At 36.1% G+C, this 57671-nt stretch carries 33 protein-coding genes and 2 pseudogenes; 32 read left to right on the top strand and 3 right to left on the bottom strand.

What is annotated here, in order from left to right; translation table 11 throughout:
- Window positions 1-76 precede the first annotated feature (76 nt).
- From LRP83_RS01540 to LRP83_RS01530, 3 genes are all read left to right on the top strand, one after another.
- Window positions 77-3583, top strand: coding sequence for a S8 family peptidase (locus tag LRP83_RS01540; RefSeq protein WP_230494907.1), 3507 nt, complete (start codon window positions 77-79; stop codon window positions 3581-3583).
- Window positions 3584-4410: 827 nt separating this feature from the next.
- Window positions 4411-9399 carry a S8 family serine peptidase gene (locus LRP83_RS01535; protein ID WP_230494906.1) on the top strand — a complete coding sequence of 1663 codons (4989 nt, stop codon included), beginning with the start codon at window positions 4411-4413 and terminating at the stop codon, window positions 9397-9399.
- A 531-nt stretch (window positions 9400-9930) separates the two neighbouring features.
- Window positions 9931-11388: an S-layer homology domain-containing protein gene (locus tag LRP83_RS01530; RefSeq protein ID WP_230494905.1), complete on the top strand. Its 1458-nt coding sequence runs from the start codon at window positions 9931-9933 to the stop codon at window positions 11386-11388.
- Window positions 11389-11765: 377 nt separating this feature from the next.
- Here the strand turns inward: LRP83_RS01530 and LRP83_RS01525 are convergent, their stop codons facing one another.
- Complete coding sequence (locus LRP83_RS01525) at window positions 11766-12026, bottom strand: hypothetical protein (RefSeq protein ID WP_230494904.1); 261 nt, start codon at window positions 12024-12026, stop codon at window positions 11766-11768.
- Between the two features lie 155 nt (window positions 12027-12181).
- On the opposite strand from LRP83_RS01525, the gene LRP83_RS01520 reads away from it, so the two are divergent.
- The 3 genes from LRP83_RS01520 (at window position 12182) to LRP83_RS01510 (ending at window position 19045) form a co-directional block, all read left to right on the top strand.
- Window positions 12182-14647 carry an S-layer homology domain-containing protein gene (locus LRP83_RS01520; RefSeq protein WP_230494903.1) on the top strand — a complete coding sequence of 822 codons (2466 nt, stop codon included), beginning with the start codon at window positions 12182-12184 and terminating at the stop codon, window positions 14645-14647.
- A 390-nt stretch (window positions 14648-15037) separates the two neighbouring features.
- On the top strand, window positions 15038-15826 hold the full coding sequence (locus LRP83_RS01515) for a S1 family peptidase (protein ID WP_230494902.1): 789 nt from the start codon (window positions 15038-15040) through the stop codon (window positions 15824-15826).
- A gap of 111 nt (window positions 15827-15937) precedes the next feature.
- Window positions 15938-19045: an S-layer homology domain-containing protein gene (locus LRP83_RS01510; protein WP_230494901.1), complete on the top strand. Its 3108-nt coding sequence runs from the start codon at window positions 15938-15940 to the stop codon at window positions 19043-19045.
- Window positions 19046-19068: 23 nt separating this feature from the next.
- On the opposite strand, the gene LRP83_RS01505 is transcribed toward LRP83_RS01510, so the two are convergent.
- Both LRP83_RS01505 and LRP83_RS01500 read right to left on the bottom strand, forming a co-directional pair.
- A complete protein-coding gene (locus LRP83_RS01505; RefSeq protein ID WP_230494900.1) occupies window positions 19069-19563 on the bottom strand; it encodes an NUDIX hydrolase in 495 nt (164 codons plus the stop codon).
- A gap of 268 nt (window positions 19564-19831) precedes the next feature.
- Window positions 19832-20839 (bottom strand): C40 family peptidase, encoded by a 1008-nt coding sequence (locus LRP83_RS01500; RefSeq protein ID WP_230494899.1) that lies wholly within the window; start codon window positions 20837-20839, stop codon window positions 19832-19834.
- 414 nt (window positions 20840-21253) lie between these two features.
- Here LRP83_RS01500 and LRP83_RS01495 point away from each other — a divergent pair, with 414 nt between their 5' ends.
- The 26 genes and pseudogenes from LRP83_RS01495 (at window position 21254) to LRP83_RS01365 (ending at window position 57545) form a co-directional block, all read left to right on the top strand.
- On the top strand, window positions 21254-24388 hold the full coding sequence (locus tag LRP83_RS01495; RefSeq protein ID WP_230494898.1) for an S-layer homology domain-containing protein: 3135 nt from the start codon (window positions 21254-21256) through the stop codon (window positions 24386-24388).
- Between the two features lie 1015 nt (window positions 24389-25403).
- Entirely contained in the window at window positions 25404-27125 is a 1722-nt protein-coding gene (locus tag LRP83_RS01490; RefSeq protein ID WP_230494897.1) for a bifunctional metallophosphatase/5'-nucleotidase, read from the top strand.
- A gap of 117 nt (window positions 27126-27242) precedes the next feature.
- The gene (locus LRP83_RS01485; RefSeq protein WP_230494896.1) at window positions 27243-31541 is read left to right on the top strand and encodes an endonuclease; all 4299 of its coding nucleotides are present in this window, start codon (window positions 27243-27245) and stop codon (window positions 31539-31541) included.
- A gap of 532 nt (window positions 31542-32073) precedes the next feature.
- Window positions 32074-34044, top strand: coding sequence for an S-layer homology domain-containing protein (locus tag LRP83_RS01480; protein ID WP_230494895.1), 1971 nt, complete (start codon window positions 32074-32076; stop codon window positions 34042-34044).
- A gap of 269 nt (window positions 34045-34313) precedes the next feature.
- Complete coding sequence (locus LRP83_RS01475; RefSeq protein WP_230494894.1) at window positions 34314-35057, top strand: YveK family protein; 744 nt, start codon at window positions 34314-34316, stop codon at window positions 35055-35057.
- Window positions 35050-35754 carry a CpsD/CapB family tyrosine-protein kinase gene (locus LRP83_RS01470; RefSeq protein WP_230494893.1) on the top strand — a complete coding sequence of 235 codons (705 nt, stop codon included), beginning with the start codon at window positions 35050-35052 and terminating at the stop codon, window positions 35752-35754. Before LRP83_RS01475 ends, LRP83_RS01470 begins: the two co-directional genes overlap by 8 nt.
- Window positions 35755-35845: 91 nt before the next feature.
- Window positions 35846-36610 carry a tyrosine-protein phosphatase gene (locus LRP83_RS01465; RefSeq protein ID WP_230494892.1) on the top strand — a complete coding sequence of 255 codons (765 nt, stop codon included), beginning with the start codon at window positions 35846-35848 and terminating at the stop codon, window positions 36608-36610.
- Window positions 36611-37006: 396 nt separating this feature from the next.
- Window positions 37007-38833 (top strand): polysaccharide biosynthesis protein, encoded by a 1827-nt coding sequence (locus LRP83_RS01460; protein WP_290369473.1) that lies wholly within the window; start codon window positions 37007-37009, stop codon window positions 38831-38833.
- 77 nt (window positions 38834-38910) lie between these two features.
- Window positions 38911-39804, top strand: coding sequence for a UTP--glucose-1-phosphate uridylyltransferase GalU (gene galU / locus LRP83_RS01455; protein WP_230494891.1), 894 nt, complete (start codon window positions 38911-38913; stop codon window positions 39802-39804).
- A 301-nt stretch (window positions 39805-40105) separates the two neighbouring features.
- The gene (locus tag LRP83_RS01450) at window positions 40106-41221 is read left to right on the top strand and encodes a DegT/DnrJ/EryC1/StrS family aminotransferase (protein ID WP_230494890.1); all 1116 of its coding nucleotides are present in this window, start codon (window positions 40106-40108) and stop codon (window positions 41219-41221) included.
- A complete protein-coding gene (locus tag LRP83_RS01445) occupies window positions 41221-41865 on the top strand; it encodes a sugar transferase (RefSeq protein ID WP_290369472.1) in 645 nt (214 codons plus the stop codon). The genes LRP83_RS01450 and LRP83_RS01445 overlap by 1 nt, the downstream gene beginning before the upstream one ends.
- Window positions 41858-42844 (top strand): ATP-grasp domain-containing protein, encoded by a 987-nt coding sequence (locus LRP83_RS01440; protein WP_230494889.1) that lies wholly within the window; start codon window positions 41858-41860, stop codon window positions 42842-42844. The genes LRP83_RS01445 and LRP83_RS01440 overlap by 8 nt, the downstream gene beginning before the upstream one ends.
- Window positions 42838-43521: an HAD family hydrolase gene (locus tag LRP83_RS01435; protein WP_230494888.1), complete on the top strand. Its 684-nt coding sequence runs from the start codon at window positions 42838-42840 to the stop codon at window positions 43519-43521. The genes LRP83_RS01440 and LRP83_RS01435 overlap by 7 nt, the downstream gene beginning before the upstream one ends.
- Before the next feature lie 59 nt (window positions 43522-43580).
- Entirely contained in the window at window positions 43581-44663 is a 1083-nt protein-coding gene (locus tag LRP83_RS01430) for a glycosyltransferase family 4 protein (RefSeq protein WP_230494887.1), read from the top strand.
- A 38-nt stretch (window positions 44664-44701) separates the two neighbouring features.
- On the top strand, window positions 44702-45820 hold the full coding sequence (locus tag LRP83_RS01425) for a glycosyltransferase family 1 protein (protein WP_230494886.1): 1119 nt from the start codon (window positions 44702-44704) through the stop codon (window positions 45818-45820).
- Window positions 45813-46715 (top strand): glycosyltransferase family A protein, encoded by a 903-nt coding sequence (locus LRP83_RS01420; RefSeq protein WP_230494885.1) that lies wholly within the window; start codon window positions 45813-45815, stop codon window positions 46713-46715. Before LRP83_RS01425 ends, LRP83_RS01420 begins: the two co-directional genes overlap by 8 nt.
- A gap of 106 nt (window positions 46716-46821) precedes the next feature.
- Window positions 46822-47925 carry a glycosyltransferase family 1 protein gene (locus LRP83_RS01415; RefSeq protein WP_230494884.1) on the top strand — a complete coding sequence of 368 codons (1104 nt, stop codon included), beginning with the start codon at window positions 46822-46824 and terminating at the stop codon, window positions 47923-47925.
- Window positions 47879-49315, top strand: a complete 1437-nt coding sequence (gene wzy / locus LRP83_RS01410) for an O-antigen polysaccharide polymerase Wzy (protein WP_354002319.1) — start codon at window positions 47879-47881, stop codon at window positions 49313-49315. The genes LRP83_RS01415 and wzy overlap by 47 nt, the downstream gene beginning before the upstream one ends.
- Window positions 49316-49723: 408 nt before the next feature.
- Window positions 49724-49882 (top strand): annotated as a pseudogene (locus LRP83_RS23355) (DapH/DapD/GlmU-related protein); the annotation flags it as partial.
- An 87-nt stretch (window positions 49883-49969) separates the two neighbouring features.
- A complete protein-coding gene (locus LRP83_RS01395; RefSeq protein ID WP_230494882.1) occupies window positions 49970-50665 on the top strand; it encodes a glycosyltransferase family 2 protein in 696 nt (231 codons plus the stop codon).
- A 413-nt stretch (window positions 50666-51078) separates the two neighbouring features.
- Window positions 51079-51261, top strand: a complete 183-nt coding sequence (locus LRP83_RS01390; protein WP_230494881.1) for a hypothetical protein — start codon at window positions 51079-51081, stop codon at window positions 51259-51261.
- 965 nt (window positions 51262-52226) lie between these two features.
- Window positions 52227-53588: a UDP-glucose dehydrogenase family protein gene (locus LRP83_RS01385; RefSeq protein WP_230494880.1), complete on the top strand. Its 1362-nt coding sequence runs from the start codon at window positions 52227-52229 to the stop codon at window positions 53586-53588.
- On the top strand, window positions 53578-54603 hold the full coding sequence (locus LRP83_RS01380) for an SDR family NAD(P)-dependent oxidoreductase (RefSeq protein WP_230494879.1): 1026 nt from the start codon (window positions 53578-53580) through the stop codon (window positions 54601-54603). Before LRP83_RS01385 ends, LRP83_RS01380 begins: the two co-directional genes overlap by 11 nt.
- A gap of 161 nt (window positions 54604-54764) precedes the next feature.
- Window positions 54765-55010 (top strand): annotated as a pseudogene (locus LRP83_RS23295) (NAD-dependent epimerase/dehydratase family protein); the annotation flags it as partial.
- 46 nt (window positions 55011-55056) lie between these two features.
- Window positions 55057-55794: a DUF2334 domain-containing protein gene (locus LRP83_RS01370; protein ID WP_290369470.1), complete on the top strand. Its 738-nt coding sequence runs from the start codon at window positions 55057-55059 to the stop codon at window positions 55792-55794.
- 773 nt (window positions 55795-56567) lie between these two features.
- On the top strand, window positions 56568-57545 hold the full coding sequence (locus LRP83_RS01365; RefSeq protein ID WP_230494877.1) for a hypothetical protein: 978 nt from the start codon (window positions 56568-56570) through the stop codon (window positions 57543-57545).
- Window positions 57546-57671: the final 126 nt, after the last annotated feature.

Genomic DNA, 57671 nt, shown 5'->3' with positions numbered 1-57671 from the left:
TATCGAATTTTTGAAACTTTTTCCTGTTATAATCGTCTAGTATAAATGAGTGTTTCTAGTGGAGGAGGAAATATAGATGAAGAAGTGGCAACGACTGACGCTTTCTTTTGGGTTGGCTTCAACTTTGCTTGTTCCTAGTTTTTCGTCAGCAGCTGTGAAGCCTGACCTTAATGTGTTAAAAGAAAAGGCGCAGGCGGATCTGTTGAAAAGTCTTAAGCGTTCGAGCAGTGAACAAAAACTATTAGCGATTCAAAAACAACAACAAGAGAAGCAAGTTTCAAACGATACGATTATTGTGAAGTATGAAACGAAGCTTTCGGCGAATGTTCACCGGAAGTCGGGGGCGAAGTTAGAGCGTTCGATTCCGTCTCTTGGTTATGACATTGTGAAACTATCTAAAGGTCAAAAACTAGCGGATTTACTTTCTTTTTATTCGAAGCAACCTGGGGTTACGAGTGTTACACCAAGTGTTACATACAAAAGTTTAGCAACGGGTGACCCGAAAAAAGCGGGGATGTACCATTTAAATTATTTGGATATTGATAGTGCCTTAGAGCTAGCAGGCGATCATAAGGTTACCGTTGCGGTCATTGATACGGGGATGGATCTTAAGCATGCCGAGCTTAAGAATCAAGTTCTTCCTCCATATAGTGTCATGAATCCGGCAGGGCAGCCTATTCTCGATGTGCATGGGACCCATGTGGCTGGGATTATCGCTGCTGAGAAAGACAATGGGATTGGAGGACATGGTGTCAATCCGAAAGCTAAGATTCTACCAATCGATGTTTTCAGTGGTGGGTTTTTCACCTCTGACTACACGATAGCAGAAGGGGTTCTATATGCGATTAGTCAAAATGTTGACGTCATCAACATGAGTCTTGGTGGCTCCCAAGAATCACCAATCCTTGCGGAAGCAGTGAAAAAGGCGATTGATGCAGGAATTACGATTGTTGCGGCGGCTGGGAATAACTACGGTGAATCCATTTCCTACCCAGCAGCTTACGAGGGTGTGATTGCCGTAAGTGCGACCAATCATGCCGATGAACTGGCTGAGTTTTCAAGCTATGGCTCGTTTGTTGATATCGCGGCCCCTGGTGAAGCAATATATAACAGTCTTTATGATCCTTACAAAGGTTCAAGCTTTGGGTACTTAAGCGGGACGTCCATGGCTACGCCTGTGGTCGCAGGTGTGGCTTCATTACTTTTATCGAAGTACCCTGACCTGAAACCGTTTGAAGTCGAGGCGATTTTAAAAATGACCGCCCAGGACCTTGGGGATAAAGGCTATGACGTGAAATACGGCGCTGGCTTTGTCGATGCAGTTGCGGCGTTAGAATTTGATATGAAGGATTTACCGAAAGCACCAGAAGTAACCGAGGCAGATGCAAAAGCGAAAGCACCAGAAGTGACGAATGATAAGGAGTCGTTCCAAAATACCATTTCAACTGCTGGCCAAACGCATTGGTACAAAGTAAAGCTGGAAAAAGGTGAAGGTGTGCAAGCGTTGCTTGATGGCGCGAAGCAATTTAACTATAAATTGGTTTTTGATTTTGTTCCTGACAGTGCGGACGGAAAAGCTGAGTCGAGAAGTGTGAATCAGGCGCCGAACGGTAAGCAGGAGGGCGGTTTCTTCCAGGCGAAGGAGTCGGGCACGTTGTATGTTGGGGTGAAGGATGTTTACGGCAATTATGATGCGGCGTCCCAGTTTACGTTGTCGTTGACGAAGGAAAAGGAAATGAAGATTGATACGGTGACGGCGCAAGATCCAGTGGTGATTTCAAAGTTGCCGTTTACTAGTACGGATGGTGGCAAGACGTTGACGTTTGCGGTGGATGCTGACGCGACGGAGGCGGATAAGGATTATTTCCGTTTTACGGTGTCAGAACCGACGACGGTAAAATTTGACTTGTCGGCTGTGCCAGGGATTGATTCATCTGTTGGTGTGTATTTTGAACCTGATTTCTTTATGCCAGCACCACCAGATTTACCGCCTGGAGCTTATTGGGAAAAGCCGATGATTCAGTATGTGAATAACAATGGTATTAGTGAGGGCGAGAAGGTGTCGTTTGATGCGATGCCAGGGATGGATTATTTGATTGAGGTTTCGGCTGAACCGAAGCGTGATTTTTGGTATGACATGATGTTCGGTAGACCGACTGAAGCGAAGGCGATTCCAAATTCGAATACGCCTTATATCTTAAAGGCGGAAAAAGTGGTAGCAGCTCCAGACGAGGATGGCTTCCCAATGAGGGAGCAACGCCCTGAAGACCAAGTGATGAAGGGTGAAATGTCACCGGCTGAGTATCAGGAAACGAAGCGTAATGACTTTAAAGAGGCGATGGATAAGATGGCGGAGCTGCCATACTATCGTTACTTTGATGAAAATTTAATGAATTTAGTGAAGGAAAAGGCTTTAGCTTATAATCTTGGTGATAAGCTTGAAGGGAAATTCCAGTTCAGCGGTGACGAGGATTATTACAAGTTCACGGCTGATGCGGATACGATTTTTAACTTTGAATTAGCGGAGCCGAAGGAAACACTTCCGTGGGTTCAAGTGATGGAGTACGATCCGAAGGTGAATGATATGTATCCAATTGCATCTATTTGGACGTATGGGATCCTGTGGGGCGAAGAGGTTGATTTAAAAAGAACAATCGCGCTTGAAAAAGGGAAAGAGTATTATATTCGATTGATGAATGAGCGTTTCCAGGCTTCTGATGAGCCATATGTGCTGACGACGAAGAAGTTATTGGATGTTCCAGCATCAAATGATACAGACGAAAACACAGATTCACTTGCTAAGGTATTGGCACCTGGGCAAAGTGCAACGAATCATCTCATTTATGGAACGGATACAGATTACTATTATTATAGAAATAGAGGCAATGAACATTTCTTGTCATTAACATTGCAGCCACAGCCGTTTATGCCTTCTGAGTTAGAAAAATTGCCAAAAGAGCTATTGAACCCACTGGTAGCGTTTGTCACTATTATCGAGGATACGAATGGAAATATGAAAGTTGATGGCGATGAGGCGGCTAAAGCGGTTCCTTGGGGGCCGAACCAAATGACGTTAAATACAGAAGCGTCGTTTAAAGTGAAGAAGAATGTAGGTTACTTCTTTGCGGTGAATGGGTATGGCTATGATGGCGGGGTTTCCATCCAGCCGTATGAAATTGGCTTGCATAATTGGAATACGGTAGATGAGGATAAGGCATCCGTTGTGAAAAATAACGTGCCATCCGCACCACTTGCGCTGAAGAATATAGGAGTAGGCGGCAACTTTGCGGTAGAAGGTTACTTTAACCCAGGTGTGAACTTCGGCGACAAGGACTATTACCAATTAACAGTAGACAAATATTCAAAATTTGAAGTAACCCTAGCAACTCCAATGCAACTAGACGGAGTTATCACCATCTATGATGCAAAAGGCAAAAAAGTGGCTAGAATGGACCACTACGGAATGGGCGACTTCGAAGTAGGAACCGTAACCTTACCAAAAGGCAACTACTACATCATGGTAGAGGAATCCTTCGGCCAAACTAGCCTAGAAGCGTACCAACTAATCGTAAGAAAGAAATAAGAATTGGAAGTGGCGGGCGGGCTTTACCACTTTAAAGGAGTGGGGGACAGTCCCGCACTACTGTACCGCATCAACGCACCGGGGGACTGTCCCTCGGTGCGTTGGTGTGTTAAAGGGGAGGATATTGTTTCTACTTAGGGGTCTTGGAGATCGGATTGATGGGAATATATGTCGAAATTGTGGAAAAAACGCAATAGATAGCCTTTTAGACGCATACATGCTGAAAATAGACGCAATCTCTTTCAAATTCCACGCAATGGGACCGCAAAAAGACGCATAATAACTAAATCTTAAGAGTTATCTATTAAAGACACGTTTAAGTACTCTAGTTTCCGCACTCTCCAGGCTTTATGGGACCTTATCAATTGCGATAGTGAAAAGTTTAAACGAAAATGACCTCTTTTCGGTAAGATCATTTCCGTTACCAGAAGTTTTCCCCTGTCAAACTACAAATAGTTACCAAGGTCGGGATGACAAACGAGGTAATACCAGTACAACATGATAAGTTAAATAGTATATTAGTAGAAACCTGGCATCCATATTCCGCCAGGTTTTTCTATTTTTCGACAATTTATATAGGAATTTTCCAGATTTTTCGACAGATTTGTCGAATCATTCTAGTAGGTTGGAAAAAACATAAAGTGATAGAAAAGTAGGAAAGTATTTTTTTTATATAATACTTTGAGATTAATTATTTACTAATCCGAAACATATGGTTATAATTGGTTTATCAGAATATTTCAAATTGCAACTAGAGTGTGAATTTTTAAAAGAGTAGATTTATTACGTTTCTGTATTAAATCTATCAAACAAGGAGGAATGTTAATTTGTTTAAAAAGAGTACGGCAATCCTATTATCTTCTTTACTAGCTCTTTCCAGTACTGCAGCTGGGGCTTATGCTGCTGGACCGGTTCCGCTAGATCCAGTTCTAGAAAAAGGAAGTAGAAACCATTCGAATAAGGCTCCTGATGCTGTTTCTGCTCCGATTACAATTCCTACATACGCAGAACAAGATAAAGTTCGTGTAATTGTTGAACTAGAAAGCACGCCAGCTATTGAATACTCACAACAAAAGGGAATAAAGTATAGTGATCTAAGTGAAACAGTCAAAGAAAATCTTGAATCTGAAGCATTAGCTGAACAAAAAGATGTGGTATCACAGCTTTCTAAGCAAAAGTTGTCTATTAATGTTTTAAATCAATTCACAACAGTTGTTAATGGGTTTAGTGCAGAAGTGGAATATGGATCCATTAAACGCATTGAAGCAATAGAGGGCGTTTCTAAAGTTTATATTACAAATGAATACAAACGTCCAGAGACAAAGCCTGAAATGCTATACAGTAAAGAACTAGTAGAAGCACAAAAGGCTTGGGATGAGTATGGATTTAAAGGTGAAGGAATGGTAGTCGGTGTAATCGATACGGGTATCGATCCAGCACACAGAGACATGGTTCTTTCCGCTGAAACGGAAGAAGAGCTTACGAAAGAAGAAGTAGATCAAATTGTTGCCGATCAAAAGCTTCCTGGTAAGTACTATACAGAAAAAGTTCCTTATGGTTACAACTATATGGACAATAATGATACAATTCTAGACCTTGGCCTTGATGCTTCCATGCACGGAATGCACGTATCCGGTACAGTGGGAGCAAATGGTGATGAGGAGAATGGTGGTATTAAAGGGGTTGCACCTGAGGCGCAAATCCTAGCATTAAAAGTATTTGGTAATGATCCCGAAATGGCTTCAACATGGGGTGATATTTATGTGAAAGCCCTTGATGATGCTATTAAGCTTGGTGTTGATGTTATCAATATGAGCTTAGGATCCACAGCTGGATTCGTATCACCAGAAGACCCAGAGCAAATGGCCGTGAAACGTGCTGTTGAAAACGGTGTGTTAATGTCTATTTCTGCTGGTAACTCAGCGCACTTTGGAAATGGATTCTTTAATCCATATGCTTCTAATCCAGATATCGGAGTTTCGGGTTCTCCTGGATTATCGTATGATTCTTTACAGGTTGCTTCCTATGAAAATCAATATATGGATTTAGATGCAGTTACTTTTACAGTTGATGGAGCAGATTTGAAGTATCCATTTAATTCGGCTAGTTCCGTACATCCTTTAAGTGTAGAAACTAAAACATTTGAAATAGCGGATGGGGGTATTGGTCTACCTGAAGAATTAACGAATGTAGCAGGAAAGTATGCTCTTATTAAACGTGGAACGCTAGACTTCGTAACGAAAGCAACAAATGCACAAAATGCAGGTGCTGTTGGGGTTATTGTTTATAATAACGCTGGTGGTTGGGTAAATATGGCGAGTGATCCTGCCATCACAATTCCTCAGTTGTTTATGTTGAAAACAGATGGAGATGCTGTAAAGGCAGCTTTAGATGCTGGAAAAACAATAAGTTTGGCTTTTAATGGTGATAAAACAAAAGCTGCAAATCCAGATGCATCTAAGATGAGTGCCTTCACATCATGGGGACTTACGCCAAACCTTGATTTCAAACCAGAAATTACGGCACCAGGTGGACAAATCCTATCTACACTTAATGATAATCAATATGGTATGATGAGCGGAACTTCAATGGCTGCACCACATGTAGCTGGAGGATCAGCTCTAGTTCTTGAGCGTGTTGACAAAGAATTCAGCTTGAAAAACTTTGAAAGAGTGTTAATGGCTAAAAATATTTTAATGAACACGGCTAAACCATCAATAGATAAAGGGCTTGTTAATACTGCTTTTGGATTTAATATACCTTATTCTCCACGTCGTCAGGGTGCTGGATTAATGCAGCTTCACGCGGCATTATCAACTCCTGTTGTTGTAACAGAAGCTGTGACTAACGAAGCGAAGGTAGCATTAAAGCAAATAAATGGAGATAAAGTTACCTTTACTCTAAAAGCTAAAAACTACTCAGATAAAGATGTAAGTTACAATGTAGGGGTTAATGCTCAAACGGACCTAGCTATCAGTGGTTTCCTAGGATATCCAGCTGCGTCTAATTTGAATAATTTAGAAGCTCAACCTCTTGAGAATGTTGGCATTAAAATAAATGGGGCAGATACAGCTGTTATTAATGTAGCTGCTGGAGCTGAGGAAACCATAACTGTTGAACTTGATTTAACAAATGCTCAAGTACTAAAAGGTGCTATAAAGGGCGTGTTTGTTCCTGCAACAGATGTATTCACAAATGGTTACTTTGCTGAAGGTTTTGTTACATTAACAGACCCAACAGATAATAATCCGCAGTTAACAGTTCCTTACGTAGGGTTTAAAGGGGAATGGGACGAAGCGCCAAACCTAGATGCTCCTATGTGGGATTTAGACAATACGTTCTACGAAAGAACAGGAGTTACGAATGAAGCTGGTCAATTCCTAGGTTATGACTATTTTAATGATGAATACAACCCTGGATACATTGCCATCTCACCTAATGGAGATGGAATTCAAGATAAAGCCATTCCGGTTGTTTCATTCTTAAGAAATGCTAAGAAAGTTGAATTTAATGTCCTGGATAAGGATGGTAATAAAATTCGCACCCTCCGTACAGAAAATAATGCTACAAAGAATTATTATGATGGCGGACGTTCATTAGAGTATTCTTATAAACCTGCACGTGCATGGGATGGAATGGCTGATTTAAAATTTGTCGCTGAAGGCGATTACCAACTCGAAGTTCGTACAGTCATTGACTTCGAAGGGGCAGAATGGCAATCATTAAAGCTACCAGTCAAGGTTGACGTAACAGCTCCAACGATGGAAGCTAATTATGATACAGCAACCAAAACGATTTCATTCTCTGGCATTGCCGACAATGAAAATGGTAGTGGTGTTGACTATGTGGATGTTCTAGTTGATGGAGAGAGCATTCTTGAAGAGCCACTAGCGGGAGACACAGAAACCTATACGCTTACTGAATTAAACAACTCATCTTCTATAGATGTTGTAGTATATGATTTTGCAGGAAACAGCAAATCCGTACAACTTAAAGATTCTGTAGATACGGTTATTCCTGATGTCCATGTAATGACACCTGGAGCATTAGACACAGTCAATACGCGCAATGTTACAGTAACGGGCTACGTAAAGGATAAGTCTGGTATCCATGATTTAACAATCGGCGGTCAAGCAGTTGAACTTAAATACAACTCAACATTAAAACGTTACGATTACACTACAGTGTTGAAATTCGATTCCGATGGTGTAAAAACATTTGACATTAAAGCTGTAGACGGAAAAGGGAATGAAATTTCTTTCCAACGTAAAATATTATTAGATTCAACAGCACCAACATTAGAAGTAACAGGAGCTCCAGAAACGGTTGCAAATGCTACTTCAAAATCTACGGTTTCCATAAAAGTTGTGGATAACTTTGATGAAATTCGAGTTCATTTAAATGGAAACGAAATATACTATCACGAGTTTTTTGAGCCATATGAAATGAGAGGATTTAATAAGGTTGTTAAAAGTAACCTAGAGCTTCCATTAACAGTTGGCGTTAACAAATTCGTGTTTGAGGTAACCGATTTAGCTGGAAACAAAACAACTGTAACGAAACAGATTACTAGATTAACTGAAGGCACAGTTCCGGGTGGAAATACGAATCCTGGAGATACAACTCCAACACCTGTACCACCAACTCCAACACCAGACAATAAACTTCCTGGTAAAGTTGTGGTAGATGAAAAAACAGGTGAAGTAACGCTAAATCTTGATGGAAGTGGAGTAAGTAAGCTAGTAGATCCTACAAAGGATGCTATTACACTAGACTTATCAACCCTTTTCGAGAAGACTAAAAAAGTTACAACAGTGGTTAAAGCAGCAGATTTAAAAGCGGTTGCTGGGTTAAATAAGAATATCACAATCAGCACAGGCACTGAATCAGTAGACCTACCTGCTTCAGTTATCTCGGCACTTACATTAGTGCAAGCTGATAATGTTACGTTTGAAATTAGTAAAGCAGCGGCAAAAGATGTTCCTGCAACAAAGGGACACAATACGATTTCGGATGTCTTAAATCTTAACATTCAACTTGAGAAGGATGGAAAACAAACAGCATTCACGGCGTTTGCACAACCTGTAACGGTAAGTGTATCTGTAAAAGATAAGAAATTTGCAGATAAGCGTAAGGCTGCTGCTTACTATCTAAATGAGGATACAGGAGTGTGGGAATATGTTGGTGGTAAGGTTTCAGGTGAAAACTTTACATTCCGCACAAACCATTTCTCTCAATATGTAGTGATTGAAAACAATAAAACATTTGCAGATGTTCAAACGACTTGGGTAAAAGATGAAGTTGAAGTACTTGCTTCTCGCAACATCATTCAAGGTAAATCAGAAAATGTATTTGCTCCGAATGATAAATTAACTCGTAGTCAGTTTGCAGTATTACTTGCACGTGCACTAAATCTTCCTAAAGCACCTTACAAAGGGATATTTAAGGATGTAACGGCAGATCAATCTACTGCTCTTGAAGTGGAAGCTGCTTTCAATGCAGGTATTATTAAAGGAAAAACAGCTGATACATTAGGTGTTAATGAGGCAATCACTCGCGAACAAATGGTATTAATGCTTATCCGCGCTATCGAATACAAAGATAAAGCACTTCTAGCTAACGTGAAACCTGCTGGTGAATTCACAGACAGTGCTACCATTAGCGAAGATGCTCGAGAATCCGTTAAGATTGCAGTAGCGCTTAACCTTATCAAAGGTAAGCCAGATCAAACGTTTGCTCCAAAAGAAAACTTATCTCGTGCTCAAGCAGCAGTTGTAGTTTATCGCTTATTGAATACTTTTAACGAGCTTCAATAGGAGAAAGAGCAACGTAGCAGGAGTTTCGAAATAATGGAAAGGGTGTCCCAAAAAGCTTAACTTTGGGGCACCCTTTTTTTGCTTAAAAAAACAACCATGAACTTTCTCTTACAACCTAGAGGAATTACCTGCTTTTGGTTAGAAATCACAAGGTTTTCGCTGTTTCTATTGAGTACATGCAATGTGTTTGTGTCTAACTTGGGAAAATGGCGCAATAAGTAGTTTTTAAGACGCACAAATGCTGAAAATAGGCGCAAACAGCATCGAATTCGGCGCAATGAGACCGTAAAAAGGTGCATAAATGTAGATTTAAAGGATCTGAAAAGGAACAAGCTAAAGTACTCGTGTTTCAGCACTCTCAACGATCGTGTATGCTATAAAACTTGATCGGGGGCGATAACTAAAATAATTTTAAAAGAAAGTGACCTTCTTTTGGGTAAAATCAATGCAATTACCAAGAGTTTTCCTTTTTCATAAAACAAATAGTTTACTATAATAGAAGAAATAGAGATAAAGAGAGGTGACAACATTTTGAATAAGAAATTAATCTCAAGTATGTTGGCATTTGCGCTTATCTTTTCGATGAGCAGTATGTTTAATGCCACACATTCCTTTGCAGACGGGGAAAATTTAATAGTCTACAAGGATCCAAAAATCTATACAAACACTGAAATCAAAACAATGCTCCATGAAAGTGCGTTACAAAACGGCATTCCACCCGAAATTTTAAAAGCAATCGCCTTTATCGAAACGGGGATGCAACAGTACGATGCAACCACTGGTAACCCGATCATTGCTACAGACGGTGGTATCGGAATGATGCAGATTACGATGACAGACGAGCAGCTCCAAGCTCAAGGCATCGACAAAGAGAAGCTCAAATGGAACACGCGCTACAACATCGAAATCGGGGCTAAAATTTTAAAAGAAAAGTGGAACAATCCTAATTTGCCAAAGATTAATGATAAGAACCCACAAACGATTGAAAATTGGTATTTTGCGATTATGGCCTACAACGGTCTTTCAAAAAGAAACGACCCCACTCGCCCGCAGGAGCAACGTCCTTATCAAGAGCGGGTTCTAGAAGCGATAAGAAATAATGGACTTTTACCGATTAGCACAATACCAAGCGTAACCATTTCGTATCCAAACTCAGATGCGCCGGACTTGATGGCTTTCCCAGTTCAAGAGTACAACTGGCCAACAATCGGAATGAAATCCACGCAAATGTGGGTAAAGGGTCAAACTGTTTATACATTAAATAACCAACTGACTTATTCGAAGTTGCGTGACGGCGTAAACGGTGCGGAAATTAAGCAGCTTCCTCACTATACGCCGCTCCAAATCGTCAGTGGCCCTTATGAGGTCGATAGCTCTAACAACCACTATGTTATGTATGAAGTGAGTAACAACAGCACAAAGGGATACATCGCTTCCTCCAACGTACGTGGAGGGAACTTGACGATTTTTAAAGATGTCCCAATTGGAGAATCAGCTAGTGCCATCGCTTATCTTCAATTGAAAAACTTAATTAGCACTACACCGGATAGCTTATTCAAGCCAAACACGCCAATTCTGCGTGTTGAAGCAGCATCCATGCTCGTAAAAGAACTTGGTCTAACATTACCAGCTGGCTATAAAATGAAAGCAACTGATATGAAGCCGACAGAAGCGAATTACGAGGAAATGATGATTGCTGAAGCTCATGGTATTTTAGGAAAAGATGGCACTATCCGACCCAATGGTCACCTAACAAGAGCGCAAATGGCCGCCATTCTCGTGCGTGCATATGACAAGCTTTACACAACACCAACAACAAACGTAAGCTTCACAGACGTACCACCAACAAACTGGAGCTACAACGACATCAACACCCTAGCCTTTAACAAAATCACCGTAACAGCCAACGGTCCATACCGTCCAAACGGAGATGTCACCCGTTCCCAATTCGCCCTATTCCTAATGCGAACCATGGAACTCAGAAACTAAAATTTTATTGCGTTAAAGTACTGGGGGACTGTCCCCACAGGCTTTACAGCATTAACGCGCCGAGGGACAGTCCCTCGGCGCGTTGGTGTGTTAAAGGGAGATCGAGCTGGGAAATTAGTGGCCGAATTGTGAAAAAGCCGGATGATACTGGAAACGGTCGGAATAAACGTGTAAAAGGTCGGAAAAGGCTCTTGAAAAGTCGGAAATAACGGATTCTTAGTCAGAATTATTTTCGAAACGGGTTTTTTACCCTGAAAAAATCACGCTTAACACCTACAGTTGAAGCACTTTCTGCTTTGAAATACATAAAATTACCAAGTTTTGCAATTATCAGAGCCCTTATGTTTAATGGCTACTAATATTCATATTCACTTTCTTTAGTCATCTCCACCCCCACCACTATCCCCACTATCAAAGTCCTCGCCAGCAAGATTGTCATCGTTCCCATAATCACTATCAGTGCTATAGCCTCGTGCTCTCTTCCCTGGACCTTGACCTCTAGCCGACTGTACAAAATACCAAAAACCAATCAAAAAGCATACAGCTGCATACACCCACTGTGATTCGATCAATAGATAAAAACCAGCCACAAAGAAGGCCGTTCCAACTAATTTAAATATATTTTTTCGAATAGCCATCCCCTCCTGTAAATAAGTCCTTGTTAAATAAATATTCAGTCCATTAACCTTTTATCCAATCACATCCTAAATATACTTTTTCCAGTTTTATAGGAGATGTCCCGAGATTAATAGTCTGCTATAATACTAGAAAAGCGGTAAATGGGAGGTACATTGTGACGAATAAAACGCTACTATCACTACTATTCAGCTCAATTCTATTAATCTTTGGACTAAACACACAAGCGGATGCGAAAGTCGTAGACGAGGTGCGAACGAAGTCTGCACAGAGCGGTTATGAGGATGCCCACACTCTTGTTGCCCAATATAAAGGCGAAAAAAGCGGTGTAACCTTCGAAAGCTATAGCAGCTTATGGAAAATAACGGATAAGCTCAAGCAACTTGAAGCTGAGCTTTTAAAAAATAAACACGGTGAAGAACTTGCTTTATTAGGCAAAATTGTCATCATTCCAAACAGCCCTGCTGGTGAAAACGTTTTAGGTGAATACATGGCGAATTACAAATTCACCTCAACTAATGTATCGCTTTTAAGCAACCGAACGATTTATCTTTTCGGTGGAAATGAAAACACTACAATCCAAAGTATGGCCTACACGCTTTCCCATGAATACGGCCATCATTTCACCTTTTACCATCTATTAAATAAAGAAAATAAAATGCCGGGCACTTGGAAAACGAGCGAATATGCAAAAAGTAGAGGTGTACAATCAACTTCCTCTCCAGCCCATGATAAACCCTTCGGTGAATACGTTTGGGCACTGCCAGAAATCATGGCAGAGGACTATGTTCAGCTCTTTGGATCCGATACGGCAATTAAAGTGGGAGCCCAAATGAATGTTGAATTACCAACACCATTTGATGTTCCGACCATTCAGGAGTACTGGAACAAGTATCTTCCCAACTATGAGCCTAAGTCAGCACTTCCATTTTATTTAACTAGCTATGAAATGAATTCATACAATGCTAATATGTATAACCTCCAATTATTATTGCAAAACATGAATCAAAAACCGACGTACGTTCATGCAACCGAAGGAACTGGAAGGTATGAATCTGTCCGTTTAGACACGATTAAGGATACAGAGGAATCCAATAAATGGTACAACTATCGCCAGCTATCAAGTGATGTGAATTGGGTTCTGGATAAAACCGAAAGCGAAACAATGCGCTTAACAGCCATTCAGCACTCAGACATTGGATTTAATCGTGGTGCAAAATCACTCAAATTAAACTATAAAAACATTGCTTCCAATGTAACGAGTGGGGTAGAAGTTTTTAAGGATTCCAAAATCTACAACGCATCAGAAATTAAAACGATGCTTCGCGAAATCGCAGTTGAAAACGGCATTCCACCAGAAATTTTGAAAGCAATTGCTTATAACGAAACGGCCATGCAACAATATAATTCAGCAGGTCAGCCAAATATTTCCTCCGACGGTGGGATCGGCATCATGCAGGTAACACTGCCTGAAGTGGAAGCCATCTCTAAGGGTATCGACCTTGAGCGCCTGAAATGGGATACTCGTTATAATATCCAAATTGGCGCAAAAATTTTAAAAGAAAAATGGAACAACCCAAATTTACCGAAAATTAATGATAAAAATCCATCCGTTGTCGCGGACTGGTACTTTGCTATCATGGCTTATAACGGTCTTTCAAAAAGAAATGACCCAACTATCAACGGTGCTCTTGCTTATCAGGAAAAGGTCATCGACACCATCAGGAAGCATTCATTATTTCCAATTACCTATAATGATATTGAAAAAATAAACATTACCTATCCGTACCCAGATAAGCCAGATATCATGGTGTTCGCTGATAGCGAGTACAAATGGCCAAATCTAAACGACAAATCAAGACAAATGTGGTCTAAAGGAAAAATGGTTTACGCATGGAATAATCAATTAAGCTTCTCCAACCTACGTAACGGTGTAAATGGATCGGTCAAAAAGCAGCTACCGCATTACACACCGCTTGAAATTATCGCCGGACCATTTGAAGTCGCGGAAAAAGAAAATCATTACAGTATGTACGAAGTGAAAGGGAACGGATTTGAAGGATACATTTCTTCCTCTAATATAGTAGAAGGAAACGTCACTCTTTTTAAAGACGTCACTTTTGGAGAGTCAGCAAGTGCCATAACCTATCTTCAATTGAAAAAAATTATCTCAGGCTACCCAGATGGAACGTTTAAACCAAACCAAGCCTTAACACGCCGCCAAGCCGCAGCGATGTTAGTGAAGGAACTTGGCTTAACACTCCCAGAAGGGTACACAATGAAAGCAACGGACATGAAACCTGGTGATGCAAACTACCGAGAAATGGCGATTGTAGAAGCATATGGCTTCATGGGCAGAAACGGTAGTCTTAATCCAAAAGGAACCTTAACAAGAGCACAAATGGCTCAAATCATGGCTGAAGCTTATAAAAATATCTACAAACCGTCACTAGAAAACGCCAGCTTCACAGATGTAAAGAAAACAGACTGGAGCTACGACTACATTAACACCCTAGCGTACAACAACATCACAGTCACATCCGGTGGCGAGTTCCGTCCAAATGGACACGTTACAAGATCTCAATTCTCATTATTCCTAATGAGAACAATCGAAAAGAAGTAGGGTTTAAATATCCGAAACCAGGTAACCATAATAATGGTTGGTAAGTTGAAAGAGGGAGGCTCATGTCGAGTCTTCCTCTTTTGTTTTTGATATATAATAAGGACACAAAAGATCTTTCTTGGCGACCATTAGCGTGTTTTTTTTTGGGGGAACCAAGCACACAGAAGTTCTCACGTACCAAAAACCCACTCAAAAGGTGGAAAACGTGCACGCGAGAAGTTCTCACGTACCCAAAACCCGCACAAAAAAGGGAAAACGTGCACGCAAAAAGATCAGCATGTTCTTTTGGGAAGCTTTCAGGCTTCACCACACAACTGCATAAATCCACCCAGAAATACCAACCCTAAAAGGGTTGGTACATTCTTATCGCATTTGAAAGGAATAAGGTCTATGGATCATGATGATAAGGATTTATTTGAAGAACCACCTATAGAGGATTTCTTCAGAGTAGAGGAAGTAAGCGAAAAAGAAATGAAACGGAAAAAGAGACGCCAAAAAGGGATTAAAGTAGGTGCAGTCATTCTAGCCCTCTTCTTATTAATCAACGGGCTAGCCATCTGGACCAACGTCATCAACATCCCTGCGCTCCAATTCGTGAAAACGTCCTACCGCCTCTCACAAAAGGAATCGATTCAAACGGCGAAACAAGCGGTAGTGACAATTGAGGGGGAGAGCTCAAAAGGAACAGGCTTTAATATTCGAGAAGACGGACTCATCATTACCAACTCCCATGTAATCGAAAAAATGATTACAATAAGGATTTACTTCCCAAACGGGCAAGCCTATAAAGGAGAAGTTATTCTAGACAATCCTGAATTAGACGTCGCTATCCTAGAAATAACAGGCGAAAACCTTCCAGTCCTAAAGCTACAAGAAACTCAAAACTGGCAGGAAAAACAACATATCTATGTAATCGGTAATCCGTTAGCGTACACCCAGATTGCCAATGAAGGCGAAATCGAAGGGCTCACGTTAATAAATGACCGCCAAACACCCGTGATGCAAATTTCCGCGCCGATTTTTCGAGGAAACAGCGGCAGTCCCGTTTTAACAGAAAATAATGAAGTCATTGGCTTGGTCTACGCCACCACAATCCCCAAGTTAGCGAGCAATGAGAAGGCTTCAGGCCTTGCTGTTCCAATCGAACAGGTGAAAGCTCTACTAGAGCAAATTGACTAACGGAAAAAAAGTTTTTTTAAAAAATATATAAAAATTTAATAAATGATAAATAATTTATGAGGTTATTGGAAAATCTTAAAAAGATTAATCAAAAAGGGAGGACTACTTTAAATGGTACAAATTTTACGCCACGAATTGAAAAAGCAAGGTAACGAAACCGTACTATTTTTATACTTAGATCAAAGTAATACCGAATTTGCCCGTGAACTTGGGAGCCTTGATGACAATACGAAGGGTGACCTGGACAAGAGTGTTAACAATTATATCCGTAGTAAGCTACCTAATCTAAAACAAGCGACGGTAAAAATAATGGTCGGAGGCTTGCTAGTTACATCCTTTGCCTTCTCACCAGCTGTTGGTGGATTATTTGGTGGCGATGATAACCGTGCACATGCAGCTGAAGTGGAAGTAGAATACAAAGGCTTTGCTGACGTTAAGCCAGATCGTGAAAGTGCACCTGCCATTGAGGCACTTGTAAAAGCAGGGGTTATCAAGGGTTATCCAGATGGATTCCATCCTAGAGAAGAAATTTCTCGTCAGCACGCAGCTGTTATGTTTGTAAGAGCTCTTAAACTACCTACGGATAATGTAGCGGACCCAGGCTTTAAAGACGTACCAACCACACATCCATATTATAAAGAAATTGCAGCAGCGACAGCAGCTGGATATTTTAATAAAGCGGACGCGTTTAATCCAAATGGAAACTTTACTAGAGGTCAATCGGCATCCGTAATCGTACGTGCCTATGATTTAGAAGGAGATAAAACCTCTCCATTTACAGATCTAGCAGGTAGTGGTCATGAAGATGCTATTGGAATTATGTACAATCTTGGCTTAGCGAAGGGTGTTGGAAATGCCTACAAGCCAAATGATAATGTAACACGTGAACAATTCGCGATGTTATTACACCGTACAATCGAAGCACAAGATACAGTAGTGACTCCACCGCCAGTAGTAGCACCAACGGTTAATAGCCTAAGTGGAACGAACTTAAAAGAAGTAGTCGTAACGTTCAATAGTGCTGTTACAGGTGTAACAGCTGATAACTTCCTTGTAAAAGGAAATACAGTTGATGCGGTTGCCGTTTCCGAGGACGGAAAATCAGTAACTTTAACATTGAAGAATGCTATTTCTCAACAATCAGATGTGGAAGTCACCGTTAAAAGTAATGTGAAATTTGAGAGCGGTGCATCATTACCTGAGAATGTTGTCCAAACGATTGGGGTAACAGATGTAACCATTCCGGTTATGGAATCTATTGCACTGACAGGTCCAAATACTTTTACCATCAAATTCAGTGAGCCTGTAAAGGAAACTTCAGCTGGTAGTGGTTCTGTACTCATTAACAATGGAATCTTTGGAGTTGCGGATAAAGCTTTATCAAATGATGGCCGTACATTAACCGTTACGACAAGTTCCAATACATTAGCTGAAGGAAATTATGAAGTAAAAGTTAATGGATATAGTGACTATGCAAACTTTGCTGCAGTAGGTAAAACATTTAATTTAGATTATAAGAAGGATGTTACGGCTCCTACACCGAAACTAGTTTCTGCTTCTCAAAATGAAGTAGTTGTAGAATTTGACAAAGCAGTTACACAAGAAGGTGGAGCTAAATTAACAGCTGACTTCTTCTACCACACGTATTCTTCTTGGAAGCCAGTATCTGTAGATACAGATGATAATAAGAAATTTACATTAAGATTCTCTGATACAAATCCTGCAACTCAAGACTTTATCTTACCAGAAGGAAATGTAACGGTATCTGTATTAAAAGCCGTTAATGAAAAAGCGGTCGTTGATATGTGGGGTAATAAATTAGCGGATGATGTGAAATTAACGGCAACTATTACGGCTGACAGAACAGCACCAACTGTTTCAAACGTAGTAGCAACGAATGAAAATACGCTAGAATTAACGTTTTCTGAAAAAGTAAACGTGGCAGCGGGTAATTTAACGATTTCCGATTCGGCTGGTAAAAAAATAACTCAAACCATTACTGACTTGAAATTTAATGAAGATACATTAAAAGCTACTGTTACATTAAGCGGCAAATTAGCTGGTGGATCTTACACAGTAGAAGTGAAAGATGTAACCGATAAATCACTAACTGCTAACAAAATAACAACGGTTACACAAGCATTTACTGTAACAGATAAAACGCCGATCAACTTAACGGAAGCAAGTGCCACGTTAGTGGATAACACGACGGCTAAAGAACAATACATTTATGTATCATTCCCAGAAGCTGTTGCAACGACTGGACCTAACTCAGCCCTTAACAAAGATAATTACTTAGTTGCGGGTGGCCAATTAGCTGCAGGTGACAAAGTTGAATTATTTGGGAATGATGGTAAACGTGTGAAACTTACCGTTAAATACCGTGGAGCAGAACCTGCTGCTGTAGTTAAAACGGGTGATGATTTAACAATTGGACGTATTGCTGACTTAGCTGGAAATGTTCCAACTGCATTATCATCTGCTGTTGATATTAAAAATGATACAGCACCAACTACCTTTACTGCAAAAGCGGTTGGCTTAAATAAACTGGAATTAGTATTTCCGGGCGAGTTAAAAACCGTTACGGCTGATGGAATTTTAGTAGATGGTTCAGATGTGGATGCGGATCCGGATAATAAATCGTATACATCGGTAGCTTCTGTTGATAATGTAGAAATTAAAGATGGAAAAACACATGTAACCGTAACTGTTAAAGCATCTGACAAGCTAGCTGATAAATCTACTGCTGAATTAAATGCTCTATCAGTAAAAGTGGCAGATAATAAATTAGAAACGATTACTGGTCAAAAATTAACTAGTGTTGCGACTGTGACAGGTGTTGCTGATGGAATGGCTCCTGAACTTGTAGGAACCAATCCAGTGACAGTAGCTCATACAGCTGACGGTGCTACCATTACGCTTAGCTTTGATGAAGCACTAGCTACACTTCCTCCATTAGCTGCTGCTGATTTAGTCTTAACTGATGCTACTGGTAAAACATATGTAGCTGGTAAAGATTACACAGTTAACTTAAAAGCTGGCGATGCAACTAAATTAGAAGTTAAACTCACAGGTGATACAGCTGGGCTAGTTGGAACTAAATTTACCGTTTCTACAGCTTCTACAGTACACTATATTAAAGATGCTGGAGACAATTCAATTGCTACTTTTGCAGGTAAAACGACTGATGCACTACCTGCTGTTACAACAGCACCTTAAAAATCAGAATTCCCAATCGATCCTTATCGATTGGGAATTCTATTTTCTAAAAAGTCAACAATAAACCCACGTTGATACCTGGATAACCCTTCTGGCAAATTCTCTAAATGAAAAAACCCATATTGAGAAATCTCCGCACTCTTCTTAAACTCACCAGAAGTAAATTCTCCTACACAATACACATCCATTCGATGTGGATTCGGCGCATACTTCACATTCAAGACATTCTTAACACTAACAGATAAGCCAGTTTCTTCATATATTTCACGCTCTAAGCCTTTTAGAGGATCCTCATATTCTAACCAACCACTTGGCACCCCCCATGGCTCAGAGCGATACGTATGTTTTAATAATAATATTTCATTTTTCTCATTTACAATCAGCCCCAAAACAGCCACCAGAAAGCGATCATTAGCATACCACATAATCTTTGACCGCCATCTCTTCGGAATCGGAAGCCTCTTCCACAAATAAACCGCCACACGACTTGGAACCAACCTTCCCATCCGAGAACCCATCAAAAACACCTCCTTTAAAAACCGCTTTAACACAGTAAAGCAGTGGGGGACTGTCCCTCATCACTTTACTGTATTAAATCAAAGGGTAAGCTGGCGATACTAAATAAATATTCTCCCCCTTAAGCATTTATTTCCATTATCTCTGAAATTAATTCTTATTAAAATGGGAAGTCGCTTCTGATGGAAATGATTTTTGTGGGAATACTAATAAGGAGATCATCTTAACAAAACAAAAACGCCTAGAGTTTAAACTCTGAGCGCTCCAAATTTAATATAAAGCCCGATACAAAAACGCCACATACTGCGATCTTTTCACATCTTCGCGAGGTTTAAACGTGTTATCGTCATACCCAGCTGCCACTCCAGAGGCTGCAAGTTTCTGAATTGCTTCATAAGCGGGGTTATCACGGCTCACATCGGTAAAGTTTAAGTCCTTTGCAACACTTGGGCTTGTTCGAAGTTTAAAGGCGTTGTTAAAAATCACAGCAATATGCTCACGCTTTACAACTCCATCTGGATTAAAGTTACCAGAATTGTCACCTTTAATAATTCCTTCTTTAAATAACGCATTAATCGGACCAACCGCCCAATGATCGGAAGGGACATCTTTAAACAACTTCGAACGATTCGCCATCTTGAGATTTAAGCTTTCCGCAAGCATGGCAGCCATTTCAGCACGAGTAATCTTTTCTTCTGGTAAAAAGAAACTACCTTCGTAACCAACAATAAGTTCCTTCTTGCTTAGCGTTTGTACAGCTTCAAATGCCCAATGCGATTTCTTTACATCCTGAAACTGGCCAACCTCTAATGAATAATCTAAAACGCGAGTAGCGCCAACATAACGCTTGCTCCAATAAAAAGGATCATTCAATGCAGAAATCGAAACACCTTTACCATCTTGAGAATGGATAAACAGATTATTTCCTATATATATACCCGCATGTGAAATATCTGAACCATATGTATTAAAAAATACCAAGTCACCCACACGTAAATCGAAACGTTTAACGGGCTCGCCTTCCTTTGCCATATCCTTTGATATTCTTGGAAGATCAATATCTAATTGTTTATAAACAAATGAGATGTATCCAGAACAATCAAACCCACTTGGTGAAGTACCACCCCAAGCATAAGGGACACCAATAAACTTTTTAGCAATCGGTAAAAGCTGGTCGTAATTTACGGGTGAAGCTTCCTCTGTTTTCGCGAAAGTTTCTTTTTGAAAGAAAAAAATGAAAAAAAGTGAAACTAATACGAAAGTCGTACGTCTAATCATTTAGGAAAACCACCTCACTCAATGTCTTAATATAGAAAAGAATAGCATATTATGTAGAATAGTAGTTTTACAATTTTGTAACAAAATTGTAAGAAAAGTAGTAATAATTAGAAAAGTAGAGGCATAATATTGAGATGTTGAGGAAAAAAATATTGGAATTCCTTAAAAAACCTTGCTATTTTTGACAGTTTTTGTAGAATAGAGAGTAGGCAGTTACGAGTTTTATAGAATGTAAATGTTGATCTAATGAAATGGAAGGATATTACCATATCGTAATGATTGACATTGTTTCTACAAAATTCTATACTAGTATTTGTAATTGTTAACAATTGAGCTTGAGAGATTGATAGTGTAAAATTTCTCAATTGTCTCAGTTAAAATATTTAGCTTTTATTAAGAGGAGGAAATAAAGTAATGGCTTACCAACCAAAGTCTTACCGCAAGTTCCTAGCTGGAACTATCAGTGCTGCTGTTGTAGCATCTGCTGTTGCACCTGCTGCATCAGCTGCTGAAGTAAAATTCCCAGACCTAGCTGGTCTAGATCAAGAAACTACTACTGCTATTGAAGCATTAGTTGGTTTAGGAGTTATCGTTGGTCAACCTGACGGTAAATTTGCTCCAAACAAAACTATCAACCGTGGTCAAGCGGCTGAAATGACTGTTAAAGCTCTTCCAAACGTAGAGCCAAAAGCTAATCCAACTGGAAAAGTTTTTGAAGATTTATCAGCAGATAGCTACTACGCTAAATTCGCTGAAGCGTTAGCTGAAGCAAAATTAATCCCTGCTGGCGGAAAATTCGCTGCTGGAACTGACATGACTCGTGAAGCAATGGCAGTAGCATTAGTTACTGGCTTTGGTTTAAAAGACAACGGTAAAGCTGTTGAAGTCAAAGACCTTGATAAAGCATCTGCTGAATCACGTGCTGCTATCAAAATCCTTGCTCAACACGGATTAACAAAATTACTAGATGGTAATTTCAATCCTGCTGACGCTGTTAAACGTTCACAATTTGCTTTATTCTTCTACCGTGCAGTTGCTGCTTCTGCAGTTACAGCTGAAGTTGCTGAAATCAAATCAGTTAACGAAACTACTTTAGAAGTTAAAGTTAAAGGTTCATTAACAACTGTAGCTCCTACTGACTTCACTTTTGACGGTGGATTAACAGTAACTGCTGCTGAAATCGTTCCTGCTGCTGCAGCTGACACTTTCACAACAGTTAAGTTAACTACTTCTAAGCAAGAAGCTGGAAAAACTTATAAATTAGTAACATTCAAAGGTACAGAAGTTAAAACAGAAGTTAAGGTAGTAGTACCTTCAACTGTTGCTACTGTTACTGGTGTTACTACAAACAACCTTAAAGAAGTAACTGTAAACTTCTCTAGTAAAGTAGCTGCAACTGATGCTTCTAAATTAGCTACTAACTATGTAGTAAACGTAACTGCTGGAACTAACCCAGGTGCAAAAACTGTATCTAAAGTTACTTTAGCAGCTGATGGTTTATCTGCTGTGTTAACTTTAGAAGGTAATTTATCTCAACAAAATGCTGTTGACGTAACAGTTAAGAAAGCAGTTGGTCTAGCTGCTGACGAAACTAAGTCAATTGTAAGTGTTCTTGATACAACAATCCCAACTGCAGATGCAGTTACATTAACTGGTCCAAATACTTTCACAGTAACTTTCTCTGAGCCGGTTCAAGACGGAGTAGCTGTAAGCTTAAATAATGGTGTTTACGGAGTATCTAAGTCTGAATTATCAGCAGACAAAAAGACTTTATCTGTTACATTATCAGCTTCTACACTTCCAGAAGGAACTTACAATGTAAAAGTTGATGGATTCAAAGATTTTGCTAACTTCGCTGGTGTTTCTAAAACATTTGCTGTTGAATATAAGAAAGATGTTACTGTGCCAACAGTAGAACTAGTTTCTGCTTCTCAAACACAAGTAACTGTTAAATTTAATAAGCCAGTATTCTACAATGGTGCGGAATTAACTGAAGAATTCTTCTACCACACTTACAGTGCTTGGAAACCAGTTAAAGCTGTATCTACTGATGGCGGTCAAACTTATGTATTAAGCTTCAAAGACGAAAGTGATCTAACTCAAGACTACTACCTACCAGTTGGTACTTCAACTGTAACAGTATTAGCTAAGTCTGGAGATAAAGTTGTTAAAGATGCATGGGGTAACGTGATGGCTGCAGATGCTAAGTTAACTGCAACTGTAACAGCTGATTCTGAAGCTCCAACAGTTAAATCTGTAACTGCTAAATCAGAAAGCAAAGTAGAAGTTGTATTCTCTGAAGACGTAACTTTAGCTAGCGATAGCTTAACTGTTAAAGATTCAGCTGGTAAAGTTGTAACTGGTTATACAGTTACTTACACTACTACTGGTGGAGTTTACACAGCTACATTAGCATGGCCTGATACTCTTGAAGGAAAATTAAAAGGTGGAACTTACACTGTTGATGTGAAGAACGTTAAGGACAAAGCATTAGCTCCTAACACAATTACAGCTGTAACTCAATCTTTCACAATCACTGACTTAACAGCTCCTACAGCTCCAACAGCTAAAGTTGTTGATGATAGTGCAACTGCAACTGTTATTTACTTAACATTTGGAGAAGATATGGCTACAACAGGTGCTGGTTCAGTAGTTGAATCTAGTAACTACCGTTTAGACAATAAAGTTCTTCCAACTGGTTCTAAAGTAGAATTATTCGGAAGCTCTAAGAAAGTTAAAATCACATTACCAAAAACAGCTGGACTTGTTGGTACAAGTAAATTAGCTGTTGGTCAATTAGCTGATGCTAATGGTAATAAAATGGAAAACTTCAGCACACCTGTTCTTCTTGAAGCTGATACAGCTGCAAAAGAATTCACTGCTGCTGCAGTTGGAGTTCAAAAATTACAATTAGTTGTTGCAGGTGAAATCACTACTGTAACTGCTGATGGAATCCTAGTAACATATGTAGGCAGAGCAGGTGCTGCTGATCAGACTGTTGCTGCTATTGATTCTGTAGTTTACAACCCAACAACTGACAAAACAACTATCACAGTTACAACTAAAGAAGTTGTTAAACTTGCTAACACTTCTCAAGTTGAAGCTAACAAGTTAATCGTTAAGATCGTTGATAACAAGCTTGCAACAATTACTGGTAAGAAATTAGTTGACGTAGCTCCTGTTGCTGAAACTAAAGTTGCTGACAAAATGGCTGCTTCAGTTATCGCTAACGGTATCTATGATGATGCAACTGCAGGTTCAAAAGCATTCGTTATTGAGTTTAACGAAAACTTAGACCAAACTAGTCCTTTCTTCTATGCTAATGATTTAGTTGTAACTAAAGCTGATGGAACTGCATTAGTTGCTGGTATTGACTACACAACTACTGTTTCTGGTTCAGAATTACATGTAACTATCACTGGTGAAGTTGGTAAATTCAAAGTTAAATCTAAGGATGCTATCACATATACTAAAGACGCTCAAGGTAACATTGTAAACGTATTTACAACTGTTGTTGACGTTGAAGTGGATGTTGACCCTGTTAAATAAAAATAAACGAAACGTTACTTTATAAGCCTTTATACTAGGTGAAAAAAGTCAAAATTCACCTCATGTGTTTTGTAATGCATGAGGTGTTTTTTGAACTATCATTATGAATTGGTAGGTGGAATTCCTACTCATGATAACAACCATAAGCATGAGCCTAATCCTCCTGCATCCAGTGCGGTTCTAACAAGCCAAAGGGATGAAGTCAGGTGAAGTCGTACTCTAATTGAGGCGGGGTTCTTTAAAAGGTAGCTATGGTTAGGAGACGAATCCATGTTGACCCAGGGTGAGTTAGTGATAGCTATGTAAATGAAGCTAGCGGGTTAGCTATCATCTATAAATTTGCAATGATTTATAGCGATTTGTATAATTGGTTGTTAAACATTTCGTTCTCATTCCTGTATAGTGGAAGCCTAAGGTTACCAAAAAGAGGGATCATAATGATGGAACGTTTGAAGTCTTATTAGAAGAGGTGTGTTAGCACCAGTGAATCTAGTAGGATGGCTGCGCGCTCATAGTAGTGGTGATCATCAGCCGTTTGAACCATTGTGGTAACATAGTGGGAGGATAAAACTGATAGGAGTGAAGGAGTGCAGTCAGTAAAAAAATAGAACTATTTTGAACTTATTTCCCCAAAATGAGTTTAATGAAAATACTAGTGATTGGCCCTCAAAAACGGTAACGTTTGAGGGCTTATCATCATTATAAGAGAACTGGAACCTATATGTTTCGGTTCTTTTTTATATTTATCTCAAGAATATTTTATATAGTAAAAATTACCAAGGTTAGTTTTGGAGGCGGTTACAAGTCTAATAGTTTAAACTTTACTTAATCATTACAGTATTTTAATAATTCAATATTGAACAAATTGCTTAGGTGTGTAATACTAGGAATTGGGGAAATAATAGTAAAATAGTCTTACTTCTTTTACTGATGGAACGCCGTATGCGTTGAAAGACGCCCGTACGGTGTAGGCTCAGTGTAAGCTGGGAATAGCGCAAAATATAAATTATCTTTAATGCACACAAATGACCAACACGCGAATCTTGATAATGTAGCGAAAAAAATCGCAGCAATTAAAGACATCCGTGCAGTAAAACCAAACGCATTACTAGTGGATGCAGGTGACGTTTTCTCTGGTACTCTTTATTTCAATGAGTATCAAGGATTAGCAGATTTACAATTTATGAACTTAGCTGGCTATGATGCTATGACATTTGGTAACCATGAATTTGATATGGGAACTGCTACATTAGCTAATTTTGTTAAGGGTACTTACTTCCCACTTGTAAGCGCTAACGTAAACTTTGCAAATGATGTAAATTTAAAATCTCGTTTCAATGACACAATCACAGTTGATGCACGTGGTGGTCAAATTTACAACGGAATGATCAAAGTTGTAAATGGCGAGAAAATTGGTATTTTCGGATTAACGACTGCTGAAACTCCAACAATTTCAAGCCCGGGTGCAGGCGTTGTATTCGAAAACTACATCGCAGAAGCACAAAAATCAGTTGATGCATTTAAAGCAGCAGGAGTTAACAAAATCGTTGCATTATCACATCTTGGTTTCAACGATTCTCTTGATTGGGACAATGACTTAGAATTAGCTAAGCGTGTTGAAGGTATTGACGTTATTGTTGGTGGTCATACTCACACACTATTTGACGGAAAAGAGGGACGTCCTTCTACAGTAGTATTTGACACAACTGGTGCCGAACCAACGGCAATTGTTACTGCCAACGAATACAATAAATACCTTGGTGATTTAGACGTTAATTTTGACGCAACTGGTAAAGTAATTACTAGTGAAACATCTTGGCGTTTAATTGACATCAACACTTATGCAAAACAAGATGCAGAAGCTGCTCAAATCTTAAATTCTAAGTACGCTCCAAAAATTAATGAATTAAAAGCTACTGTTGTTGGTTCTACCGCAACTGCACTAGTAGGTGGAAATCCTCCTACACGTGTTGGAGAAACGAACCTTGGTAACTTCATTACTGACGGTATGCTTGCAAAGGCAAAACAGATTAACCCTGAAACAGTAATTGCTCTTCAAAATGGTGGAGGTATTCGTACAACTATAGATGCAGGTAACATTACATTGGCTAACTTACTAGCAGTACTACCATTTGGTAATACACTAGGAATCATGAACTTAACTGGTTCTGAAATTAAAGCAGCCCTTGAGTATTCTGTTAAAGACGCACCTACTGCATTTGGTGGTTTCTTACAAGTTTCTGGTTTGAAGTTCACTTATGATAGCTCGAAGTCAGCTGGAGAAAAGGTTCAAACAATCGATGTGAAAAATGCAGATGGAACTTACACTGCTTTAGATTTAACTAAGAGCTATTATGTAGCAACAAACGTATTCACTGCTAAAGGTGGAGACGGATACACAATGTTTGCTAATGCATACGCTGAAGGTCGTGTAAGAGAGCCAGGATTTGTTGACTGGGAAATTTTCCGTGACGCAATCGCAGCTCAACCAAACAAAGTTGTTAACGCAACAGTTGAAGGTCGTATCGTAAACGTAGCACCACAAACAGTTGTTGCTACAACATTCAGTGGAACTACTGCTGCTCCAAAAACATACGATGGTAACGTTTTAGTTGATGTAACTGGAGTTACTAAGCTTGAAAACGCTGTTGTTAAGGGGAACTTAATCCTTAAAGGTAACGCAGGAGTAACGTTTGAAAACGTAACAGTTGAAGGCGAAACAATTTTTGAAGATTAATAATTAAAAAAGAGATCCTTCTAGTCTTTCGGGGCTAGAAGGATTTACTTACCATTTGTAATTGTCGAATTATGGAATTTTGTTCATCTTCCCTAAATAAAATCTATGGAGGCACACATGAATTATAAGCAAAAGAAAAAGATATTCAATGTTGCATTAATTTTTGCGCTAATATTCAGTCTTTTAACTCCTTTTCAAAATGAGTCAAAGGCTGCTGATGTACTAACGGTAGCTGAAGCAATCGCGAATAATAGTGGTACTGGTAAAACAGTGGAAGGCTACATCATTGGGATAACGAATAACGGTCCCACATACCAATCTACACCTCCATATATAGCTTCAAATATCGCAATTGCTGACAGCCCAACTGAAAAAGATAAATTAAAGATCTTGCCAGTTGCGTTGCCTAGTGGAAGTGCAATTAGAGCAGCCTTAAACTTACTTGATCACCCTGAGAATTTAGGGAAAAAAGTACAAATTACAGGAAGTCTTGAATTATATTTTGGAGCAGCTGGACTAAAATCTCCAACAGCATACACAATAGTTGTAGATACAACTCCAGCAACACAAGTGGAAAAAGTAACTGCTTTACCTGCTGCAGGTGCAGTGAGCACTGGTACACAAGTTACTTTAGCTACCACAACAGCTGGTGCAACAATCTACTATACAATTGATGGTACAAACCCTACGACACAAAGTGCTACATATAATGGACCGATAACAATCACAGGTCCAGTAACAATTAAAGCGCTTGCTGTAGCACCTAACTTATCAAATAGTGAAGTTGTAACTTTACCTTATACTTTACTTACTGAAAAAACTGTAGCTGAAGTTAGAGCCATGACAATTGATTCAAATGTTCAAACAAGTGGTATCGTAACAGCAGTACTAGGAAGAGCCATTTACTTCCAAGATGCTACTGCAGGACTTGTTGCATACACACCTACTAATAGCACGATTGAACCTGGTAGTATTATTACGGTAAAAGGTAAATTAATAGAATACAGTGGTCTATTAGAAATCGAAGCACCACATGAAAATATTACAGTTACAGGAACTGCACCAATTCCGGCTGCACAATTGGTAACTGCTGCTGATTTCAAAGAAAGCATTGAAGGAACATTAGTAAAAGTTAAAAATGTAACCGTTAACTCATTATCAAGTGGTACATTTAAAGCAGTTGATGGAGCAGGAAAAACTTTTGATATCCGTCCGTTAAATTCATCAATTCTAGCAGTAGAAACAACATATGAAGAAATTACAGGTGTTCTAGGTGCGTTTGGAACAAACTATCAGTTAATTCCACGTGATGCAAGTGATGTTCTACAAGACTCATCTGTTGTTCAAAAAGTAGTTGCAACACCAGGTGCTGGTATGATAAAAAAAGGTGATTCAGTTACTCTAACTACCGGTACAACTGGAGCAAAAATCTATTACACGACTAATGGTTCTGAACCAACAGTTAATAGCACAGAATTTACTACACCTATTGTTATTAGTGCTGATACAACAATTAAAGCTGTAGCAGTAAAACAAGACTTAACAAATAGCGAAATTGGAACATTTGCTTATGGTGTATATGAAGGACAAGTTCGTATTCGTGATATCCAAGGTGTTGGCCACTTTTCAAAATTTGATGGTGGTAATGTAACTGGTATCGAAGGTATTGTTACTTTCGTTGACGGAAACAACATCTTTATTCAAGACCAACAACCAGACAATGATCCTAAAACTTCTGAAGGTATTTTAGTATTCAAATCGGGTCATACAGTAAAAGTTGGAGACGTTGTAACGGTTGATGGTTCAGTTAAAGAATACTATCCTAACAACAATGGAGTAGAACTTCCAATTACTGAAATCAATGCGACAACAATAACTGTAAAGTTAAGTGATCAACTACTTCCAGCACCGATTGTTCTAGGTGTAGATCGTATAGCTCCAAGTATCATTGACAATGATCAATTAACGGCATTTGAACCTGTTGAAGATGGAATCGATTTCTACGAAAGCATCGAAGGTATGTATGTTCAAATCGATCACGCAAAAGTTACAGCACCACAATATAGTGGTGAAGTTCATGTAATCCCAGGAAATAAAGTACCAAATACAGCTGGTGGTGGAATGAGAATTAGTGAAAATTCTTATAACCCAGAGAAAATTGCTCTTTATTTTAACAACTCTAAATTCAGAGCTAAGATGGGCGATCAGTTTGAAGGATCAATCACTGGTGTTATCAACTATGGTAATAACATATACCGTTTATTAACAAAAGAAGCTAGCTTACCAACTTTAAAAGTTGCACCTATCGTGCCACAAACAACATCAATCGTACCAGCAGATGATCAATTAACCATTGCGTCTTACAACGTTGAAAATTTCTCAAAAGCTAAAACAAGCCCAGAGAAAGTAGAAAAAGTGGCTCGTGCTATCGTAACAAACATGAAATCTCCTGACATTGTTGGGTTAATTGAAGTACAAGATAATGATGGAAGCACAAACTCTAGTAACGTAGATGCATCAGAAAGTGCAAAAGTTTTAATGGATGAAGTGAAAAAACTTGGTGGACCACAATATGCTTATACAGATATCGCTCCTGTTAATAACCAAGATGGTGGAGAAACTGGTGGAAATATCCGCGTTGCATTTATCTACAATCCTGAACGCGTATCATTAACAACTGGAGCTCTAAAAGGAACAGCAACACAAGCTGTCGGCTTTGAAAACGGTAAGTTAACATTAAATCCTGGACGTATCGATCCAACTAACAGTGCATTTAATTCTAGCCGTAAGCCACTTGCAGCTCAATTCGATTTCCAAGGCAAGAGTGTTATTGTTGTAGCTAACCATTTCAATTCAAAGGGTGGAGACCAACCTTTATGGGGTAAAACACAACCACCTGTACTAAGCAGTGAAGTTCAACGTCACAAAATTGCTAAAATATTAAATACTTTTGTAACAGATGTAAAAACTAAAGATCCAAATGCTAACGTTGTATTACTTGGAGACTTTAATGATTTTGAATTTACACAAACGTTACAAATTGTTAAAGGTAATCAATTAACAAATATGATTGATAAAGTTCCTGCAGAAGACCGCTACACTTACAATTTCTCAGGTAATGCTCAAGTACTAGATCATATTTTGGTTACAAATAACATGGTAGCTAACACTAAGGTTGATACGGTAAACGTAAACTCTGGTTACATGGAAGAGGACGGACGTGCATCTGACCATGACCCAGTAATCATCCAAACAAAATTAACGGCTGCACCAATTGAAATATTACCACCAGCAACAGCACCAGCTAACACAAAAGTTTACAACTTAATCGGCTTCAATACGAAGAAATTAACTGTAAACAACAACGGTGCTAACATTACTGTAAGTACAAATTCTGTTATTCGCGAAGGTATCATCTTAAAAGGTTCTTATGCTAAGCTACAAGGCGATGGCTTAAAGAACACGGTTCTTATCCTTGCTCCAACACAACCAGGTGCAGTGATTGATCTAAGTGGTGTTGAAGTGAAAGAAGTCATCATTGAAAATGCGAATATTAGCCAAATCCGTGGTGCTGAATTCGTTCAAAAATGGACAGTATCCGATGATGTTGATACTTCTGGCATCAAAGTTACAAATGTAGGAGGAGTAGTTCTCCCTTCACCTTTTTTTTCCCAAGCACCCGTTGATCCGGTAACACCACCAATCGTTCCACCGGTTGATAATGGTACCGTTTCTACTTACTATGCTAATGCAAATGGACTAACGGGTGCGGCTTTAAAAACAGCTTTACACAACATCATTAAAGTACAAACTAAAATTACTTATGACCAAGCAAGAGAAGCTTTAAAGGAAACGGATGAAGATCCGAACAATCCGAACAATGTCATCCTTTTATATAAAGGAACTTCTCAAGCTAAGTCCACTTTTGGTAGCGGAGCAAACGATTGGAATCGTGAGCACGTTTGGGCTCAATCTCATGGTAACTTTGGGACAGGCGTTGGACCAGGTACAGATATCCATCACTTAAAACCTACTGATGCATCTGTAAATAGTTCACGTGGAAATAAAGATTTTGATAACGGTGGTACGGCTCATAATGAGTGTACGCTATGTAAATATGATGGCGATTCTTGGGAAGCACCAGATCGTGTAAAAGGCGATATTGCTAGAATGCTTATGTATATGGATGTTCGTTATGAAGGCAACGGTGAAATCAATCTAGAATTAGTTGATTACACTGGTACTTCAGGTGCAAAACACGGTAAGATTTCAACTCTACTGCAATGGCACTTACAAGATCCAGTTGACGAGTTCGAAATAAGACGTAACAATGTCATCTATGAAAAATACCAAGGCAACCGCAATCCGTTTATCGACCATCCTGAATGGGCAGCAATGATCTTCAAGGCAAGCTAATTTAGTAAAGGCATCCACTCTAATAGAGTGGGTGCCTTTTTTGGTACATAGGGACGGTTCTTGCGTCTCAAGAAAGAAGTAGCGTGCCTACGTTACTGTGCGTAAGTTGTTAGTTATCCTGTAGAGACTTCGTGCGTGTCTGGAGGAGTAATGACAGACTATAGTGAGCACCAGTCAGGTAAGCGTAACAAACTCTTGTATTGTGGTCTTTAGCAAGTATGTGTTCTCGTGTAATAGAAAATATAGAGAACACATTGCGGTGCCATCTGCCTACATAGCCTACTAATATCTTTGAAAGCGTGGAGTACCTAATCTATGAAAAAAGGTGAAAATGAGTCACGAGAACCGTCCAATGCCCCATTTTTTAAGGTTGTTAATCTTACGTGAAAAGGAATTACTTACATAATTGTATTTTATTTACCAAAACCATTGTATGATTTGCTATATTAAAGTAATATTAAATTTGTGTTTCAGGAATATTATGAGAGTTTTATATAAATGTTAGAAAAAATTTAGAGGTGAGTGAAATTTGATGAGATATCCATTTAGTAAAAAAGCGATTGCCTCCGTGCTAGCAGCAACGGTAGCCCTCTCGCCAATCTTAACAACTGGAATGACGTTACAACCGCTACAAGTGGAAGCGGCAACTTCAGATAATAGCTCTGTCGATTCGTTAATTAGTTATTTAGATAGTATCTATGCACAAGTAGCGGATAAAGAAGCATTGAAAGTGGTGAAAGCCGAACTTGCTAAACAAGATTGGAATGCCTACGCGGAACAAATTGCTAGTAAACCAGTCGCACATCCAACAGAAAATAAACAATTATTAGCAAGTATCATGGAGTTATTTGCGAATACGACTGTTCTGGATTTAACCGGAAAACTAGAAACGTTTAAAACCGCTCAAAAAGACAATGTTACCACGGTTTTTGGTTCGGATGTTACAGTTGATATGCTATTAACCTATATTGCTATGGTAGAGACAAACTATTTAAATAGTTTAATAGGATTAGATGTAAGCAAAATCAGTGAGACTACTGTATATTTGAAATTTGTCGATGCTGTTTTTATGACTGAAAATACGTCTGCTGCAAATAAATTAGTAGGCACTAAGTTTTTCGGTTTAGTAGATTCATTCCAAGTGTTACATGTATTACAAAAGGTTTCTAAAGAGACAGATCCAAACGGTGTGGCGCGGAATGAATTAATTTCTGCTCTTAATAAGCTGCAATCACCAACAGACCCGGGAACACTACCGGTGACGCCGCCAGAACATACAACTGAACCAATTGGTTTGACTGAAATTGTGAAAGAAACTGCTCCTAATGGAAAAAATATAGTAGTAACAAAAATACTTGATACTAAGGTAAATGAGCTTCTCAATCTGATTACTCCAACAAATCAAATATTACCTATTAACTTAGAAATTCCAACAGCCGGTGAAACAGTCAAAGCATTGATACCTGGTAAGTTCTTTACTGAAGCCGCAAAGAAAAATCCTAACACCATTATTGAGATTAAAGCTGAAGGTGCAAGCTATAAGCTTCCTATATCTCAAATAAAAGTTGAAGATTTAGCTGCAAAGTTGGGTGTTTCAGCTACTAACCTACAAATCACGGTATCCGTTAATACGGTTGAACGTCCTGAAATTCAAAAAGGGATTAAGGTGCTCTCAAAGGTAGTTGAATTTACCGTTGAGGCTGTTTCAGGTAATAAAAAAGAATCGATCCATACTTTTACAGAATATGTAGCACGTACGATTGTTGGAGAGCGAATGTTTGATTCTAATAAATCTACTGCTGTAAAAATAAATGCCAATGGTTCTGTTTCGTCTGTTCCAACCTTATTTGATAATAAGACGGCAACTTTACATTCATTAACGAACTCAACCTATACGGTTGTTGAAAATAATTTCACCTTCCCAGATGTAGATAACAAAAAGAACTGGGCTGAAGACTATATTGAAACACTTGCGAACAAATTAATTATTAATGGTAAGCCAAATGGATCGTTTGCTCCTAGTGAAGAGATGACACGTGCGCAATTTACAGTACTACTAGTAAAAGCATTAGCATTACCAGGCGAAAAGTATGAACAAAAGTTCAAGGATGTAAAAGCGTCAGACTGGTTTAATTTGAATGGTGAGCTAGCAGCTGCCATTAAGTATGGAATTATTGCAGGGAAACCAGATGGAAGCTTTGCACCGAACGAAAAAGTGACTCGTGCTCAAGCAGCTATCATGTTCAATCGTGCGATGAAGCTTGGTTTTATTAAATATGATATGACAAAGCTTGATAAAACGAAGAGGATAACTGACTTCTTAGATGTTGCTAAGATGAATCAAGAATCGAAATTGGCAATAGAGGCAATCTATCAAGCCGGAATTATTAATGGTAAACCAGACAGCACATTTGATCCGGGTGGTAAAACTAGACGTGATCAGATGGCAAAGATGCTTGCTGAATTCCTAATCTCAGCTAAGTTAATGAACGAAATCAAGTAGTTTTTTAAGGCATTAGTCTATATCTAATGCCTTGTTTCTTGGGGTAATCTAGTAATGGCTAAAGGGAAATGTTCTAGTGAAAATAATTTGTTCTAAAAAGGCATTTTCTTTTCCACTTCAACAAAGTGGGTACTTTTACCTTGATGTAATTAGAACGTAATACAACAATTTCCAACAAATTTCCTAATTAATTTACAAATATTCGACAAAAACCGGAAAATCCTGTGATATAATTATCGACAGAACTACGAACAATATTGGAGGAAGTTATGGAAGAGACTATAAGTTTGCGTGAATTGTTTTATACATTACGGAAGAGAATATGGATGATCATTTCAATTGCGGTTGTTGCTACATTAGCTAGTGGAATCATCAGCTTTTATGTTCTTACTCCGATTTATTCATCTTCAACACAGCTTTTGGTTAATAAAGAGAAAAGTGATCAGCCTATGTATAATGTTGGTGAGATACAGACGAATTTGCAATTAATTAATACGTACAATGTTATCATTAAAAGTCCAGCTATCCTTGATTTGGTTGCAAAGGAACTAGATATGGATGTAACAAGCGAACAGCTTAATGCAAAAATTACTGTAGGCAGTGAAAAGGATTCACAGGTTTTATCCATTTCCGTACAAGATGCAGATCCACAAATGGCGACTGACATTGCCAATACTACGGCAAAAGTATTCCAAAATGAAATTGTTAAAATCATGAATGTCGATAATGTGAGCATTCTTGCGCAAGCAAAAACGAAGGAAAATCCTTCTCCGATTAAACCAAGACCGTTATTAAATATTGCGATTGCTTTAGTAGTTGGTTTAATGGCTGGTGTGGGTCTAACATTCCTTTTAGAATATTTGGATAACACGATTAAAAATGAGATGGATGTTGAAAAGGTGTTAGGATTACCTGTTTTAGGTGCTATTCATACGATGTCTGAAAAAGACCTAATTAATGGATTAGGCAATAAGCAGCAGGCGGAAGTAAGAGGTGAATCGTTCGGTGTTTAATTTTAAAAAGAAAACAAAAAAAATTGGTTCGAATAAAAGAAATTTAATTACTCATTTCTCTCCAAGAGCAGCTATTTCGGAGCAATATCGTACGATTCGTACGAATATCCAATTTTCCTCAGTAGATGAATCGATTAGAACGATTCTTGTTACTTCATCTGGTCCTGAAGAAGGAAAATCAACGACAGTTGCAAATCTTGCCGTTGTATTTGCTCAACAAGGGAAAAAAGTCCTATTAATTGATGCAGATTTAAGAAAGCCTACGGTTCATTATACGTTTCAATTAGATAATACAACTGGATTAACAAATGTATTAACGAAACAAACACAGCTAGAAAAGGCTGCGGTTACGACACTTGTAGACAATTTATCGGTATTGTCTTCAGGGCCAATTCCACCGAATCCTGCTGAATTGTTAGGATCAAAAGCGATGGAAGATATGTTAGTCACAGCTTTAGAGCAATATGACATTGTCATCTTTGATACACCACCAGTACTAGCGGTAACAGATGCACAAATACTAGCGAATCGCTGTGATGGTACAATTTTAGTAGTAGGTAGTGGGAAAACTCAAATTGAGCCTGCTGTGAAGTCGAAAGAGTTGTTGTTAAGTTCAAAAGGTAAGCTACTTGGTGTCGTATTAAATCGAAAAAACGCAAAGGATTCTCAGTATTACTATTACTATGGTCGGAATTAGACAGGATTCGACAAATTACACCCCTTCAATAAGTCGTGGGCATATGGTACTATTGATTAGGTAATTATTTGGGAATAGAGAGGTTGGTAGAATGATAGACTTACATTGTCATATATTGCCGAATGTTGATGATGGACCGAAAGAATTAGCTGAAAGTGTCGAAATGGCTAAGGAAGCGGTTCGACAAGGAATTAAGACTATCATTGCTACCCCACATCATAGAAATGAAAAGTATGAAAATCATGGACAAACCATTTTTAGACAAGTTGAAGAATTTAATAGAGTTTTAAAGAGTGAGAATTTAAACCTTACGGTCCTTCCAGGTCAAGAGACTCGTATTTTTGGTGAGATGGTAGAAGGGCTTGAATCTGGTGAGATTCTTCCGTTGAATCAAGGGAAGTATGTTCTTGTCGAGTTACCTTCCGGGCATGTTCCTCGGTATACAGGTCAGCTGATGTTTGATATACAGTTGAAGGGCTTTGTTCCAGTTATTGTTCATCCAGAGCGTAATCAGGAGATTATGGAAAACCCTGAAGTGTTGTATCAGCTTGTGAAAAAGGGTGCATTAACTCAGGTCACTGCTTCTAGTGTTACTGGTCATTTTGGTAAAACGATCAAGAAGTTTACACATCAGTTACTTGAAGCGAATTTAACTCATTTTATTGCTTCGGATGCTCATAATACGACGAGCCGTGGGTTTAAGATGGTTGAGGCTTATAGTACAGTGGAAAAGGTGTTTGGAATTGATTTTGTTTATATGTTGCGGGAGAATGCAGAGCTGGTTCTAACGAGTAAGAGTGTTTATAAGGAATCACCTTTGCGGGTGAAGAAGAAAAAGATACTTGGGTTGTTTTAGTTAGCGATTATAATATTGATAATGTTTTGTGGGATGATTGTTTAGAATTACCCTTATGGGTGATTTGGGATAAAAATTTATGTTTATTCACTTAATAGCTCGGTACATATTTGCATTACTACATCTAGAATTCAGGTAACAATTCCTGACCGGCAATGTCTCCTAAGTCGTTAAAAGCTGGAGGTACTCGGCTGTGCTGTGGGGAAAGAGATTGTTGAATTACTCTTTTCCTTAGACGCTTGTCGTCATTAGTATAGTGTGAGGATGGGTTTAAGGCCCAATTTTAAAAACTATCTAAATATCTATTGAAAGTATGTGTAAATGACATGTGTTTTCAATAGATATTTATTTTTTGGGCAAATCACTGTATCGCATTAAAGTATAGGGGGATTTTGGGTGAGCTATCGAAAGCGTTTGACCTTTATGATCGGTTTGGATTCAGTTATTGTATTGACGGCTATTTATTTAAGTTACATTCCGTTGCATCCATCGATTGAAAATTTTGGATTGCAGAATTTATTTATAAGTTCACTTGTTTTATTAGTTTGCCATCATTTATTTGCTTCGATTTTTAATATATATAACAAGGCTTGGGAGTATGCAAGTATCGGTGAATTGGTAGCGATTGTTAAGGCAATTACCTTTTCGATTTTTGTAACGGCTATTTTTCAATTTGCTATGGGATATGAGATTTATGGGAGAGCGTTAGCCACTACTTGGATGCTTCATGTTCTGTTGATAGGTGGTTCTCGTTTTTCTTGGCGGGTTTTTCGTGATCAGCATTTAAAGACTAAGAAAGATATGAAAAATGTATTAGTGGTTGGTGCTGGTAAAGCTGGTACGTTAATTACTCGTCAATTACTTAATAATCAAGATCTAGGATTGAAGCCTTCGGCTTTTATTGATGATGATCCTAATAAGTATAAGCTTCAAATTCTGGGGATTCCAGTTGCTGGGACGTCTGAGGAGATTGTACAAGCAGTTGAGAAATATCAGATTGATTTGATTGTGCTGGCAATTCCTTCTTTAAATAAAGATGAGTTGACTAGGATTTTTGATGAGTGTTCGAAGACGAAGGTTAAGACTCAGATTATGCCGATGATTGAGGATATTATGCTTGGGAAGGTTGCTGTCAACCAGTTCCGTGATGTGGAAGTGGAAGACCTTTTAGGGCGTGAACCTGTTGAGTTGGATATTGATGGTATTTCCGAGTATATCACTGGGAAGACTGTGCTAGTTACGGGTGCTGGTGGGTCGATTGGTTCGGAGATTTGTCGGCAGATTTGTCGGTTTTCGCCTAAGAAGCTTGTTTTGGTTGGGCATGGTGAGAATAGTATTTACTTGATTGATATGGAGTTGCGGAATTCTAGTCTACCTTCGGTAGAAATTATAACGGTGATTGGGGATATTCAGGATCGAGCTCGGATGTTTGAGGTTATGGAGGAGTATCGGCCGCATGTGGTTTATCATGCTGCTGCGCATAAGCATGTGCCGCTTATGGAATATAACCCCAGGGAAAGTGTTAAGAATAATGTTTTTGGGACTAAGAATGTTGCTGAGGCGGCAGACACCTTCGGTGTTGATACTTTTGTTTTGATTTCTTCTGATAAGGCGGTTAATCCTACTAATGTGATGGGGTCTACAAAGCGGATTGCTGAGATGGTTATTCAGCAGTTGAGTAAGACTAGTAATACAAAATTTGTTTCGGTTCGGTTTGGGAATGTGCTTGGGAGTAGAGGTAGTGTTATTCCTTTGTTTAAGAAGCAGATTTTGGCTGGGGGGCCGGTTACGGTTACTCATCCGGATATGACGAGATATTTTATGACTATTCCGGAAGCTTCGCGGCTTGTTATTCAGGCGGGTTCGTTGGCTCGTGGTGGTGAAATCTTTGTTTTGGATATGGGTGAGCCAGTTAAGATTGTTGACCTTGCGGTCAATCTTATTAAACTTTCTGGGTATTCTGTTGAGGAAATTGGGATTAATTATTCTGGTATTCGCCCTGGGGAGAAGATGTTTGAGGAGCTTCTTGGGGAGAATGAGGTTCATGGTGAGGCTATTTTTCCTAAGATTTTTATTGGGAAGGCTAGTTTTGAGCAGGAGGATGAGGTTGGTTACCTGTTGATGCATTTTGAGGAATTATCTTCTCAGGAATTGAAGGATTATGTTTTGAGTTTGGCTAATCGTCGGGAGATTAAGCCGTTTGCTTTGGCTAGTAGTAATTGATATTTTTGTGTAATTATTGATAAAAAACCATCGGTTTTTAAGGTCTTATTAATTTCGTGAGTAAAGAGGGGATTAGATTGAAAAAAGTACGTAAAGCTATTATTCCGGCAGCTGGATTAGGTACGAGGTTTTTACCTGCTACGAAAGCTATGCCTAAAGAAATGTTACCAATTGTTGATAAACCGACTATCCAATATATCGTTGAAGAGGCAATTGCTTCTGGTATTGAGGATATTATTATTGTTACTGGTAAAGGGAAACGTTCAATTGAGGATCATTTTGATTTTGCTCATGAGCTTGAACAAAATTTAATGGATAAGGGAAAGTTTGAATTGCTTGAAAAGGTTCGTTATTCAACTAATCTCGCGGACATTCATTATATCCGACAAAAAGAGCCAAAAGGATTAGGACATGCGGTTTGGTGTGCACGGAATTTTATTGGTGATGAGCCATTTGCTGTGCTTTTAGGGGATGATATTGTTCAGAGTGATACTCCTTGTTTGAAGCAATTGATTAATCAGTATGAAGAAACTCTATCTTCTGTTATTGGGGTTCAAAGTGTGCCCGATGAGGAGACTCATCGTTATGGGATTGTTGAACCTTCGGTTCAAGATGAACGTCGATATCAGGTTGAGAATTTTGTGGAGAAGCCTGCTCCGGGAACTGCTCCTTCTAATCTTGCTATTATGGGTAGGTATATTCTTACTCCTGAGATATTTATGTTTTTGGATCAGCAGGAAAAGGGTGCTGGTGGAGAGATTCAGTTGACAGATGCTATTCAGAAGTTGAATCAGATTCAACGGGTGTTTGCTTATGATTTTGAGGGTAAGCGATATGATGTTGGGGAGAAGTTGGGGTTTGTGAAGACTACGATTGAGTTTGCTTTGCAGAATGAGGAGATTAATGTTGAACTACTGGAATATTTAAAGCAAATTGTTCAAAGTAATTCTGCACAAGTAATTAAAGCTTAGGAATTAGATAAAATTACAAAAATAAAGCTCCTATTCATTTGAGTATTACATGGTTAGGAGCTATAGTTTTGTGAGTTGATTAAGAATTTGAATTTAGATCTCTTAAGTTAGATAACTTAATGTAAAAGCTATGTTCAAATATATTTCAATAATAGCAAGAGTAATAAATCTAATCTCTAGGATAAATAAGTGTTAGTTGATTAGTAGTTAGTTGGAATTTATAGAAGTTCCAATTAAGTACTAAGTGACTAAATAATATTTTCTTATAGAGATACTTAATAGTGGAAGGAAGTTATGGTCAATGAGTGAAAGAATCTTTCTTTCATCACCACATATGAGTGATGAGGGCTATGAAATGGAATATGTGAAGGAAGCTTTTGATACAAATTGGATCGCACCTCTTGGAGAGAACGTAAATGGATTTGAAAAAGAACTAGCTAAGAAAGTTGGTTCGAAAGCTGCTGCGGCACTATCATCTGGTACAGCTGCCATTCACTTGGCGCTTAAAGCAGCTGGAGTTGGAGAAGGGGATATTGTTTTCTGTACAACACTCACCTTTTCAGCAACAGCTAATCCAATTATCTATCAAAATGCTATTCCAGTTTTTATTGATAGTGATTATGAAACTTGGAATATGTGTCCTAAAGCGTTAGAGGAAGCTTTTATTAAGTATCCGAAAGTAAAGGCTGTAATAGTAGTACATTTATACGGACTTTCTGCAGACATGGATAAGATTGTAGATTTATGTAAGAAGTATAATGTGGTATTAATTGAAGATGCAGCTGAATCTTTAGGTACCTATTATAAAGGTAAACATACAGGCACTTTTGGTGACTATGGGATATTCTCTTTTAATGGAAACAAAATCATTACCACTTCTGGTGGTGGTATGCTTGTTTCAAATAATGAAGAAAGAATTGCTAAGGCGAGATTTTGGGCTACTCAAAGTCGAGATCAAGCAAGGCATTATCAACACAGTGAATTAGGATTTAATTATCGGATGAGTAATGTTGTTGCAGGAATTGGTAGAGGACAGCTTAAGATATTAGATCAAAGAGTAGAGAAGAAGAATGATATATTTGAGTTTTATAAGAGAGAATTAGGTGGACTTGAAGGTATTGAGTTCATGCCAAGCAATGAATGGAATGAGCCGAATTATTGGTTGAGTTCTATGATTTTGACTGGAATCGTTCGGCCAACTGATGTTATGGAAGCCTTAGAAGCAGTGAATATTGAATCTAGACCAATATGGAAACCTATGCATATGCAGCCGTTCTTTAAAAATTTTGACTATGTAGGTGGAGATGTATCCGAGAAGTTGTTTGAAAATGGTGTATGTTTACCTTCTGATACAAAGATGACGGATGGAGATTTGAAGATGGTTGTTGATATTATTAAAGGGTTGTGGCTAAAGTAATGAAATATTCTAAAAGTGGTTTCTATAGAAGATTTATAAAAAGGCCAATGGATTTCATGCTATCTTGTATAGCCATTTTAGCCCTTAGTCTAGTTCTTCTTATAGTTGCTCTGCTTGTGAGAGTAAAGCTAGGAAGTCCAGTGTTGTTTAAACAAAGAAGACCTGGTCTTAACGAAAAGATTTTTATGATGTATAAGTTCAGAACGATGACTGATGAAAAAGATGAGAATGGAGAACTACTTCCTGATAGTGTTAGGCTTACAAAATTCGGTAAGTTTTTACGTTCTACTTCGCTTGATGAATTACCTGAGCTTTTAAATATCTTAAAAGGTGATATGTCTATTATTGGACCAAGACCTTTATTAGAGCAGTACTTGCCATTATATAATGAACATCAGAGACGACGACATGAAGTAAGACCAGGGCTATCTGGTCTTGCGCAGGTAAACGGTAGGAATGCAATAAGTTGGGTGCAAAAATTTAATCTGGATGTTGAATATGTGAATAATATTAGCTTTCTTGGTGATTGGAAAATTATCTTCCTAACTATTAAGAAGGTTTTTATTAGAGAAGGAATTAGCTCAGATATAGCTGCAACAATGGAGTTATTTAAAGGTAATGAGGTGGAGATAACGGATGAATGAGATAAATATTCTGATATTGAGTGCTGGAAGACGTGTTGAACTTGTAGAAAGTTTTAAAAATGCAGCAAGAAAGTTAAATTTAATTAGTAACATTGTGGCTGGAGACTGCTCAGATACTGCTCCTGCTCTATACTTTGCTGACAAAGCTTGTAAGTTGCCACATATAAGTGACCCTGAATATATTAATGCAATAATTGAAATATGTAATATTGAAAACATATCTTTAGTGGTACCGACAATAGATACCGACTTATTATTACTCGCAAAAAACAAAGAATTTATTGAAGCAAATTCTAATTGCAAATTATTAATTTCTGATACTAGAGTTATTGAAATTTGTCGAGACAAAATCAATACTCAACTTTTCATGGAGGAAAACAATTTTGGAATTCCTAAAATGTATACAATTGAAGAAATATTGAATAACAGGGATATGGAGTTTCCATTATTTATTAAACCAAAGTCGGGAAGTTCTAGTATTAATACATTTAAAGTAAATAATTATAATGAGTTGAAAATATATAATAGTTTAATAAGTGATCCTATAATCCAAGATTTTATGGAAGGAGAAGAATATACGGTCGATGTATTTTTAGATTTTGATAGTACAATTATCACGATTGTTCCTCGCCTAAGATTAGCAACTCGAAGTGGAGAAATTTCTAAGGGACGAATTATTAGGGATAGAGAGATTATTGAAGATGTATCTAAATTAATGAAGAAATTAAAACCAATTGGTCATATTACTGTTCAACTTATGAAGACTAGAAAAGGCATTGAGTATATTGAGGTGAATCCTAGATTTGGTGGTGGTGCACCAATGAGTATCCAAAGTGGAGCTGATTCATGTGCAAATCTATTTCGATTACTGATGGGTCAAAAACTTGAATATAACGAGAATTTTAAAGATAATGTTACGTTTTTAAGATTTGATAGTAGTGTTTGTGTAGATGAGAATTTGGAGTTAATTAAATGGTGAAAGCAGTTATATTTGACTTAGATGATACATTGATTTCTGAAAAACAATATATAGAGAGTGGGTTTCAGCATATAGCCCAATCTTTTAGCGATAAATTCAAAAAAAATGATCAAGAACTCTTTCAGCTATTAATGGATTTATTTAATGAAAGTTCAAATAATGTTTTTAATAGGGTTCATGATAAATTAGGATTTAATTATACAAAAAAGGATATAGTCGAACTTGTAAATCAATATCGTGATCATGTACCAACTATTAGTTACTTTAATGATGTTTTATCATGTTTAGAATACTTAAAAGACAGAAAAATAAAAATAGGTATTATTACAGATGGCTATGCAAATTCTCAACGTCAAAAATTAATGGCTATTAAAGCATATGATTATTTTGATGAAATAATCATTACTGATCAGTTGGGTAGGGAATATTGGAAACCACATCCTAAATCTTATAAATTAATGAAGGAAAAATTAGAAGTTGACTTTAGTGAAATGATATATGTTGGTGATAATCCAGAAAAAGATTTTTTTATTAGTAGCATCTATCCCATAAAAACAGTAAGAATTAACCGAAATGGTGTTTATGGAAATAGAATGTATTTAAACAACATCATAGAAAACTATTCTATCTATACATTAACTGAACTGAAGTTAGTTATTAAAGAATTGGTTGAGTAATAACTTTAAAAAAAATTTTGAACTTCTTTTTAAAGGGTTCTTACTAGGGGTGTAGAAAGATGGCAAGGATTCTAATCTTAGCTAATAATGATATAGGGTTGTATAAATTCAGAAAAGAACTTATAGAGGTATTAGTTAAATCAAATGAAGTTTATGTTTCATTGCCTAATGGAAATTTTATTTCAAAGCTAACAGAGTTAGGATGTAAATTTATAGAGACACCAATTAGTAGAAGAGGGACTAACCCAGTAGCTGATTTAAAATTATTATTGAAATACAATACTATAATAAAAAAAATTAAGCCAGATGTAGTTCTAACCTTTACCATAAAACCGAATGTATTTGGTGGTATGGCATGTAGTATTAATAATATACCTTATATCTCTAATATTACGGGTTTAGGAACTGCAGTTGAAAACGGTGGAATATTACAAAGGATAACACTATTTTTATATAAAATATCTTTAAAAAAAGCTAAGTGTATTTTTTTTCAAAATATAGAAAATCAAGACTTTTTCAAAGAAAGGAATATTATAAGAGGTAAATATAGATTAATACCCGGATCTGGTGTAAACCTTGATTATTTTTCTTTGTTAGAATATCCACCCGACAATAAAATTCAATTTCTTTTTGTTTCACGTGTTATGAAAGAAAAGGGAATCGACCAGTATTTGAAAGCTGCTGAATATATTAAAAATAAATATGCATATACAGTCTTTCATATTTTAGGTTATTGTGAGCAAAATTATGAAAACAAACTAAAAGAGGCACAAGATAAGAAGATAATTGAGTATCACGGGATGCAAAACGATGTAATTAAGTTTTATAGAAATTCCCATTGTACTATTCATCCAACTTATTATCCGGAAGGAATGTCAAATGTGCTATTAGAAAGTGCAAGTTGTGGTAGGCCAATAATTACTACTAATAGAAGTGGCTGTCGTGAAATTATAGATGATGGAGTAAATGGTTACATCGTCGAGCAACAAAACAGTGAAGATTTAATTAATAAAATTGAGAAATTTATAGAATTGGATTATTTAGAAAAAAAGCAAATGGGCTTAGAAGGTAGAAAAAAGGTGGAAAAGGAATTTGACAGAAAACTAGTAATTACTGCTTATTTAGATGAGATTATGAGATAAGTGTATATATAATATAAGTTTTTTAGAAGGAGATATTTATGAGTATTGAAAAACCCAAAAGAATATTACATGTTATGGGTAAAATGGATACAGGTGGTGCAGAGACACTAATTATGAATATTTACCGCAATATTGATAGAACCAAGGTACAGTTCGACTTTATTGTGCATACTAAAGATAAAGGTTATTACGATGATGAAATTTTTGAACTTGGTGGTAATATTTTTAGAGTACCGAATTTTTCTTTATTAAATCTAAAATCATATTATTTAGCATGGGTAAACTTTTTCAAAACTAACAATACTCAATATACAATTATTCACTCCCATATAAGAAGTACGGCTGCGATTTTTTTAAGTATAGCTAGGAAATTTGGATTAGTAACTATTTCACATAGTCATAGTATTTCTAGTGGGAAAGGTATTAATGCCATAATAAAAAAGATTTTACAGTATCCTTTAAGATATATAGCAGATTACTTTTTTTCATGTTCAAAAGAAGCTGGTGAGTGGTTATTTGGAAAAAGGGTTACTTCAAATAGAAAATTCAAAATAATTCCAAATGGAATAAGTTTAGAAAAATATACATTTAGTAATTCAACGAGGAAGAAAATACGTAAAAATTTAAATATTAATGAAAAAACATTTGTAATTGGTCATGTTGGAAGATTCGAATATCCCAAAAATCATGAATTCTTAATTGAAACTTTTAAACTAGTAAAAAAAGATAATGAAAATTCGAAATTACTCCTTATCGGTGATGGTATATTAACCAATTATATTAAAGAAAAGGTCAAACAAAGTAATTTGACCAATTGTGTTTATTTTATGGGGATAAGGGATGATATTCCAGATTTACTACAAGTAATGGATATTTTTGTATTTCCATCACAGTTTGAGGGATTTGGTATTGCAGCTTTAGAGGCCCAAGCTTCTGGGTTGAAAACATTTGTTTCTGATACAATTCCTGAAGCAGTAAAAGTTACAGATAATATTGAAACTATTTCATTAAGTAAGCCTGCTGAGTTTTGGGCAGAAGAAATATTAAAATACAAAAATGGTTACCGAAGAAGAGATACAATGATAAAAATAAAAAATGCAGGTTATGATGTTAAGGAAATAGCTAATTGGTTAGAGGAGTTCTATATAAATGGTTAATAATTCTCAAGAAAAACTAATTACAATTATAACACCTACTTATAATAGAGGCTATTTATTAGAAAGACTTTATAATAGTCTAGTTAAACAAACAAATAAGAATTTTAAATGGTTAATTATTGATGATGGTAGTATTGATAATACAAGAAACTTAATAGATCAATTTATATCTGAAAATAATCTTAATATTAGTTATATCTATAAAACAAATGGTGGAAAACATACAGCATTAAATAAAGGAATTAAGGAAATAGATTCGATTTTAACGTTTATTGTAGATAGTGATGATTACTTAACAAATGATTCTATTGAAAAAATATCCGAAGAGTGGGAAAGAATTAAACATTTAAATTTAAGTGGAATTTGCTTTCTAAAAGGTTATTCAGAAAGTAAAGTTGTTGGTGACAAATATCCTGAAGATTATTTGATTGATAATTATATAAATTTAAGTATAAACAAAAAGATATATGGTGATAAAGCAGAGATTTGGTTAACACGCTTATTAAAAGATAATCCTTTTCCGGAATTTGAAGGTGAAAAATTTATTGGGGAAAGTGTAGTATGGAATAAGATAGCTAATTCTCATGATATGTTATTTATTAATAGAATTATATACTTGTGTGAATATATGGAAGATGGGCTAACAAAGGCTGGTAGAAAGCTTAGGATTAAAAGTCCCTTGGGTAGAATGGAAAATGCAAAACTTAGTTTTTCCTCAAATAAATTCTCTATGATTGCCAAAATAAAAGATATTTGGATATATATATGTTTTGGCCTTTTTGCTAAAAAAAATATTAAATTCCTAATGAAGGATAGCGGAATCCCTATATTAATTATATTAAATCTACCCTTTGGATATTTTTTACACAAATATTGGAAAGTTAAATATAAATAAAATTTGACTAATAACTATGTTTAAACAAAAAAAGTTGATAAATTATATAGTGAAACCTAATTGAGGGAATTTAAAAAACAATATATTAAAAGGGATTATGATGAAGATGGAAAAAAAATTTAAAATTCTACAAGTTATAGGTTCACTGCATATAGGTGGAGCTGAAAATATAGCCATGAATTTTTCAAGGTATATAGATAGAAGTAGGTTTCAGTGTGATTATTTGGTCTTTACTGAAGATATAGGTGAATATGAGAAAGAAGCAATAAGTTTAGGATCAAAAGTAATACATTTGGATCCACCAAATAAAGGATATGTAAATTATTATAAGAACTTAAAGAAAATATTAATTGATGGAAAGTATGATGTAGTTCATTCACATACATTATTAAATAATGGATTAACATTAAAAGTTGCTTACGATTCAAATATTAAAAAGAGAATATCGCATTCCCACAGTACTAATATAATGGGAAAAAAGAATTTTCTTTATAAAGTTTATGCATACTTAATGAAAAAGTTAATTGTTAAATATTCTACGTCCTTAATAGCATGTGGTACTGAAGCAGGTTCTTATTTATACGGTGAGAAGTTATTTAAAGAAAAAGGGATATTAGTTAACAATGGAATTAACATTAAAGATTATGTATTTAATAAAGAAAAAAGAAAAATAATGCGCCAAAAAATTGGAATAGAGAACGCACTTGTCGTTGGACATGTTGGGAGACTTACTGCTGTTAAGAACCATGACTTTTTATTAGATGTCTTCTTCCATATTCATAAATTAAATAGGGAATCAATTTTATTACTAGTTGGTGATGGCGAATTACGAGCAACAATTGAAAATAAAAGTAAGGAATTAGGTTTAGAGGAAAATGTCATAGTAACCGGGATGAGAACTGACGTTCCTGATTTATTGCAAGCCTTGGATATAATTGTATTTCCTTCTCATTTTGAAGGTTTACCAGTGACCTTAATAGAAGCACAAGCTTCAGGTGTTCATAGCTTAGTATCAGATAGAGTTACCTCAAAAGTAAAAGCAACAAATCTTATAACCTTTTTGCCATTAGAAGAAAAAGCAGAAGTTTGGGCCGGTAAATTGTTTGACTGTTTAAACAATGAAAGAAGAGATAGATCCCAAGAGATGATTGCAAAAGGTTTTGATGTTTATTCAACAATTATACAGTTGGAGAATATATATGAAGAATAGGTTTAATCAAAAAAAGTTATATTCACTTTTTGTTTATAGTTTCTATTTAATTTGTATTATTCCATTTTTAAACATTTCTAAGAATCTTGAATATGATAATTGGTTTATATTTATTTTTTGGTTTACTATATTTCATTTTATTTTTACATTTACCTTTCTCAAAAGTATAAGAATTGAATTATTTAGTATATCAGGTGTTTTCATATTTATTTCTTATATATTTCATTTAGGACAAATAGTGTTAAAGATTATTGCTCCCAATTATAATTATTCGTTTGACATATCTAATTTTATGACTGAGACAATTTATAAAGAAGCTATAATATTTAGTTTAATAACAATATCATTTGTTTCTTTAGGTGTAATGATGTCTGCAATTATTGATCTTAAAAAGAGAGAAGAAAGTGACACTGTTATTTCTAATAAAACTATTGTAAACATAGGCTGGATAATTCTCATATGTACATTCCCTATTGAATTCTATTACTCTATTATAAAAATTATAGTGGGAATAAAAAAAGGATATACAGAGGTACTAGGTGTTGAATCAATTGGAATATTAAGCCAAATTGCGCGTTTCCACTTGATTGGAGTAGGGCTATTAATAATGGGATATAGTAAAAGTCCAAGGAAATCAACAATAATCTTCTTGGTATATACATTATATGGAATATTTACTATGCTAAGTGGAAGTCGTATATATCAATTAGTTTCGATTGTATTATTGATGTATATTTTCCTAAAATCAACAAAAATTAAATTTTCTGTGAGGAAAATAGTTATCCTTGGTGTATTTGGATTTTTCTTAATGGTATTTCTTAATGCAATAACAGAAATAAGAAGTGGTAACTCGCGTGACATAGCATTTTTATGGACTGCTTTAAGTGAAAGTTTTAATAATAATCCAATTTATGCGACTTTAGAAGAGTTTGGCGGGACTTTGTACACAGTATGTTTAACTGTTTTACAAGTACCTAATTCAGTAAATTATTCACATGGATTACAGTTTATAACTAATTTTGTTAGTGTTTTACCTAATATTAATGGGTTATTTTCTGAAGTTAATCGAAATTCTAATTTTGTCTTATATCTTGATACGAAAGCTATAGGGGGTTCCTATATAGCGGAGCTTTATTATAGCTTTAATTATGCCTCATACCTTGCTGCTACTATAATTGGCTTTGTAGTTGGATTTTCATCAAATAGATTTAAATTATTTCTTGACCAAGGGAGATTCTACGCTGCCGCATATTATATAATGCCATTTTTTAGTTTATTAATCTGGGTTCGTGGTTCATCCGGAGTTTTTATACGAAATAGTTTATGGGGGGCAGTCTTTATATTTATCGTATGTAGAGTATTTGTCAAAAAAAATAGGAGGAAAAATTAATAATGGATATTAAGATATATTTGATACGTATAAAGTTATGGTGGGATATCAATGAAAAAAATTAAGATTATTATCGGAAAATTATTTTATTCTCTAATTGCTAAACGATTACCAATTTCATACAGTAGATTTAGTTTGGGCTCAAAAAAAGTTAGGGGATATTGTGGAAAGCTAATATTAAGGGAATGTGGAGAAAATATAAACATTGAAAAAGGTGCTCAATTTGATTCAAGTATCGTCTTAGGTAATAATTCGGGGATAGGAATAAATGCTGTTATTGGTTCAGAAGTCAAAATCGGTAACAATGTTATGATGGGACCTGAGTGTATAATTTATACCTCAAATCATCGCTTTGATCGAACTGATATACCTATGTGTGAACAGGGATTTCAAGAAACAAAGCCTGTAATAATAGGGAATGATGTCTGGATCGGAGGAAGAGTTATTATTTTACCAGGTGTGAGTATTGGTGATGGAGCTATTATCGCTGCAGGAGCTGTTGTAAGTAAAGATGTACCGAAATATGCAATAGTAGGAGGAGTACCTGCGAAGATAATAGATTACAGGTCTTAAAGTTTCATTGAGGTTACCTATTTTTTTATGAAATAAGTTAATAATTGGAGTAATGAAAAAGTAAAGAAAGGAGTTATTTGAGTGGAAAATCCATTAGTATCAGTATTCATGCCAGTCTTTAACTGTGAAAAATATATAAAAGAGTCCTTAGAAAGTATATTAAATCAAACTTATTCTAATTTGGAGATTTTAATAATAGACGACGGATCTACTGACAATACAATAGAAATTATTAGCTCCTATAATGATAAAAGAATTAGGTTATTAAAAAACGGTGAAAATAAAGGTATCCCATTTACAAGAAATCGTGGTCTGGAAGAGTCAAAGGGAAAATATATGGCTATTATGGATGCTGATGATATAGCATTTCTAAATAGGATAGAAAGACAAGTTAATTATATGGAAGTAAATAAGGATATTGATGTGGTGGCTAGTTATTTTAATATCTTTGGAGGCAGGATAAAAAAGAGTTATAAACCAAAACTTTTTTCTCCTGAAGAAATTAGTGCAAAATTGATATTTTCAAATCCAATAGGTAATTCAACTGCTTTTATTAGACTAGAAACTATTAAAATTAACAAGTTAAAATATAATGCAAATTATTTTGTTGCTCAAGATTATGATATGTGGGTTCAAATCTCTAAAGTTGGGAAAATATCAATCCTGCCTGAGATTTTACTAGAATATAGGATTAGTTCAAATAATATTACAAAAAAGTCTACAAAAAATAGTTTATTGCAGAGAAAAAGAGTAATTGATTCAATTAATAAATATTGATATTCTTTCTAATTTGCCTAGAATATTAAAAAAACTCATAGAACAAAATAAAATCAATAATTTATTTAATGAGGAAGCTTTTATAAAAATAATAAAGCAGACAGTCTTAATTAATGTTAATAACCTAAATCTAACTTTTAATCATAAGGTTGAAATATACAATAACGTTTGTAGGGATAAAAGTAATGTGATTATAGCTAAGGAAATGATTTATATGATAACAATACATTTATACAAGTTAATACTGCAACTACGTTCGAAAATAAATATAGTTAGTTAATATACTCTGTAAATTTAAAAATTCTAAATGAATAGAAAAATTTAAAACTTAAAAAAAGTAAATTTAAGCGAATTGGAATAATGTAACTGGATCTGCAGTTGCTCAAAGTATAAATATATTATTATATCCAAAAATGGCTAGGAATTTTTTTGCTATTGTAGGAATTTTGGCAACGATAGTAGCACTAACATTTCCTATTGGGATTGTATTACTAAATGAAAACAAGGATGTAATAGGATTAGTGAAACTTTTAATTTATATTTCAGTAGGAATTGATACTTTTGTAGCGCTCACGTTGATTTTTTCAAAAGACTAGTCATTCAATTGTTTTAGTTGTTGATCCTTTTTATATGTTATTCCAGTTGCTATAATGCTTTCAGGTTTCCTACAAGTACTTGAACATAGCTTATACTGACACAGCAATTTGGTATAACTGCAAAGGTTTCAAATCTCCAAGTCTTATTGGTAAAGCTATCTTAGTTGGAGATTGCATTTATTTATCCAGTAGAAGTGGAAAAGGTTAATAAAGAAAGAGACTTTTTGCTGGATATATTTGGTGTGTATATAAGGATTTCCCTTATCTTAAAGATCTACAATTTTTTATAGTTTCGGTTACACATAGTCTTCCTGTTTCATTGTTGAATAGCTCTTTTGGACTTGCTGCAGTTGGGTTTTATTCATAGGAAGGATTGTAATTGGTATACCTTCAAACAAGTCTAGCAGAATTCATAAAGAAAGAAAACTTCTATTGCACTTGTGGCTATTGGCGTTATGGATATTTTTCATGTATATTACTCAAACAAGTGTAAGAGCGTTTTCCGTTATATCTGAGTAACTTACTATTTAGGTTTACTATATCTTAACCACCTCAAGGGGGCTGCCGGCAAGGGCTGCCACATCATATCCGCCGGAAGATAATTGTCAAGGATATCTTTGGAACAGTCGGTGGAAGGGATTCGCACCGTATTACTGTGACGAAGATTTTTTCTGGTAAATGCGGTGTCACTACTGGTGAATTTGTTGTCAATTGGTGGTGCAAAAGAAGGCTGAGGTGGTAAATTCCAACTGGCCGTAATCATCTTGTTTCAATTGCTCTTTTTGGGGTGTCTGGTGCATTTCTAATATTACTCTAATTTTGAAAACATTTATAAATAGTAAAAATTATGATTTGGAACACATGATTAAAATTAAATAAGACATAGGCTATATGTGTTATGTTTTTACTTTAATTAATTTACATGATCAACTCAAAGAACATATTAAGGGAAAAGAGAGATAACTATGTATAAGATAGCAGTAGCCGGTACTGGTTATGTTGGACTGGTGGCAGGTGTTTGTTTTGCAGAAATGGGTCATAAAGTAACTTGTGTTGATATTAATGAGAAAAAAGTTGAACTAATGAAATCTGGCGTTTCTCCCATCTATGAGGCTGATTTAGAAGGGCTAATGCAGAAGAATTATGCAAATGGTAGGATCAATTATACAACAGATTATAACTCAGCATATAAAGATGCAGATGCGATTTTTATAGGTGTAGGTACGCCTGAAAGATCCGATGGATCTGCTGATCTTTCATATATAGCAACAGTTGCAAGACAAATTGCCGAATCTGTAGAAAACGACTGTCTGGTAGTAGTTAAATCTACAGTTCCAGTTGGAACTAACGATAAAGTTGAACAGTTTATTCAGGATTTTTTAGTTAATGATGTGAAAATAGAAGTAGCATCTAACCCTGAATTCTTAGCACAAGGTTCTGCTGTAAATGATACTCTAAATGCTGAAAGAATTATTATAGGAACAGAGAGTAAATGGGCTGAAGAGTTATTATTGAATATATATGAGCCATTTAATTTGCCTATTGTTTCAGTAAAAAGAAGATCTGCAGAAATGATAAAGTATGCATCTAATGACTTCCTTGCACTTAAAATATCTTATATGAATGATATTGCTAACCTCTGCGAATTGATAGGTGCAGATATACAAGATGTAGCAAGAGGAATGAGTTTTGATAACCGAATTGGAAGTAAGTTTTTAAATGCAGGCATAGGTTTTGGTGGATCATGCTTTCCGAAGGATACAAAAGCCCTAGACTATATTGCAAAACTGAATGGTTATGAGCTTAAAACGGTGAAAGCTGCTATTGATGTTAATAAAGAGCAAAAGACGATTTTATATAAAAAAGCTAGCAAAAGGCTTATTACCTTTAACGGACTAAAGGTTGCAGTTTTAGGGTTGACATTTAAACCTGGAACAGATGACTTAAGGGAGTCAGCATCGCTAGATAATATTCCATTATTGTTGGAGCAAGGAGCTGATATTTATGCTTATGATCCAGCTGGAGCAGAAAATTTTGCAAGAGTGTATCCAGAAGGAGACACTGGGAAGGGAAAAATAACCTATGTTTCCAATGTTGAGAATGCTTTAGATAATGCCAATGTCTGTTTTATTTTCACTGAATGGGGGCAAATAAAAGCTGTAATTCCAGAAATGTATAAAAAGCTGATGAGAACTCCCTTAGTATTTGACGGAAGGAATATTTATAATCTTAAAGAGATGGAAGAAGCAGGAGTGGAATATCACTCAATTGGAAGGAGACCCGTTAGTAAAGCAGGGATAAAGGAGTCGAAAGACCTTGAATTATAAACAGCTAGACCCTACTAAAGTATTTCTCATTACAGGAGCTGCAGGTTTCATTGGTTATTACTTATCTAAGAAACTGCTCCATCAAGGTTATAGAGTAATTGGAATTGATAATTTAAACGATTATTATGATATAAATCTGAAACATTTAAGGTTAGAACAACTAACTACCTATGATAAGTTTACCTTTATTAAAGGTGACATTTCAGACAAGAATATGGTTATGAAGTCCTTTGAAGAAAATAAGCCAAATATTGTAGTAAATCTAGCTGCTCAGGCTGGAGTAAGATATTCAATAGAGAATCCAGATGTATATATAAAAAGTAACATCATAGGATTTTATAACATTCTGGAAGCATGCAGATATTACCCAGTCGAACACTTAGTTTATGCCTCTTCAAGCTCAGTTTATGGTGCTAATAAAAAGGTCCCATTTGAAGAGACAGATTCTGTAGATAATCCTGTATCACTTTATGCGGCTACAAAAAAATCAAATGAATTAATGGCTCATACTTATAGCCAACTATATAAAATAAAGGCAACAGGATTGCGTTTCTTTACAGTTTATGGGCCAATGGGAAGACCTGACATGGCATATTTTGGATTTGTTGATAATTATTTTAAGGGCCGTCCGATTAGGATTTATAACAATGGGGATTTTGAAAATGATTTATATCGTGATTTTACATTTATTGATGATATTATTATGGGGGTTTTGCGACTAATCGACACCCCTCCTGTTGATATAGTTCCTCATAATATATTTAATATTGGCAACAACAAACCGGAGAAACTAATGGTGTTTATTCGAGCACTTGAAAAAGCTTTGAGTAATGCGATAGGAAGAGAAGTATTATTTGAGAAGATCTTTGAATCGCTAAAACCTGGAGATGTACATGCAACATATGCTTCAACAGATTTACTCGAGAAGACTGTCGGCTTTAAACCGGAGACTTCTATTGAGGTTGGGTTACAGAAATTCGCAGAGTGGTATGTCGATTATTATAAAATAAAGTAAGTTCTTTATTATTAATATTAGAAAGGATTTACCCGTCTATGAATATATTAGTTACCTGTGGTGCAGGTTATATTAGTCACATACTTGTGTCACACTCTTAGAATTAGGACATAACGTAACAATTATTATAATCCCAGCAACAGTAAGATAGAGAATATAGAGAAAATCAAACAAATAACAAAAATAAATTAAATTTCTACCAATCAGATGTAACTGGTGAAGCAAGTTTGAAGGGGATTTTTAATAATCATGAAATAGATGAAGTAATTCATCATGCTGGCCTTAAGTCTGTAGGAGAATCAGTGAAAAGTCTGTTGGAGTATTACTATAATACTATTGCTTTCTATAAAAAATACTTTAAAAGCAAAAGAGTAGCAAATGAAGTTAACTACCTTTTTCTTAGATAAGTGTTATTAACTGTAAAATATAAATAGATAGGTTGGCTAATAAACCATGTTTGCGAAATATATAATCAGATTAGACGATATAGCTGAAAATATGAATAATAGTAATTTCTTTCTACTAAAGGACATTTTTATTAAGAATAATATTCAACCTTTAATTGGAGTAATTCCAAATAATCAAGACGAAGAGTTATTGAGATATCCAAAAAGTGAATTCGATTTTTGGCAGGAAATAAGAGAATTACAACGTTTGGGGTGGAATATTGCTGTTCATGGATATAATCATAAATTTGAAACCAATTCTTCGGGAATTCTCGGTATTAACAAAAGAAGCGAATTTGCTGGATTAGCCTTGGAGAAACAAAATGAAAAAATAATAAAAGCAATTAAGGTATTTAATGAAAATAAGATTAATATCGATGCATTTATGGCACCGGCCCATTCTTATGATATTAATACGTTAAGATGTTTATTTGATAATCAAATTAACAGCATAACAGATGGGTATGGAATTTTTCCATATAAGAAAGAGGGAATTGTTTTCGTACCTCAATTATTTTCTAAGCCTAGGAAAATGCCTTTTGGAATATATACTTTTTGCTTTCATCCCAACGATATGACTATTGACCAAATTAATGAATTAGACATTTTTATTAAAAGAAATCGTAACAATATAATTACGTTTAATAATGTTATTAACAAATATAACAATAGTATGTATAAAATTGTTATCAACAGTTTGATTGAAAAGCTAGTTAAGAGTTATAGAATTTATAGGGCAAGATAAAAATAAGATCAAACTAAAGTACTAGATGGAAAAGATATTAAAAATCGAGCGCTAGGTCAACAAAAGGCAAAATTGAGGGTATCTATGTCCAAAAAATACGCTATTCAAAAGAAATGGAATGTCTCAATAGCTTTTGAGACATTCTAATTCTTTCTCAACTGTATCTTCTTTCTTCTATACTTACAAATTCTCTTTTTTTCTTTTGTCGATTTCTGATAGCACTACCGTAAAATATTGCAATGGCTAGGGTATCCACCTGGTAAAGAAGTAGGGTTAGGTTGACGTTTTGATCTTGACCCACGAATTTGAATTCACAATAATCCTCTAAAGCCTTTACTGTTTATCTTAAGATATCAAAACATAATTAGCAAATTCTGTTATTTCCTAATAATTACATTAATAATGTAAATACAACCAAAAAAAGATCATATATAGAAATGAAAGTTAAAACGGAATATTAAAATAGTTTTTGGTAGGAACACTATGAAAATGGAGACTCAGATATTTTAGACAGTCATCAATTAAAGATGTTATGAACCGTATTTAAAGCAAAAGATTTAAGTAGTTATGTACGAACCTATTTTTTATAACGACACATTCAGAAATCCAAGAGAAATATATAACTTGAAAAAATTTTTAAATATATAAGTGAAGTCTTTGTGGCTAAGAGTTTATCTCAAGAACTAACTCAAGTAAAAAAAGGATTGTATTAGTAACTTTACAATCTAAACTAATATTATCAACAAAATATTGATTGTGTGGGAGAAAGAAAAATGAACTATAGAAGCTATTCGGACTTAAGTAATTTGATTAAAAATAAAATACCAATGTTCCAATCAAAAAACTTTGACTTAATAGTTGGAGTGCCTAGAAGTGGAATGATTCCTGCATATATAATTGCATTGCATTTGAACAAGAAATGCTGTGATGTGGAAACTTTAATAAATAACTATCCTTTAAAAACAGGTTCTACTAGAAATGCAAAAAACGATATAAAATATCCAAGTCAGGCAATTAATATTCTACTTGTGGATGATAGTATTTGTCGAGGAACATCTCTGGCTAATGAATTAAGTAAAATACCTGCTGAATTAAAAGTAAAAATTACAACATTAGCCATTTATTCTTCTGAGAGAGAAAGGAGTGATGTAAACTTATATTTAGAATATCTTCCTATGCCTAGAGTTTTCGAATGGAATATCTTCCACCACAATGTACTCGAAAGGTCATGTTTTGATATAGATGGTGTATTATGTATCGATCCGTCAGAAGAACAGAATGATGATGGTGAAAAGTATATAGAATTTATAAAAAATGCTCCTTCTTTGTTCTTACCAACCGGCAGAATTAATTGTTTAGTTACCAGTAGACTTGAAAAATATCGCCCAGAAACAGAAAATTGGTTAAAAAAGAATGGTATAAAGTACAATTCCTTAATAATGTTAGATCTACCTTCTAAAGAAGAAAGACAAAGATTAGGTGCACATGCTACACATAAGGCAGAAGCTTATAAAAAGTTAGGATTAGACCTTTTTTATGAGAGTGAACGTAATCAGGCGATAAAAATTCACGAACTAACAAAAAAACCTGTCTATTGCGTTGATACAAATGAAATGTTTACAAAGGGTTCAATATACTCAGCTATTTATGGCTCAAGTGGTGTAAGAAAATCTGCTATTTTTAATATGATAAAAACTCTACCTATCCCTTTATATAAATCATTAAGATTTTTTTATAGATTAATAAAATAACACATATATGAAATATTAAGTTATATGCGGTTTATACAATTTAACAAAAATAAAGGGATTATCTTGGAAGAAATTAAATTAAATGCTTCTATTACTATATTAAGATTATTAGTATTGAATTAATTA

It is taken from the genome of Pseudoneobacillus rhizosphaerae, assembly GCF_917563885.1.
Classification (GTDB): Bacteria; Bacillota; Bacilli; order Bacillales; family Cytobacillaceae; genus Pseudoneobacillus; species Pseudoneobacillus rhizosphaerae.
Note: the sequence above shows the minus strand (reverse complement) of the source record. Positions and strands in the feature narration are given on the sequence as shown.

What these genes read in the sequence shown, in the direction of transcription:
- LRP83_RS01540 (WP_230494907.1), top strand. Translation starts at nt 77, where the DNA reads ATGAAGAAGTGGCAACGACTGACGCTTTCTTTTGGGTTGGCTTCAACT.
- LRP83_RS01525 (WP_230494904.1), bottom strand. Translation starts at nt 12,026, where the DNA reads ATGGCTATTCGAAAAAATATATTTAAATTAGTTGGAACGGCCTTCTTT.
- LRP83_RS01515 (WP_230494902.1), top strand. Translation starts at nt 15,038, where the DNA reads ATGGATCATGATGATAAGGATTTATTTGAAGAACCACCTATAGAGGAT.
- LRP83_RS01510 (WP_230494901.1), top strand. Translation starts at nt 15,938, where the DNA reads ATGGTACAAATTTTACGCCACGAATTGAAAAAGCAAGGTAACGAAACC.
- LRP83_RS01505 (WP_230494900.1), bottom strand. Translation starts at nt 19,563, where the DNA reads ATGGGTTCTCGGATGGGAAGGTTGGTTCCAAGTCGTGTGGCGGTTTAT.
- LRP83_RS01500 (WP_230494899.1), bottom strand. Translation starts at nt 20,839, where the DNA reads ATGATTAGACGTACGACTTTCGTATTAGTTTCACTTTTTTTCATTTTT.
- LRP83_RS01495 (WP_230494898.1), top strand. Translation starts at nt 21,254, where the DNA reads ATGGCTTACCAACCAAAGTCTTACCGCAAGTTCCTAGCTGGAACTATC.
- LRP83_RS01490 (WP_230494897.1), top strand. Translation starts at nt 25,404, where the DNA reads ATGCACACAAATGACCAACACGCGAATCTTGATAATGTAGCGAAAAAA.
- LRP83_RS01485 (WP_230494896.1), top strand. Translation starts at nt 27,243, where the DNA reads ATGAATTATAAGCAAAAGAAAAAGATATTCAATGTTGCATTAATTTTT.
- LRP83_RS01480 (WP_230494895.1), top strand. Translation starts at nt 32,074, where the DNA reads ATGAGATATCCATTTAGTAAAAAAGCGATTGCCTCCGTGCTAGCAGCA.
- LRP83_RS01475 (WP_230494894.1), top strand. Translation starts at nt 34,314, where the DNA reads ATGGAAGAGACTATAAGTTTGCGTGAATTGTTTTATACATTACGGAAG.
- LRP83_RS01465 (WP_230494892.1), top strand. Translation starts at nt 35,846, where the DNA reads ATGATAGACTTACATTGTCATATATTGCCGAATGTTGATGATGGACCG.
- LRP83_RS01450 (WP_230494890.1), top strand. Translation starts at nt 40,106, where the DNA reads ATGAGTGAAAGAATCTTTCTTTCATCACCACATATGAGTGATGAGGGC.
- LRP83_RS01445 (WP_290369472.1), top strand. Translation starts at nt 41,221, where the DNA reads ATGAAATATTCTAAAAGTGGTTTCTATAGAAGATTTATAAAAAGGCCA.
- LRP83_RS01440 (WP_230494889.1), top strand. Translation starts at nt 41,858, where the DNA reads ATGAATGAGATAAATATTCTGATATTGAGTGCTGGAAGACGTGTTGAA.
- LRP83_RS01435 (WP_230494888.1), top strand. Translation starts at nt 42,838, where the DNA reads ATGGTGAAAGCAGTTATATTTGACTTAGATGATACATTGATTTCTGAA.
- LRP83_RS01430 (WP_230494887.1), top strand. Translation starts at nt 43,581, where the DNA reads ATGGCAAGGATTCTAATCTTAGCTAATAATGATATAGGGTTGTATAAA.
- LRP83_RS01425 (WP_230494886.1), top strand. Translation starts at nt 44,702, where the DNA reads ATGAGTATTGAAAAACCCAAAAGAATATTACATGTTATGGGTAAAATG.
- LRP83_RS01420 (WP_230494885.1), top strand. Translation starts at nt 45,813, where the DNA reads ATGGTTAATAATTCTCAAGAAAAACTAATTACAATTATAACACCTACT.
- LRP83_RS01415 (WP_230494884.1), top strand. Translation starts at nt 46,822, where the DNA reads ATGGAAAAAAAATTTAAAATTCTACAAGTTATAGGTTCACTGCATATA.
- wzy (WP_354002319.1), top strand. Translation starts at nt 47,879, where the DNA reads ATGTTTATTCAACAATTATACAGTTGGAGAATATATATGAAGAATAGG.
- LRP83_RS01390 (WP_230494881.1), top strand. Translation starts at nt 51,079, where the DNA reads ATGGCTAGGAATTTTTTTGCTATTGTAGGAATTTTGGCAACGATAGTA.
- LRP83_RS01385 (WP_230494880.1), top strand. Translation starts at nt 52,227, where the DNA reads ATGTATAAGATAGCAGTAGCCGGTACTGGTTATGTTGGACTGGTGGCA.
- LRP83_RS01370 (WP_290369470.1), top strand. Translation starts at nt 55,057, where the DNA reads ATGTTTGCGAAATATATAATCAGATTAGACGATATAGCTGAAAATATG.
- LRP83_RS01365 (WP_230494877.1), top strand. Translation starts at nt 56,568, where the DNA reads ATGAACTATAGAAGCTATTCGGACTTAAGTAATTTGATTAAAAATAAA.